Raw genomic sequence first — 55,959 nt, forward strand, 5'->3', positions numbered from 1 at the left:
TCAATTACTGACTTAAATTTCGCTCAAATAAACTTCGAGTAATTTAAACCAATCAATCAATGAAAATTATTTCGATTAATCAACCAGTAAAAATCCACACAAGTTGTTCTTCAATTCTCTTAATGATCTTCTTCCTGGTTCGTCACCAGCAAGCTAGGTCGGCTATATTACTCTTAATCTCTTAAAAGTCAACAGGTAATTTCGATATTTTTTAAAACTTATTTTCTAAACCACCTTATCATCAAATTCATCACTTAAAGCAACCAACTTAATCACAAGTAACTGTTTTTCAACAAGTTTCTATCTGCATCACCGCCGATGGATGTGCATTATAGAGGATTATTAACCCTTTGCAATACCTTTTTAAACATTAGCGCAACAACAGTTCGCTTTTTGATCAAAAATGGTAAAAATATTCATTTTTTATATAAACATGGTTGTAAAAGCAACAATTTATCGAGATTTTTTTCATTCTGGTTCTTCTCTTGCCATCTTAAAGGCCGGCAATCGATATATTCACAATATCCACCCTCTCCCTGAAGACACTGGTCATTCCAGCTTAACTGGTAGCTGAAACTTCCTATATATCCAGCTGCCAATCCAAATTTATAATCACCACGACTTTCAACATAGAGCTCAAAAATAACTTTGCCATCTTTTTTACATTGCCAAGAGAACTCTCGAGGTAAGTACATTTCTCTTCCAAAAGGTGTTTGAACTTTTGGATAAACACGATAAATATGAAAATTAACATCTTCAGTAAAAGTTAATGGTTCTTTGCCTATTTCTTGAACATCTAAGCGTGAACACAAAACGATATTCCATTGGTTTCTTATTTGGGTCAGAGTGACTTGAGTTGTTTCATTGAGATTAATCACTTGATATGTGTAAAAACATAAAGATAGAAAGGGTAAATGTAATGCTCGAGCATGTTTAAATCGCCCTAATCCACTCACTTCATATTTTTGCCCTTTATATAAGATTTCACCTTCACAATGACAAAGAACTGTCCAATAGTCTGATATTCCCCACTGCAATGCAGATGAGTTCAAAATATTGGAAGGAGTTTGAATAACTAAATCACAGCTCATCTCAGAATCCACTCGTTTAAGATGAATTTGAGGAATTTGCCATTCAATAAGATCAGTTTTATCAAATTGGTAGTAATTAGGATTAAGCTGACATTGTCTTCGAATTGAATAAATTTTTAAGTGATCTACACTGTGTAAACTACTACTGACCAATACTGTTGCTGTATCAATCGCAGAAGTCACAATACTGTTTGCGTTATAACAAAGAGGAATTCTAGGCTGTCCAATCAGGCTAATATAATTAAAATAACGAAGTGGCGCAGGTAAGTTAGGAAGGATTAAACCTTGATAAACAACTTTGAAAAAGCCTCTAGAAGGCTGATATACAACGCCCCCATTTGAGTTGAGGCCCAGCTGCTGCAATTGATTTATCTGATTCATCAACTTCGGCATACTGAACCTCATATAATTTATGTTCCGATAGTCTCGTTATTTTTTTTAGCTAATAGTGTGGTAACAAAGCCCGATAGAGCATAGATAATTGAAACAATCAAAATACCCATTGGGATATTATAAGTGATTGCTGCAAAAATCAGTACTACTGGCAACATAACTACAAAAGGAACACGCTTACGGTCCATTTGCTTAAATGAATAGTATTTAATGTTTGAAATCATAAGTAGTCCAACCACCACCATGATCACCGAATTAATCACTTGAATCGCAATATCACGCAAATCGAAAATGAATGGATAATCTCGCGCAACCCATACAAGTGAAATAATAATAATTGCAGCGAGTGGACTTGCGATACCAATAAAGTAACGTTTATCAACTACTCCAATTTGAACATTAAAACGCGCTAAACGGAAAGCCGCACAAGCAGTATAAACAAAACAGCAAGCTAAACCTATACGGCCTAAGTCATGCAGACTCCAGCTATACATTAGCATTGCTGGCGCCACACCAAAGGCTAACAAATCTGACAATGAGTCATATTGTTCGCCAAAAGCACTTTGCGCACCAATTGCTCTGGCAACTCGACCATCTAATCCATCTAACAATGCTGCTATAAAAATGGCATAAATTGCTTGAGTAAATTCGCCATTCATACTCGCAATGATGGAATAGAAACCAGACAATAAAGCAGCTGTAGTAATTAAGTTAGGCCAAAGATAAATACCTCGACGCTTTACTTTTTGTCCTTCCGGATTATCTTCCTCTTCAACCACTTCGAACGTAATCCCATCAAAAGAATGTTCATTATGAGTTAAATCTTGCTCTGGTTTAGGCGCATTTGTCATTATTTTCTATTCCAAACATGTGCATTGATTTAGATTAATTATCACTCACCCACTAACCAGCGTACAGCGGCGTGACCACCTGTTTCTTGCATACGTAAGTGAGGGAATAACCATTGTAGGGCTTGATCGGCTTGTTCAGAGAACTGCCAAGGCGGGTTAATTACCAATAAACCACAACCATTTAGACCTACAGGAGTGTCATCTGGCCATACACAAATTTCACAAACTAACTGACGGCGAATTCCTGTTTTGAACATTTTCTTTTCAAAACGCTCAATCATCGCTCGGTCTTTAATTGGATACCAAACTGCAAAAACGCCTGTTGGCCATTTCTTATGAGCTTGTTGTAACAATTCAACTAATTGCGGAAAATCTTTACGTTCTAACTCGTATGGCGGGTCAATCATGACTAGACCGCGCTTTTCCTTTGGTGGAATTACACCAAGTAAGCCTTCATATGCATCGCGCTCGTGCAAACCTGCACGTTTGTCATGAATGTTATGACGTAATTGCTGAAAAACATCACGTTGCATTTCAAATATAGTCGCTTTATCAATTTCGCGCATACCTTGTAATGCAAACCAAGGAGAACCAGGATAACTCCCCTTACCTTCTTGAGAGCGTAGTTCTTCAACAAGTTTTAAGTATTGTTGAATTGCTTCAGGAGCTTGGCGCTTTTCCATTTCTGAAAGCTGAACAAGACGATGAATACCTGTTAGGAATTCTCCTGACTTTTGCGCAGGTGCTTGAGATAAATCATATTTTCCTGCACCTCCATGCGTATCGATATAACGATAAGGTTTATCTTTGGCATTTAAACGATTAAGAAGCTGTAGCAAAAGCACATGCTTCATAACATCTGCAAAGTTGCCCGCATGGAAATGGTGACGGTAATTCATGTTGACTTTAATTCCTCAATTCAACAAATAGTTTAACATGAAAAAAATATTCTTTCGTAAGGTTGTGATCATCTAAAATAGAGCTGCTTGATATTTTTACGATCTATTCGAGGTTATATGCACTCTCACTCGCTTCCTGATTCATGGAATCTGGATCAAATTTTAGATGATTTAAATGCACATGGTTTTGCAATTATAGATCACGCTTATTCAGATCAATATCGCGTTCAGGTTGCCAATGAGTGTAGCCACCATATGGATGAATTTAGAGAAGCTTGTATTCAAAACGGCGTGGTAAGCAATATTCGGAGTGACCATATTCTATGGATTAATGATCAGCTTCCGATTGCCCAACAACATATTGAAACCCTAAGTTTATTATCGCAGAGTCTAAATCAAGCATTTTATTTAGGAATTAAAGAGGTAGAAGCTCATTTCGCCTGTTACCATGCAGGTGAATTTTATGCATTACACCGCGATAATCCTCAGCAAAAAAATGATCGTATTATCTCTAGCGTTTATTATTTACACCCTGAATGGCAAGAAGACTGGGGTGGACAATTAAGATTACAAGATAAAAATGAAAATTGGCATATTGTTAAACCTGAACCTAATCGGTTAGTGATATTTCAAAGTAACTTATTGCACGAAGTTTTAGTTTCCAAACAGCAGCGCCTATCAATTACAGCATGGCTTCGTAGTGGAAACTCAATTTGGGGTTAGATGAGTGCTCTTTAAATTTCTCAAATGACCCCGATATAAGAGCTATTGATTAAAAAGGGCGAAGGCGTATGTCTATTGAAACAAAAGCAATTGTGACCAGAATTGGTGAAACAGACCAACTCTATTTAACGGAAAATACGCCTGAGCTTGCTTTGGAACGTGCAGATTTACGTATGCAACTCGCGATGTTAAGCCGCGTTCGCCAAGAGCAAATTCATTTTTTGCAAGAGGCGATTGTTTTGCTCGAACAAGCTCGCATTGAATATGACGAGATGCCAATGAATTTATATTTAAATTTATCATTGCATTTAGCTAAAGCGTATATGATTTATTTCGAATTAAATAAAGAAAAGCGCTTTGCACTCATTACTCAGCAAATTTTGAAACCACTATCGCATCATGAGCATGCAGATATCTATTTCTTCTTGGCTTATGCTTCGGCAGCACAAGAAAAACCTGCCCTCACTCGGCATTGGCTTACTAAATATGTATCTACAACTCAATGTGATCTTGAGCTGGTTCATGAACATCCGGTATTTCATCCAGTACGCCATGAGTCATGGTACAAAGATTTATTAAAACGAAAAACGCATTAAAGTATGAATTTTAAAAGGCCTGTTGCTAATAAACAGGCCTTTTTATTTTGCTATTTTTTGAGGCTATCTTCATGTAACTGTTCATTGAGCTCATCAATGACGACAATCCACTCATCATCTTTTTCCCAATGACTTTTTAAAAAATCACTTTGTCCTTTTGACCAAAAGGGTGCTTCATGTAATTTCTGTTCAGCAGGCAATTGATGCGTTTTGATGAAGTTTTCAATACTTGCCTCGTCAGCATCTAATCCCAATTGTTCAAATAAAAGTTCTAATGTCGGTTGCTGTTCAAACACTGTTATTCTCCTATAACTTCTTTTCCATAATCTAACAACTATAGGGTTTAGTTGCATATCTATGTCTATATTTTCTTGTTGTTTTTTGTGTGTAGTTATAAATTTTCAAACATAAAAAAGCACCCTACAAGAGAGTGCTTTTTAATTCATTAAAGTAATGAATTATTTTACCATGTCAGCAATTGCTGCACGTTCTTCTTCAAGCTCGTTTAGAGTGAAGTTGATACGCTCACGGCTAAATTCGTCAATTTCTAAACCTTGAACGATTTTATATTCACCGTTTTCAGTTGTTACAGGGAAACCGAACATAACGCCTTCAGGAATACCATAAGAACCATCAGATGGAATACCCATAGTTACCCACTTGCCGTTTGTACCAAGCGCCCAATCACGCATATGGTCAATTGCAGCGTTAGCAGCAGAAGCAGCAGAAGACAAACCACGCGCTTCGATAATCGCAGCACCACGTTTACCAACAGTTGGAAGGAATACATCTTTGTTCCAAGCTGGATCGTTGATCTTGTCTTTTAAGCTTTCGCCGTTTGCAGTTGCAAAACGGTAGTCAGCATACATTGTTGGAGAGTGGTTGCCCCAAACTGTTAAGTTTTCGATGTCAGCAACAGCAACACCAGCTTTTTGAGCAACTTGAGTCAACGCACGGTTGTGGTCAAGACGCAACATAGCTGTGAAGTTTTTCGCTGGAAGGTCTGGAGCAGATTTCATTGCGATATAAGCGTTAGTGTTTGCAGGGTTACCTACAACTAATACTTTAACGTTACGGCTAGCAACTTCGTTTAAAGCTTGACCTTGGCCGATGAAGATTTCACCGTTAACTTTTAACAAGTCAGCACGTTCCATACCAGGACCACGTGGACGAGAACCAACTAGTAATGCATAGTCAGCATCTTTAAATGCAACTTTAGGATCATCAGTCCCGATCATGCCAGCCAATAAAGGGAAAGCACAGTCATCAAGTTCCATCATTACGCCTTTAAGCGCTTGTTGTGCTTTTTCAACTGGAACTTCAAGCAATTGTAAAATAACTGGTTGATCTTTACCTAGCATTTCACCGCTTGCGATACGGAATAATAAGCTGTAACCAATTTGACCTGCAGCGCCAGTCACGGCAACACGAACGGGTTGCTTCATGTAATTGTCTCCAATGAGTGTCCTTAATCGGGCTAAATAGCGATTCTATCTAACCAAATCATCATAAACGGCAAAGATTGTACTCTAAAGAAGTTGCAGATGCATGTAAAAGCGACTCATTTTCACCAAAAGTCTGATAGAAAATACAAATTAATCTTTACAAATAGATTCAATGTATGGTCAGCATTTTTTTATGAAATGGTAGCTCGCTTAGTAACTACCTTTAATTGTAATTTCACTTGGACAATTCGAGACAACATGATTTGAACACTGTTTATATTGGCCATTTACGGTGTAACAGACTTTAACTTCTGTGAGCACAACATCAGAACGAGATAACTGGCAATTAAAACGAATACCATTTTGAGGCATGCTTGGATTAAGCTTCGTAAACTGCTGACGTAGTGTAGATTGCTGCATTTCTACATTGCTAGAACTTGTTAAATTAGCAGGTATTTTTAACCGCTCGGCAAAGTTAATAATCGTACGGAAATATTGACTCGCATTCATAGGAACACAGCCACCGACACTTTTCCAAAGTTGCACGCGAGCATTATTGTCTGGCATAACACGAGCAACAACTTTAGCTTGTAATGGTGATAGTGCAGCAGAACTTTCTGTTGAACAGTCAGTTCGGGTAGTTTCTGGCATTAAGCCAGTAATTGTAAGTGAATATCCTTCCAGACATTTACGCTGCTTCTGTTTAGAAGGATCCAACGAACAGACAGCAGGCGTCATCTGTACATGCATGACATAACCTTGCACGTTAACAGGTTCCGCATGTAAAACAGAACTCATCAATCCAATGCTTGCACAGATCAACCACCATGCAAGTTGTGATATTGATTGAGGTCCTAAATATCTATATTTCATTTAATTAAAACTTGGTTATGCCAATTAAAAGAATGTTCCATCATTCATCATCTAAAATTAAGGTGATGACCGCATTGGAATGACTTTCATACGCTGTATTAATGACTGAGCGCCTTGACCCAATACCACTCCATAGTGTGTCGCATTCGTCATGACATGCTTAACGTAATCTCTTGTTTCAAGCAATGGAATGGTTTCCGTATATTGATCAGCCTCAATAGGTTGGTAATCTGGTTGCCAACGTCTTGCACGATTCGGACCAGCATTATAACCCGCTGTCGCTAAAACCGGATTATTGCTTAACTGACCTTGAATCATTGATAAATAAAATGTTCCATAACGAATATTGGTATTCATTTCACTCAACGCCGCCGGATTATATGTCTCCCCCATCTGACGAGCAATCAACTTTGCTGTATCAGGCATAATTTGCATCAGGCCACCTGCCCCCACATGGGAACGTGCCGAGGTAACAAACCGACTTTCTTGACGCATTAAACCATAAGCCCAAGCTGGATCAATTCCAGCATTGTAACTATGACTTACGACATTAGTCTTATGTGGAGTGACATAACGATAGGTATCATTATGTTTATTAGTTGTACGATCCGCTGCATAAATTGCACGGTCATACCAACCCATATCATGAGCACGCTTTGCAGCAGCTAATAATAAACCATCATCATGTTGGAGATAGGCCTGACGGACTGCCCAGTTCCATTCGCGATTTGTATAAGTCGGATTGGCGTTAATGCGTCTCAGAGTAAATGCACGGTTAAAGTGAATATTTTGATCTAAACGGCGCAAATCACTTGCAGTTGGCTCATCACTATAAGGTTGATGATTATAGCGTACACCTAAACGGTCTTTTGCAAGTAAATTGTGATAATCATCACCACTTTCAGCGAGTTTCTTATAAATACGTTGTGCCGTATTTTTAGAATTGCTATCACCACGCTGTTCTGTCGCACGAGCTAACCAATATTGCCAGCGATCTTCTTGCTTCTGTGAAACCGACATACTATCAATCGCACGAATCAAGCTTTCCCATGCGCTAAAGCGAATTGCTTGTCGTGCATAAATTTCAGCTTCTTCAGGGCTTAAAGGGTAGCCATAACTCGCATCAAAGTATTGAAGAACTTCTCGGTTAAAATTATTTTTCATGACCGTAGTTCCGCCAATATAAGCTACGATTCGATATAGATATTTTTGTACATTCTCGGGAGTGCCTTGTGCTACTCGCTGCACATTTGCAAAAGCATTTCCCAAGTCATTATTTGCTAGACGTCCCAATGCAAAAATCAGATAAGCATAATCAGCATCATTAGTTTTTGGGGCAGTCCACAAATAGTTAAGCGGATTTGCCTGAATCTGGTTAAGCTGAGCCAAAGAAAGATTTATTCCTAAACTTTGAGCAGTAGCAAGTGCCTGTCCAGATAAACCAGATCGTAGCTGTACCCAAAGACGTTGTTGCTTATCTTGAGTACTCATTAATGGACTAGAAATCATCATACGACCTAGCCCAACACATGATTCTGGTTGAGATTCTGTTGCCAACCAAACATCTTTATATTCAGCAAATACTAATGCATCACCACTTTTAGCTCTCACCTGCGCTAAAGCACAATTTTCGGCTGGATCAGGGTTAGAAACATAAGATAAAAGTGGTTGAGCAGATACAAAGTCAGCTTGTTTTACTTTTTCTTCTACATAGTCTGCTGCAAGCTTCTCTGCCATAGCAGATTGAGGATAGCGCTGGGCAAAACTTACAATTGATGTTGGAGATTGAAAGCCTAGATTGCTGTTTAATTTCCAGTATTCAGGATAATAACCCAATACATCATTTTGCATTGCAGCCTGATATTGATCTAACAAGGCTGTATTACCACTATTTGCGGCATTTAATGCATCATTAAATTGTTCTTCTGCTGCATAAGACAATGAACAACCAAGTAAACACACAGCCCCTAACCAGCCACGATGTGCATATTTATTTTTCATCACACGACTCTTGTTTGATGAGCTCTTTTTACTTGGTCTCATAAATGTGTTAAACCCTGACTATCCACCTTTAGGCATAGTTTAATTATTCTTCGTGCTTTCTTTTGTTGTGTTATGTAACTCTCTGATTCAACATCATTAAAATTTATGTCATTTATCTCCATAAATCATAGGTAGCTAATGGCAGTTTAATTTTATCTGTTCAGCTCAAATACTGTTATAATGTTGGGTTTGACCCGTTTTGGGTTGTTTTATTATTTAACTAGATCTATCTGTTAGGAGCCTGCATGACGGTTCAAACCTTCATTCCCAATGGTGCCAAAGCTGCCTCAGAAAACACTGTTACCCAGCCAACGCACACCACTGATGTTTCAATAAAAAAACTTTATATTGAAACTCAAGGGTGTCAGATGAATGAGTATGACAGTCACCGTATGGCAGACCTTTTAGGGGATTCTCACGGCTACGTTTTAACGTCAAATCCCAATGAAGCAGACATTCTGCTCATGAATACTTGTTCTATCCGTGAAAAAGCGCAAGAAAAAGTATTCAGTGAATTAGGCCGCTGGCGCAAATTAAAAGATAAAAATCCTGATCTTGTGATTGGTGTGGGTGGTTGTGTCGCATCTCAAGAAGGTGACAATATTCAAAAACGTGCGCCTTACGTGGACATGATTTTCGGCCCTCAAACCCTCCACCGCTTACCGCAAATGCTTGATCAGCATAATGCTCAAGTAGAAAAGCCAAAAAAAGATAAAATCAAACTGGTTGATATTTCTTTTCCAGATATTGAAAAATTCGACTTTTTACCTGAACCACGCGTAGAAGGCTTTAAAGCATTCGTTTCTATTATGGAAGGTTGTTCTAAATATTGTTCCTTCTGTGTAGTGCCATATACTCGTGGTGAGGAAGTTTCTCGTCCACTAGATGATGTACTCGCAGAAATTGCTGGTCTTGCTGAAAAAGGTGTCCGTGAAATTTCATTGCTGGGTCAAAATGTAAATGGTTACCGTGGTGAAACATTCGAAGGTGGCATTTGTACCTTCCCTGAATTGTTACGACTCGTTGCAGAAATTCCGGGTATTGGACGGCTACGTTATACAACTTCACACCCACTTGAGTTCTCTGATGAGCTTATTCAGTGTTATGAAGATTTACCTCAAATGGTTTCACATTTACATTTGCCTGTACAAAGCGGATCTAACGATGTTTTACAGGCAATGAAGCGAAATCACACCATTGATGTGTATATCGATAAGATTGCCAAGTTACGTAAAATACGCCCTGACATGCATTTATCGAGCGACTTTATTATTGGATTCCCTGGTGAAACTGATGAAAATTTCGCAGAAACACTTCAGTTTATCAAAGACTTGGATTTCGATCACTCATACAGCTTCGTTTACTCAAAACGTCCTGGTACACCAGCATCAGACTTACCAGATACAACACCTGAACACGTTAAAAAAGAGCGTTTAGCTCAAGTTCAGAAAGTGATTAAACAGTCTAGTATTGAAAAAACTGATGCAATGCTTGGCAAAATTGAACGTGTTCTCGTTGAAAAAGTATCTGATCAAGACCCTAATATTTTATTAGGTACCGCAGACAATACTCGTCTAGTCACTTTTGTAGGTGATGCTTCATGGGTGGGTCGCTTTGCAGAGATCGAGATTACTGAAATTAAAACTTTAAATTTAGTTTACGGCGAGCTCTTGAATCTTGAGCCTGACGTGGCGTAATGTAGAGGTATTCTAAAGTCTACTGAAAGGTTTTCTCTTGACTGCAGCGATTCGACGTACCGTAACATTTCCTGAAGTTTCAATGGAACGTTTAAAGAGCATCTTGGGTGCCTATAATGGGCACCTTAAGCAAATTGAACAGCGTTTAGATGTCAAAATTACTCATCGTGGAGATGTTTTTCACATAGATGGTGAGATAGATGCTGTTGGGAGAGCCGAAGCACTATTGCAGCGACTCTATGAAGAGTCTGAGGTATCCCAGCAAATCAGTGCTGACTTGTTGCATCTACTCATTCAGTCTTCTCAAACCGAGCGTAATTTCGAGCTGGTTGGTGAAGAGATGGATGAGCATGATGCACCAATGGATGTCTATTTCCAGACTCGAAAAGGCCGTATTAATCCGCGTGGTGCCAACCAAAAGCGTTATGTACAACGTATTTTACAAAGCGATATTTCTTTTGGTGTCGGCCCTGCTGGTACAGGTAAAACTTATTTAGCAGTTGCCGCAGCCGTAGATATGCTCGAACGCAACGAAATCCAGCGGATTTTACTTGTACGTCCTGCGGTAGAAGCAGGAGAAAAGCTCGGTTTCTTACCTGGTGATCTTACTCAGAAAATTGACCCATACCTACGCCCTCTTTACGACGCTCTTTACGAAATGCTCGGCTTTGAAAAAGTTGCCAAACTAATCGAGCGTCAAGTGATTGAGGTTGCTCCTCTTGCTTATATGCGTGGTCGCACTCTTAATCATTCATTTGTAATTTTGGATGAAGCCCAAAACACAACACCTGAACAAATGAAAATGTTCTTGACCCGTTTAGGTTTTGGCTCTCGTGCAGTGATTACAGGTGATATTACCCAAGTAGATTTACCTCGAGGCCAACAATCTGGTTTGGCACACGCTCTTCGTGTACTTGAGAATATTAAAGAAATTCATATTACCCGTTTCCATTCTCGTGACGTTGTACGTCATCAACTTGTTCAAAAAATTGTTGAAGCGTATGAAGGTTGGGATGGTGAACAACAGCGTCTTAATGCTGAAGCACGTGCTGAACGTAAAGCACGCCAAGAAGCATTAGTCGCCGAAAACGATACAGCAGCAGACTTGCAACATCAGGATGCTTAAGGATTCACTTTGAAAATCAGTTTAAGTTTACAACAAGACTTTCAATCACCTGAGTTAGAGCTCAAACGAGCTCAACTCAAAAAAATTATTGAAACCACTTTACGTCACGTTGGCTACAAAGAAGATTGTGAAATTGGTATTGCCTGTGTTGATCTGGAAGAAAGCCATCAACTTAACTTGCAATATCGAGAAAAAGACAAACCTACCAATGTTTTATCCTTCCCAAGTGATATTCCAGAAGAAGTTTTACCAATGCTTGATGCACTTCCATTAGGTGATTTGGTGATCTGTATTCCAGTGGTATTACAAGAAGCTTTGGAACAGAAGAAAACTGCTCAAAATCATTTTGCACATCTATTGGTTCATGGTGTTTTACATTTACTTGGTTATGACCATGAAACGAGCAATGAAGATGCCGAAGAGATGGAAGGCTTAGAAATTGAAATTTTAGCTAAACTCAATATTGCTAATCCTTATCAGGAATCAGAAATTTCACCTTGAAACGATTCATAACAGAATCAGCTTTCTAATTTATTTTTGAAATGTGGATATCCTACAAGTTATCCACATTTTTCATTAATGTACCTCGAATTCAGCTTCAGCTGGATCAAAACGCCAAGTACGAATAATACGTAGCTCAGAAATATCTTTCATATTGCTATCAAAACGACCAAATGGCGCACCACGGCGTACAGAAGCTTTTGCAGCTTCATCTAAAACTGAATGTCCTGAACTTTCAAGTAAACGAATTGCACGAATGCCCCCTTGAGCATTCAAAATCACCATAAGGCGAACTTCACCTTTTAATTGTTGTTGTTTTGCTTCTTCTGGATAATAACGGTTACCGTAAAGCTCCACCTTTTCACGGAACTTATCTAAATAAGCTGCTGAAGCATCTTTCTTGGCTTGAATACCATCGACTGTTTTTATTTTTTGTTGACGACTGAAATCTTGCTGACGTTGTAAATATTGAGCTTCTAGGCTCGCGACCATTGCAGCTTTAGCTTGAAACTGGCTTTCTAATTGCTCAAGTGCTTTCTTTCTTTGACTCTCCTCAGCTTGTTTCTGCCAACTCAACACAGTCATGAGTACTTTTTCTTCAAACTTAAGTTCTCTTTGTTGCTGTACTTTTTCTAAAGTTTCTAACTGGGCTTCTCCCGTCGAAGCATCAGTTGTCATAGGCGTCGGAGAATTACTAGACATCCGATGAGCCTCTCTAAAAGTTCCTGAACCTTGTTGGTCTGCTTGCGCTAAAAAATCTGCATGCTTAACAGCATCCTCAGCAGGACGAATAGATATAGCGATTTCCTTCGTGGATTGCTCTGACGGCGCAGGCATAGCAAAATGAATAAGCAGCACAAGAGTATGCAACAAGATTGCGAGTATTATTGCAACAATAAAGACTCGGTCTTGCCACCAATAAAGAAAAGGCTCTATAGGAAGACTTCTTTTTTTCAACATAATCTTAAAAGCATATAAATGCCTTTTCCCCACGGTACTGATACCGAACAAAATACAAACTGATATTCAAATATGGATAAAAGTGTGATTCACTTCAAATATGAGTTTTTATCCATTTTCATTTTGTGAAAATGTATCAATTAAATTTGTTACACTGCAATATCAAAACGTGTTTTTAACATAATAAAGAGTGTGTTGTTTCTTTAATAATTCATCTTCTGGAAGTTCTTTTATGCAAACGCTATTTTCCTCACTAGTCAAACGTCTTCATAAAGTCTACCGCAAAGCTGAAGCCTTCATTGAGGAAGAAAGAGATTTTACATTGTCGCAAACTTTTCTAAACGCGACATTAGAACGCTATGTTACCAATAATGTCGAATTTCTAGATGATTTGCATACAGACCTTTATCATGATTGGTTAAGACTTTATGCCACAATGCATGTCAAAGGTTTAGAGACGACTTTATCTGTCGACTTAAAACTGATTCAGATGGAATTTAATAAAGAACAGCAACTTATCGTTTTTGAACAAATTAGTAATACACAAATTGTAGAAGCTAAATATAAAAATTTCTGGCAAAAAATTGCTGTGAAAGCTGCTATTTTTTACTATCACAAAATTCTAAAAAAAGACCCTTTGGGTATGATTTTGGAGCGTTTTAACGTAGCCAAAGAAAAAGATGATCTTATCTTCCTAGACCTGAACCGTTGGTTCGGTAAAAAAGCCAGCATTATTGAAACATTGGGCAAAATTCATATTAACTATGCGCGGGTTCGTGAAGCAGAATTGGTCGTCTTTGGTAATGTTAATCTCGCTGCCTTACTTTTCCGAGATCAAGATGATGACTTTGAGGATGAACTAGAAGACTCTGAGATTACGCCAATACAGCAAAAAGATGCATAACAACTGTATGAGCTAAAGAAATTTATTGTTAAAAAACACAAAGAGATTACATATTTAGCATAAATCCTGATTTTTTCTTCATGATCAGCAGGCATAATATGCAAAAGTCATAGATGCATCAGCACTGACCTTTCAGTCTGTACAAGGATATTTACTTATGGCAACAAAATTTCTGAAATCATTCAGCATCGCAACTGGTATTTCGACAACTTTGCTTATTGCAAGTTTCTCTAGCCATGCACTTGCCATGAGCCCATTTCAGGCAAATTATCAGTTTACCTATAATAATAAAGGCATGGGTTCAGCAACACGCGCACTTAGTCAACAAGGAAATAACTGGACTTATCTATTCACTGCAAAAGCTGGTGGAATCGCTTCTGCAAGTGAAACAAGTAAATTTAGTTTTGCTAATGGCAAAATTGGTTCACAAAGCTTTAGTCGTACAAGTAAAATTTTAATTCATAACAACACTATGAATATTAATTTTAACCCTGGTAATAAGACAATTAGCACAAAGAAAGATGATAAAGCACGCTCATTTGCTTGGCAGCCTGGCGTACTTGACGAGCTAAATGCTGAATTACAAGTTCGTGAAGATTTAAAAAATGGTTCACTCAAATCTTCTTACCCTCTTGCAGATGCAAAAGAAGTTGAAAACCGCCGTTTTGTAAAACAAGGCAACGAAAAAGTTAAAACTTCTTATGGCACCTTTGACACTGTAAAAGTGGTCTTAGAGCACGGCAGACCAGATCGTAGTACTATTTTCTGGTTAGCACCTAAATTAGACTACTTACCAGTTAAAGTAAGTCATATTGATGGCAAAACATCTTATGGTTTGTTATTAACAAGTTATAGCGGTAAAACGAATTAAAGCTTGCATTTTTTCGGATGCTTTTTAAAATACGCATTTGCTTTAAAAGCATCCGTCTAGAGGATTCTCCCGTGCACGCACTAGAACAGAAAATCTTAACAGAAGGTATCGTTCTATCTGATCAAGTGTTGAAAGTCGACGCTTTCTTAAATCACCAAATTGACCCTGTCCTCATGCAGCAGATTGGTAAAGAATTTGCCGCTCGCTTCAAAGATGCAGGGATTACCAAGATTATTACCATTGAAGCTTCAGGTATTGCGCCAGCAATCATGGCAGGTTTAGAACTTGGTGTACCTGTGATTTTTGCTCGTAAATATCAATCGCTGACTTTAAAAGACGATTTGTATCGCGCTAAAGTATTTAGTTTTACTAAACAAACAGAAAGTACCATTGCTATTTCAAACAAGCACATCAACTCAAGCGACAAAGCTTTAGTAATTGATGACTTTTTGGCAAATGGTCAAGCTGCACTTGGTTTGATTGACTTAATTCATCAAGCAAATGCAGAAGTAGTAGGTGTTGGTATCGTGATTGAAAAATCATTCCAACCAGGCCGCGATTTATTGCTTGAAAAAGGTTACCGTGTTGAATCTTTAGCACGAGTTAAATCACTTACTGATGGCACAGTAACTTTTATTAAAGAATAAAATTGTTTTAATAAAAAAGAGCGGAGTTCCGCTCTTTTTTATTTTTATAAGATTATGAGTGAAGTTTTTTTACGATTTCACCTAAGCGTTTACCTTGTGCTTCACATAAAAGCTTTTCATCTTGGCTTAAGCCTTGATCATGTCTAGGGCCACTCACATGGCTAGCACCATAAGGCGTTCCGCCTGTTTTCGTATTTGATAAGGCGGGAATAGAATTTGGTAAACCTAAAATCATCATGCCATGATGAAATAACGGCGGTAACATTGTTAATAAAGTACTTTCTTGCCCACCATGCATTGAACCAGAAGAAGTAAAAACGCAAGCAGGTTTATTATGTAATGCGCCATTGAGCCATAGACTTGTCGTTTGGTCCCAGAAATATTTCATTTCACTCGCCATATTACCAAAGCGAGTTGGAGACCCTAGTGCCAAGCCAGCACAATTAGCTAAATCCTCTAAAGTACAATAAATATCGCCTTCTTCAGGAATGCTCGGTTCAGTCTCTGTTACAACTGTTGCAATATTAGGTACTGTTCTTATTTTTACAGCAACCCCAGCAGACTCAACACCATTTGCAATAAGATGCGCCATTTCTTTAGTAGAACCATATTTACTGTAATAAAGCACAAGAATGTAAGGTTGCATCGCTTTCATGAATTTTGTTAAAAAGAACACTATACGGTATTTTTTATTTTTTTGGCGAAGCCAATTCTATGAAATTTTAGAGGTGATTGATTTTTAAGGGCAACAGTAACAAATATCGGTAAAAGCTTTTTACGATGTTTTGTTACGATGATACATACGGAACTTTCAGAATACTTTTTATTCTTTAAGTTAAAGTTTACCCATATCAACGATAGTGTTCTCAACCGAAGACACTGGTGAATATCAATCACCCACATCATGATTAAAAAAATCGGGATAGATGACGCATGTTAGAACGTTTTTTGAAGAGACTTCCTTTTTATAACAAGACCTGGTTTCAATTTATTTTATTCGTGATTAAGCGTTTTGAAGCTGATCGCTGCCGGGAACAAGCTGGCGCTCTCACTTATACAACTCTTTTTGCTGTTGTGCCGATGCTAACAGTATTTTTAGTTATTATTTCTTCAATTAAAGCGTTAGAACCTGCTAGACAACAGTTACAACACTTAATCTATAGTAACTTTTTACCTAAAAGTACCATTGCATTTGATAAGGCACTCAATGCATTTACCGAAAAATCCAGTAATTTAACTGTAATTGGTGTGCTGTTCCTATTTGTCACGACAGTTTTAATGCTGACAACAATTGAAACTGCCTTCAATCGGATATGGAGAGTGAAAGAAACTCGTAGTGGCATTGTAGGTTTTATGCGCTACTGGACCATTATTTCGCTTGGCCCTATTATCTTAGGTAGTGCTTTCGTTATTTCATCAACCGTTGCATCAATGAACTTATTAAGTAATAACTTTACAGGTTATCAACTTGATGGCGCCTTTCTACTTTGGCTCATTTCTTTTGTTCTTACTGTTTTGGGATTCTTTATTTTATATTGGACCATTCCCAACCGCACGGTCCCGTTATTTTCAGCAGCAATTGCAGCATGTTTAAGTGCTGTATTATTTGAAATACTCAAAAACTTATTTGGCTTTTTAATGTCCAACTTCACCAGTTATGAAATCATATATGGTGCATTTGCGGCAGTACCTATTTTCCTACTATGGGTTTTCTTATCTTGGAATATTGTTTTGCTTGGGGTCGAGGTGAGTTTTGCCCTTACCGCTTTCCACTCAGGTAAAGAGCAAAAAAGACATCCAGTACTCATGCTACTCGATATTTTAGAACTCTTTTATAAAAAGCAGAAACTTGGTGAAAGTGTAAGCGATAAAGAAGCATTAGGTATTTTAGGCCGCGGTGAGGTTGGTCGTTGGCCCGCTTATGTCGTCTTACTTGAAGAGCAAAATTTAGTTAAACGCACAGATAAAGATGAATATGTTTTAGTTCGCAATTTATCTCAAGTTGACTTCTGGAGCTTCTTCACTGCATTGCCTTATCCACTTCCCCTACGTCTAGATGTATTAAATGTGCATGACGACGACGAATGGATGGAAAGAATTGGCCCTGCACTAGTTGAATCAAACGACTATTTAGCTGCAAAACTTTCTATTCCACTTTCAACGATTTTTGAAGAGAAATAATATACATGAACAACAGGGTTTAGCCTTTGTTTGGTTGGCCCTGTTTTAAGCTCATAATAATGATTCCTGATAAAACCAAAATACTTCCAGCAACAAATTTGATTTCTAATTTTTCATCTAAGAACAACACACTAAAAAGCACACCAAATAATGGCGTCAGAAAGGAAAATACGCCTAAACGTGAGGCTAAATAATTTCTTAATAGCCAAAACCATAGTAGTAAACTTGCAAAAGATACAATCAATGTTTGAAAGCTCAGACTTAAAAATGTCAATTTCGTAAGATGAATTGTGGTTTGATCTGTCGCAAAAGCGATTAAGATTAATAAAATAAAACAACCCGTTAGTTGATAAAACAAGGTTTGCGTTGCTGGGGCTTGAGCCAAAGAAGATAAGCGAACAATAATAGTGCTTAATGCCCAAGCCATTCCCGCCATAAGTGCATATAAATCACCCAATAAAACTTGCACTAATGCTGCGCCATTTAGAGTTGTAGCTGTCGGATAAAATGTAATAATAATTCCCATAAAAGCCAAAGTAATGCCTCCCCACAGCGCTCGGTTCAAGCGTTCAGTAGGAAATTTCCAATGAAGTCCCAATGCGACAAAAATTGGAGCGGTATAGAGTAAAACTACAGTATGGGAAGTCGAAGTGAGTTTTAAGGCTTGAGTTACGAAATAGAACTCTAATGAAAAAAATAAAGCAACAAGCGCACCGGCTTTACATTGTTGATAAGAAAACAGATGAATAGAACTATCACGCCACAATAAAGGCAATACTAAAAGTGCAGATAATCCAGAACGTAAAGCAATTTGCATAATCGGCGTAATATCTGTAGCCGCTATTTTTAGAACCACTTGTTGAAGTCCTAAAACCATACATAAAAGTACCATTAAAGCCGAAGCTCTGGTATCCAGATTTATGCGCTCGTCCATTTGTTACCTTTATTTATAGCGAAAAATCAGACTATAGAACTGTCGTATTTGCATGATATAGTGAAAAACAGACAAGCTATTTGCATTTTCAGGCAATTTTCATAGATGAAAAAATCAGCTCAACGTGTGCAAGATTTTCTAGAAATTCCCGCTCACAACTCAATTCCTGATTTACTCTGGTTTCGTGTGCGAAATGCGCCAGCAGAAACGGTTTATCCTCAACATGCACATGCATGGGGTGAATTTATTTATGCTTTTAGTGGTGTACTTGAAGTTAATATTGATCAAATCAACTATTTAACGCCGCCACCTTACGGGATTTGGCTACCACCTTATACCAAACATAGCGGAATTAATCGCAATGAAGTAACCCATGCAACCTTATATATTCATGAAAGTCTGTGCCAAAAGTTACCGCAGAAAGCAGGAATATTATTAACTTCACCGCTTGTACCTGCGTTGTTAGACCACTTAAGGCAATATCATCAGGATGAAACTCAAGTTGAATATTTACGTCTACTTCAGGTTCTATTAGATCAACTCATAGAAGCTGAATTGGTCGGTAGTTATTTACCAACAACACATCATCCAGCCTTAGCAAAAGTTTTAAATTATTTACACCATAACCCTGCCGATAACAGTACTTTGCAAGAACTCGCTGAACGTATAAATATGACTGAAAGGACTTTGGCTCGTTACAGTCAAAAAGAGTTAGGCATGTCTTTACATGAATGGAGACAAAGATTAAAAGTTATGAAAGCGATGACTATGCTCAATCAAGGGAAAACAATTGAAAGCATCGCTTTTGATTTAGGTTATGCCAGTGCATCAGCATTTATTTATATGTTTAAACGCTGGATGGGATTTACCCCAGACCAGTTCCGAAAGCTCTACCAATAACTTAATGTCGAGTGCAATAAAAAACCCTATTATCAGTTCAATAATAGGGTTCAAAACTTAATGTCCTAAATCAAATTATGCTTTAACAAAAGTTTCCCAAACAAAATCTTGAGTAGCACCTTTCAAAGTCATTTTTAACTGATCGCCAGCATTCAATGGCCCTACACCTGCTGGCGTACCTGTCATAATGACATCGCCCGGTTCAAGTGAAAACACCTGATTTATATCAACCAATAAGTAAGCAATGTTAAACATAAGCAAGGCTGTATTACCATCTTGACGTAATTCATCATTTATATGGAAAGTAAATTTAGTCTCTTCCCAATTGGTAATTTCACTCACATCGACCCAGTCCGCAAGTACACATGAACCATCAAATGCTTTTGCTCTTTCCCAAGGCTGGCCTTTATCCTTCAATTCATTTTGCATATCACGCAAAGTTAAATCTAACCCTAAAGTTACCGCACCAATAGCTTGCAATACTTTTTGCGGATCAGTTTCGCCTTTTAGTGGCTTATCAATACGTAAAACAAATTCGCATTCGAAATGGCAACTACCCCAAGATGGATTCCACGAAATACCTTCATCTAAACCAATCAAACTACTTGGCGGTTTGATAAACAATACTGGTCGTCCCGGCATTGCATTGTTCAGCTCTTTTACATGATCGGCATAACTTCTGCCTACGCAAACGATTTTTGAAGGACGTGTATTCATGGGGCTTCCTTTATATTGTTGCGACTAATAATTCCAATAACTTATTTCTTAAATGTATTTTCAAATACGGTTTGATCTGAAGCTTGAGCAAAAGCACGTTTAGGTACAATAATGACCGTCTTATTTTTTAGCTCAAGCATATAAGTCAATTTACCTATGGCAAAAGTTTGTACGTCACCATACTGTACAACTTGTTTACGGCCCGCAGCATAAAGTTCAAAATAATCCTGATATAAATCGATTCCCTGCTCACTCTTACCAAATTGATAACGTACAAATTGGCGTTTAAACATCATTGGTAAAAGCCAATAGCGCATTAAACCTTGCATAATTAGGAAAAAAACACCTAAGGCAACATAGTAACGACCAACACCTGAGAAACCTAAATAAAGCCCCCAAATAATGATTGCAACACTAATAACAGGGGTTAAAAAACGGCTGAATTGCTTCTTTCCGAACGTCACCAAGCCAAACCCGTCTTGAGACTCTTCTAAATTTAAATAATAACGTAAAGATAAAGCGCTTTTTTGCTCGGTCATCACAATGTGTCAATATTGAATAAATCGAAACTATTAGAGCATATTCATCTACGCTTTAAAATGAATCAAAAGTGATTTTTTATTTTTGCTCAACTTATAAGACTTTCAGTTGTGCAAGCGGCTTACTCGTTTCATATATAGAACATAGATTCATATTTATAAGGCTTATTTCATATTCTTAAATTTATAGAATGCTTCTATTGTCTCTTTTAGTGGAATTCGTCATGTCTTTCTTTGCAAAACTATTTGGCTTAAATCAAAAATCGGCAACTCAAGAAGATGTGGCTGTTAAAGCCACTCAAGAACTAGAGCCATCAAATGCAGTTTCTTTCTTAGAACTCATTAGGAACCGCCGCTCTATTTATGCTATTGGAAATAACTTAAGCCAAACCAACGACGAAATTGAAAAATTAATTCAAGAAGCAATCAGACATAGTCCTTCTGCATTTAACTCTCAATCATCTCGCGCTGTTATTTTATTTGGACAATCACATCAAAAATTCTGGGATACTGTTCTAGAAGTTTTAAAAAGTATTATCCCAGCTGAAGCTGTATCTGGAACAGAACAAAAAATTCAAAGTTTTGCCGCTGGTGCAGGCACAGTTTTGTTTTATGAAGATCAGAACGTGGTTAAAGGCTTACAAGAACAGTTTGAAGCTTATGCTGATAATTTTCCAATCTGGTCTGAGCACTCAACAGCAATTGCTCAATTTGCAGTTTGGAATGTATTAGCTGAAAAAAGTATTGGCGCTTCATTGCAACACTACAACCCAATTATTGATGAGAAAATTAATACTGCTTTCAATATCCCAGCTGAATGGAAGCTAAGAGCTCAGTTAGTTTTTGGTTCTATTGAAGGAAATGCTGGAGAAAAAGCCTTTATTGATGATTCAAGCCGCTTTAAAACATTTGGCTAATCAATATTTTGTACTATCGTTTAGAGCTGGTTGCCATGAGCACCAGCTTTTTTAATAAAACTATAAAAAATAGGCACAAAAAAACCGCTATAAATAGCGGTTAATTCTTCAAGTGGTGCGCTCAGAGAGATTCGAACTCCCGACCCCTTAGTTCGTAGCCAAGTGCTCTATCCAGCTGAGCTATGAGCGCGTACTTGATGGAGGGCATTATACGCAGTTTTTCTATTTTAGAAAGACATTTTTCATCTTTTTGTCATCGAACGTCTAGTTCTTAGCCATTAGAAAATACAAAGGTATGATCTCGCTCAGGAATGTAGTCTGCTTAGCTATGAAATCGGTTTGAAATATTTTTTTTCAATTAAAGTTCTTTACGGCTACACCCCAATTTGGGCATTTTGGCCAAATGAGTAAAAATAAAAGTATAGTTTTTTAGTCAGGATTATATAAATAAAATATTTCTATCTGTCCATAAATATTTTTATTAGCTAATTTATTTAGCTTTAATATTTATAAAAAATAATCAAAAAAAGAGGAAAAAATACATTGATCTTCAAACCATATATTATAAAAAAAATTATTATTTTTATGTCTAAATCAAAGTGAATATCTAATTGTCAAAACATTATAAGTATCAAATTATTTGAGTAGAAATATGCATTGACACTTTTTGAGATGTACCCAATACTAATTTTTAATTATTGAGAAGCATATCTCAATAATTGCCTAACGTAATAAATAAATACTTACTTAAAAATACATAAATACACAGGAAATAGACCATCATGTTCTTATTAAAAAATCTAGTAACTTCGATATCAAAAGTTACCCAAGACTTGGGTAATATTATATCGGTAACCCCAATTGTAAATACAGGTTCCTCTGTTAACGTAAACGTTTCTGATATAAATATTGCTACTGGAAATGTTTCAACATCAGGCTTACTTTCTAATGTTGTTTCAACTGTAACCAATACCGTTTCTCACACAACAGGCTTAGTTTCTGGTGTAGTCGGTACCGTAACAGGTGCTGTTGGTGGTGTAACTGGTGGCGCTACTAGCGGCAATCCAGTTGGTACAGTAACTGACATCCTTGGCGGTGTGACTGGCACTATCGGCGGCCTGACTGGTGGTGTCACTGGCGGCAATCCAGTCGGTGCAGTAACTGATATCCTTGGCGGTGTGACTGGCACTATCGGCGGCCTGACTGGTGGTTTAACTGGCGGTGTCACTGGCGGCAATCCAGTCGGTGCAGTAACTGACATCCTTGGCGGTGTGACTGGCACTATCGGTGGCTTGACTGGCGGTGTCACTGGCGGTAATCCAGTCGGTACAGTAACTGATATCCTTGGCGGTGTGACTGGCACTATCGGTGGCTTGACTGGCGGCGTGACTGGTGGCAATCCAGTCGGTGCAGTAACTGACATCCTTGGCGGTGTAACTGGCACTATCGGCGGTCTGACTGGTGGTTTAAATGGCGGCGTGACTGGTGGCAATCCAGTCGGTGCAGTAACTGACATCCTTGGCGGTGTAACTGGCACTATCGGCGGTCTGACTGGTGGTTTAACTGGCGGTGTCACTGGTGGTAATCCAGTCGGTGCAGTAACTGACATCCTTGGCGGTGTGACTGGCACTATCGGTGGTTTAACTGGCGGTGTCACTGGCGGCAATCCAGTCGGTGCAGTAACTGATATCCTTGGCAGTGTGACTGGCACTATCGGTGGTTTAACTGGTGGTTTAACTGGCGGCGTGACTGGTGGCAATCCAGTCGGTGCAGTAACTGACATCCTTGGCGGTGTGACTGGCACTATCGGTGGCTTGACTGGTGGTTTAACTGGCGGCGTGACTGGTGGCAATCCAGTCGGTGCAGTAACTGACATCCTTGACGGTGTAACTGGCACTATCGGCGGCCTGATTGGTGGTTTAACTGGCGGCGTGACTGGTGGCAATCCAGTCGGTGCAGTAACTGACATCCTTGGCGGTGTAACTGGCACTATCGGCGGCCTGACTGGTGGTTTAACTGGCGGTGTCACTGGCGGCAATCCAGTCGGTGCAGTAACTGATATCCTTGGCGGTGTAACTGGCACTATCGGCGGCCTGATTGGTGGTGGCACATCTCCTATTTCTCCAGTAGTTGATGTGGTTCAAGGCGGCATTGATATTCTTCAAGGCGTTGAAAGCTTAAAAACTGGTATTATTAATACAGCAATTAATACTGTTGCTGGCACTGTAGTTGGCGTACTCCCTCAAACGGAACATCCTGTTACCGATATTGCTCATCTTGGCACTCTAACTTTCGAAACCTCTCGCGATACAGTCAATGGCGCATTAGAAACAGTATCTAATTTAGTAGGTGGCGACATTCAAGGAGCTACTCAATCTGCAACAGGTATTCTTGGGACACTTGTTAATAACGGTTCAACTGCAACAGGCATTTTAACTGACATTCTTGGTGGTGTGACTGGCACTATCGGCGGCTTGACTGGTGGTGTTACTGGCGGCAACCCGCTTGGTACTGTTACCGACATCCTTGGCGGTGTGACTGGCACTATCGGCGGCTTGACTGGTGGTGTTACTGGCGGCAATCCACTTGGTACTGTTACTGACATCCTTGGCGGTGTGACTGGCACTATCGGCGGCTTGACTGGTGGTGTTACTGGCGGCAATCCACTTGGTACTATTACTGACATCCTTGGTGGTGTGACTGGCACTATCGGCGGCTTGACTGGTGGTGTAACTGGCGGCAACCCGCTTGGTACTGTTACTGACATCCTTGGCGGTGTGACTGGCACTATCGGCGGCTTGACTGGTGGTGTTACTGGCGGCAATCCACTTGGTACTGTTACTGACATTCTTGGCGGTGTTATTGGTGGCGGCACATCTCCTATATCTCCAGTAGTTGATGTGGTCCAAAGTGGTATCGATGTTCTTCAGGGCGTGGAAACTTTAAAAACTGGTATTATTAATACAGCAATTAATACTGTTGCAGACACTGTAGTTGGTGTGCTTCCTCAAACGGAACACCCTGTTACCGATGTTGCTCATCTTGGCACTTTAACTTTTGAAACGTCTCACGATACAGTGAATGGTGCGCTTGAGGTTGTATCTGATTTAGTGGGCGGTAATATCCAAGGTGCAACTGATCATGCAACTGGTATTGTCAACACACTCATTACAAATGGTACAACTGCGACTGGTATTTTAACTGACATTCTTGGTGGTGCGACTGGCGCTATTGGTGGCGTAACTGGTGGTGTTGGTGGCGATAATCCACTCGGTGTAGTTACTGATCTTCTTGGTGGTTTAACTGGTGGCAATGCACTTGGTACAGTTACCGATATCATTGGTGGCGTAACTGGTGGTACAGCTGGCAGCAATCCTATTGGCATCGTAACAGATATCGTGGGTAGCTTAACTGGTGGTGTAACTGGCACAGGTAGCTCAGATGTTATTTCTGGGCTATTAGGTGGATTAACAGGTAACTTAGGAGGAGTAACTTCTACAGTATCAAGCGTAACAAATACGGTTCATACTTTAGTTCCTCAATCATTACTTACTGATAATTTCTTAGATAGCTCTTCACACACTCTTTAATAAAATTAAATAAAGCCACTATTTATAGTGGCTTTATTTTTGTATATATTTTTAAATATTAATTAATATTAATTCATTTCCTGCCATTTATAATATTTCTTATGCGCTAACCCTAACATCGGATAATCATTAGGAGTATCACCATAAGCATAAATAGTAGAATATTTGGTTAAATCATATTTATTTTTTATTCTATTTACTTTTTCTAAATAACCACAATCACCATTAATAAAATGACCAGTCAAGACACCATTATGTATCTCAAGTTGATTACAAATAACATCTAAGTTTAATGACTGACACCAACTTTCTAAATAAACCCCTAACGAAGCAGATACAACAACAACCTGATCCCCTTGCTGTTTATGCCAGAGAATACGTTCTAGTGCATTTTCACGAATACAGGTAGGAATTACTTTGTTAGCAAACTCTTGTCCTATATGTTTCAGAGAATCGGCATTATAGCCAACATATCCTACCTGACAGAGCTTGGTCCGTATAGTTCTATCCGTTACCCAGCCAAACTTATAGCCCGCAATATAAGGTGCAAGTCGAATACCACCAAGTATTTGAGTTTTCCTGCTCAAAGAAAATTTAAGGAACAAACTAAAAGTATCGTTATGGGTTATCGTGCCGTCAAAATCAAATAAAGCCAGATTCATTTATGATTATCTCTAATATAATTAAAAAGTTATAAATTTAAATTTTTAAAAATTACTAAATAGCAGACACAAAAAAACCGCTATAAAAGCGGTTAATTCTTCAAGTTGGTGCGCTCAGAGAGATTCGAACTCCCGACCCCTTAGTTCGTAGCCAAGTGCTCTATCCAGCTGAGCTATGAGCGCGTAACTTGTGTGCCTTTCAGCGATTCGTTCTATTTTACTTGGTGCGCTCAGAGAGATTCGAACTCCCGACCCCTTAGTTCGTAGCCAAGTGCTCTATCCAGCTGAGCTATGAGCGCATTAAGTAAATGGCGGTGAGAGAGGGATTCGAACCCTCGATACCAGTAATAGGTATGCTTCCTTAGCAGGGAAGTGATTTCAGCCACTCATCCACCTCACCGGAACGAGCCGCCATAATACAAACTAAAACCCTATTGTTCAAGTCATCATAGTGAAATTTTCTTGTTTTTTAGTTCAATGAATTATTTTTTAAGCAATTTCCTTATTATTTTCATCTTTTTCGATCAAACGCTTGTTAAGATAGATATTATTTCTTCATTAAAATACAGTAGTGCATACACATTATTGCAAACCTAAACGTGCAGTTCGGGTCTGCATGACTTATGCTAAACTTATCTGCCAAGCGTGAAACCAAAAGACATGACAAAAAACTGGGCTGACCCCGAAGCGAAAGCTGAAGCTGAACGTTATGACAATCCGATTCCAAGCCGTACTCTTATTTTAGATACATTGGAGCAATTGCAGACACCACAATCCCATGCAGAACTTGTTGACCATTTTCATATTCAAGACCAGAAAAGTATCGAAGCTCTTAGTCATCGCTTAAGTGCAATGGTTCGTGATGGTCAAATCATGAAAGACGGGTTTAAGTTTCAGTTGGTGGCAGACCAACCCACTTATGAAGCGACTGTCTATATTAATAGTAAAGGTTTAGGTACCGCTCATATTGACGGCCAAAATGACCTTTTACTTCCTGAACGTGAATTACGCTTAGTCTTTAACGGTGATCGGGTTCGAGTTCGACAGACATCAGTAGACCGTAAAGGTAAACCGTGGGGTTTCATTACCGAGGTTCTACAGCACCGTGTAAAACAGTTAATTGGTAAATTGTCTATACACGACGGTGAATACTTTATTCAACCTAATAATCCAAATCAGCACCAACCGATTCCATTAGAAAAAGAATTAGTTGCACATGCCAACGCAAATGTTGGCGACATGCTTCGTATTGCTATAGATACCTACCCAACCCGTGAAGAGTTTGCAACAGCGCATATTATTCAATCTATGGCAGATAAAGCGGATACCGAAATTATTATCCCGCAGACCATTCTTGAGTTTGGCTTACCTTACGAATTTCCAGATGAAGTTATAAAAGAAGCTGAAAGTTTTAAAGAACCTTCTGCACAAGACCGTGAAGGTCGAGTTGATTTAAGAGATTTAGCGCTTGTCACAATCGATGGTGAAGACGCACGAGATTTCGATGATGCCGTGTATGCAGAAAAACGTCCAGGTGGGGGTTATCGCGTTGTAGTTGCAATTGCCGATGTGAGCCATTATGTGCGCTTAGATTCAGCTCTTAATGAGGAAGCGGAAGAACGTGGTACTTCGGTTTACTTCCCTCATTTTGTATTACCAATGCTACCAGAAGCATTATCAAACGGATTATGTTCACTTAACCCGCATGTAGATCGCTTATGTATGGTTTGTGACCTGAAACTCTCCCGTACTGGTCGTGTAACGGGTTATGAGTTTTATCCATCGGTAATGCATTCAAAAGCGCGTTTGACCTATACACAGGTAGCGCAATACTTTGACGGTGCAACTGACGCAATTCCAAAAGATCGTGATATTCACAAATCGCTAAATACGCTTTTCCAGCTTTATCAGATTTTGAAAAATTTACGTGCTGATCGTCATGCAATGGAGTTTGAAACCATTGAAACGTACATGACTTTTGATGAGCTGGGCGGAATTAAAGAAATTTTGCCACGTACACGTAATGAAGCACACAAACTGATTGAAGAATGTATGTTGCTTGCTAACGTGGCTGCGGCTGAATATGCATTAGAACATGATATTCCAATGTTATATCGCGTACACGAAGCGCCTGAGTTCTCACGTATTCAGAAAGTAAAAGACTTTGTAAAACTTCTTGGCTTACCGTTCCCCGACCAACCAACTCAAGCAGATTATCAAAAAGTTATTGAGGCAACTAAAGACCGCATTGATGCGCCAAGCATTCATGCAGTGTTATTACGCTCAATGATGCAAGCTTACTATGGTGCAAAAAATGCCGGTCACTATGGTTTAGCTTATGAAGCTTATACACACTTCACTTCACCAATTCGCCGCTACCCAGATTTATTGTTACATCGTGCCATTAAAGCGCATCTTAAACAAAAGCCTTATCCGCTCTCTGGTGCGGCTTTAGATGATGCTGGTGAACATTTCTCTCAAACCGAGCGTCGTGCTGATGAAGCATCTCGTAGTGTGACGACTTGGTTAAAGTGCCACTATATGCAACAGCACTTAGGTGATGAGTTTATTGGTATTGTAAGTGCTGTCACTGAATTTGGACTATTTGTTACTCTTAAAGATCTCTATGTTGATGGCATGATTCATATTAGCCAACTCGGCGATGATTTCTTTATTTATGATCAAGCGAGTCAAAACCTTATTGGACAAAATCGTGGTCAGGTTTTCGGTTTAGGCGATGAAGTTAAAATTCAGGTTGCTGGTGTAAATCTAGAAGAACGTAAGATCGATTTCCAACTTATTCAGCAAGTGACACATGCTGGACGAGTAGTTCGCAGTCGTGCCCCACGCACAACCAGAACAGCGGCACAAGCAACTGAAGAAGTTTTTGGCAAACCATCTACTCCTTCGAATGATGGTGAAAAACCTGTCCGTAAAAAGAAGGAAAAAGGTAAACCTAGTTCATATAGTAAAAAGTCTGGCAAAAAAACCTCTACAAAAACAGAAGCCAAGCCAGAAAAAGTAAAGAAAAAAGCGAAACCCAAAAAGAAAAAGTCGAATGCCAAGTCTAAGGCTGACTAATTCATAGGTGTTTCTAATCCCTTTTATTAAGCTCCCAAGCATGGGGGCTTAATACTTTTAAAACGTTTATTTTCAAATTAAGCTTGATTTCCTGCCTAACAATACCTACATCTAATACTATGTTTAAAAAATAATGTGGCTATTAGCAATGACTTTACAGCAAGCGACTCTACCTACTCCCCACTTTGACCAAATTAGATTAGATAATTTAAAACAAGATATTCAACAAGCGATTCAAGCAGGACAAGAGTTCTTAAATACCCTTACGGCTGCACCTTCTGAAACAGGCCAGCAACTTGCCGTGCTTGAACAAATTGATGCACTTGAAAATAACCTCAGTGAATCATGGGGAGTGTTGTCACATTTAAATGCTGTGATGAGTAATGCTGAAACTAGAGAGGTCTACCAGTCGCTCTTACCTGCTTTAAGTGAATATTACACTCAGCTTGGCCAACATACGGCGCTGTACCAGACTTATCAACACATTCATGATGGTCAGAGCTATACAACACTTAGCGCTGCGCAACAAAGTGCGATCCGCCTTGCATTACGTGACTTTAAACTTTCTGGCGTTGCTTTAGAAGGTGAAGAGAAAAAACGCTACGCAGAAATTTCTGCACGTCTTTCACAGCTTTCTTCGGACTTCTCAAACCATGTACTTGATGCGACACAGGCTTATTTTAAACCACTGACAGAAGATCAATTAAAAGGTCTTCCAGAAAGTAATGTTGAGTTATTAAAACAGTACGGCAAACAGCGTGAGCTTGATCAAGCAGTAGCAACTTTAGATTTCCCAGCTTATTTTGCCATTATGACCTACGCAGATGATCGTGCTTTGCGAGAAGAGCTTTATAAAGCTTATGTCACTCGTGCATCAGATCAATCTGAACAAACAGAATTTGATAACAGCAAGATTATGGAAGAAATCTTGAGCCTTCGCCAAGAGATGGCAAAACTACTTGGTTTCAATAACTACGCTGAATATTCTCTTGCTAGTAAAATGGCTCCAGATGTTAAAACTGTTCATGACTTTTTAGCCGACTTAGCTGAGCATGCACGTACCCCTGCTCTCCAAGAAGTTGCTGAGCTACAAGCCATTGCCAAACAAGATGGGATTGATGAACTCAAACCTTGGGATACCACTTACTATTCTGAAAAGCTTAAACAACAACAGTTCAATTTGTCACAAGAAGCATTAAAGCCTTATTTCCCTGCTCCGAAAGTCATTCAGGGTTTATTCCAGATTGTTCAGCGCCTATACGGCATTAATATCGTTGAACGTGAAGCTCCTGTTTGGCATCCAGATGCTCGTTATTTTGAGTTAGAAGACCAAGGTCAAGTGGTTGGCGGGTTCTTCTTTGATTTATATGCACGTACAGGTAAACGCGGCGGCGCATGGATGAGTGGCTTCCGCTCACGTATGCAAACTGTTCATGGTTTACAAAAACCAATTTGCTATATGGTGTGTAACTTCACTCCACCTGTGGGTAATCAGCCAGCCTTACTGACTCATGATGAAGTCATTACCTTGTTCCACGAGTTTGGACATGGCTTACACCATATGTTAACTGAAGTAGATAATATCTCGGTTGCAGGTACTCACGGCGTCGCTTGGGATGCAGTCGAGTTACCAAGTCAGTTTATGGAATTCTGGTCATGGGATAAAGAAAGTCTTGATGTTTTAAGTGAGCACATTGAGAGCAAACAGACCTTACCTCAAGAATTACTTGATGCTTTATTAAATGCGCGTTTCTTCCAATCTGGTATGCAAACTTTACGTCAACTTGAATTTGCAGTGTTTGATTTAACTATTCACACCAAGACTCCTGCGTTGAATAGCGAGCAAATTCAGCAGACTTTAAATGATATTCGCAAACAGTACGCAGTAGTTCCAACTGTCGACTACAACCGTTTCCAACATAGCTTTAGCCATATTTTTGCAGGCGGGTATGCGGCGGGTTACTACTCTTACAAGTGGGCAGAAGTTTTAGCAAGTGATGCATTTGACCGCTTTGAACATGAAGGTATTTTCAACACCCAAACAGGTAAAGAATTCCGCCAAGCAATTTTAGCTGTAGGTGGGAAAGATACTGCTCTTGAAGCATTTGTCAATTTCCGTGGTCGTGAACCAAAAATTGATGCATTGTTACGTCATCAAGGTTGGACGAACGACAACAAAACCGCTTAAACTATGGGCCTAAATTGATCGTGTGGTTAGGGTGATAAAGATGAAAAAACGTTTCATTGCTGGGGCTAAATGTCCAAAATGTGAAGCCATAGATCGGATTGTCATGCTAACCACCGCTGAAGACGAATGGATTGAATGTATCGAATGCGGTTATAGCGAAAATCGTCCGACTCATGTTGATGAACCGGAAACACCTGCTATACCTGATGAAGTTGGAGTAATACAGTTCAAGCCTCGTCGTTCTGACTAAAGGTCTTAGAGATGCCACTACAAAGAAAACAAAACTCAAAACTCTTGTGGATTTTAATTGGGGGCTTAAGCATTCTGGCAGTGCTTTTTTTCGCAGCACAATGGTTTTTTAAAAAAACTGAATCGCCAGCACCGATAGTCGATCCTCATCCTGTATCGACACCTGCTCCTGAAAAACCTACAGCACCCTCAGCAAGTTCCGTACCTGTAGCTCAACCGCAAACTGCTAGTTCTCAGCAGCTTGTGAATGAAGATGTGCTCAAACAGCCTGTTCCAGCTCAAGAATCTTTAGCAAAAGAAGAAGTTTCTAAGCTCAATGATATCAACCATCAACTACAAGATCAGGAAGCGACTTTAAAAGCTCAACATGCTGATGCAGATCAACTTATTAAGCTAAAAGAAGAGCAAGTAAAGCTGCTCGAAGCTCAGGTTAAACAACAATAGCTTTTGCCTAAATCTAAAGATAACGTAAAAAAGCTAGTTCACCTTGAACTAGCTTTTTTTATTATTTAGAAACTGGCTTATTTAAAAACTCACCATAAAAAAACACCCCCTTAGAGAGTGTTTTTAGTAGGTTTATACATTTAAAACTATTTGTACCAACCAAAAAGTTTCAGTACTAATGGAGCATAAGTTACCAATACCAACGATGAGAACAAGACAATAATTGGTAATAACCAGCGCTCATATCGATAATAGAAACTTGTGTATTTCTCTTTCGCTTCCACATCCGCAGCATTGACCTCATCATCCCCAACGGATAACCGTGTTAATAGATGGTTTAAGGCAACTGGTGGTGTTACATAACCAAATTCGAATGCAACCAATACAATCATCCAGAAATGAATTGGATGAATACCATTTTCGTAAGCTACAGGAGCAATCGTTGCTGCTACTAAAATTACAGCACCAAATGGATCTGTACACATACCGATAATAGCAAGTAACAATGCAATACATGCCAGTGATATATAGATACTGCCTAAATGAGTTGGTAATAACTCAACCACTTCAGAGCGCTCAATTAAACCACCTACACTTGCAGATAATGCCATCAAAATAATTAAGGCACCGATATGCCCAACGGTTTCTGATGTCGCAAAACGCAATGCACCACCAAAACCAAGACGGAACTGCGAACTATGCGGATCGTGTGATTGTAAGAACGGAGATTTTTTTTCATGTTCACGAACAATTGCTTCATGAATATTTAACGCTGGTGTCTCTTTAGGCATCACCAATTTATCGTACAAGATCATCGCAATCAGTACGAGTGGCAGAATTACTGGTGCAGTAAATTCGTTCATTCCGGTATCTAATGCATATTTATAAAATGCAAGAACAACTACTGTAATTAAGATGTATGGAATAACGGGTACGAAAGCTCGTGCCATGCCTGGAAGTGCTACTTTCGGTGAGTTCACACGGAACTTTTCTTCTGCCAAGAAAAGAGATACACCTAAGAAAATAAATGCAGTTAACCAGAATACGTAAATACCATGTCCAAATAACTCATCAGATGTAACATGGCGACTGTCTAGCATGGCAATTAAAACGACCAATAGACAAGGACGTACCACAACACCTAATGAACCTGACATTGCAGATACAGCAAGTGCATATTGACGGCGAGCACCTGCATTCCAAACTTCCTTATAAATAATCGCACCGGCCGCAATAACGAAAATCCCTGATGCACCTGTATAAGCTGTTGGTACAGCAGCAGCAATCAGAATTAACCAAGTTAAGGTTTCTGGCGCTAAGTTCCATGGACGAAGTACATTTAAGAACAAGTCCATAACACGTGTTTGTGTAAGCAACATACCTGCCCAAATAAATAAGGCAAGATTTAAGAAGATACCTGAGAACTCAACCAACAAACCAAGGTAAATCCCTTGCCCCATTGGATAGTCCATAAAGAATGTGAAGACAATACCTGTGATTAGTGCCATATAAGCATATAAAGGCACAGAGAGTAAGGCTAAGCCTATGTTACCGCCTTCACGTTTTGGCGGAGGTGAAACAAATAATTGATACAGACTAATTAAGCTCAGAACAACAAAAAGAATCATCCATATCCAGTAAATCGTTACTGTTTCATAAGTAGGTGTTACCCCAGAATTAATGACAGAACGATACTGACTAATCACAGAAAAACTTAGTAGTGCATTACCAAGCAACATAAAGAGAGAATACACTTTGTAATCAATTTTTGTTGCTGGATTACGCAAGCCAATATGGTGATATTTCAATGATGCAGTAATTGCAGAAATTAAAACCATAAAGACCAGTAAAATGGCACGGTTCTCTGTACCAAATTTAAATATACCGAAGAAACCCGTTTCAATCGTACGGTATGTACGTACTCCCGGATTTGCCTCAATATATTTAATAGTTTTATCGTAGGCCTTATATTTATCTTCACATTGCTGCTGTGCGGCTTGTAAGGATGCACGGACATCACTTTCTGAGGCAGCACCAAAGAAGCTTGCGAAATCATCAGATGCATTCGCTTTCATTTGCTCTTTTACTTGAGCATCAATATTTGGATTTCGATCACAAGATGGCTTTTCAGGCTCAGCACGCAAAAATGAATATTGCATGCCTATCGCAGGGTCACCATAAAGGCGCTCCCCGATACGTAATAATTGCCCGTGGATCATTTCCCCGGTACCAATTATCAGCGTCATTAATAGCAAAATGAGGATGACGAATGTTGAGATCCATTCGTTCCATATATAACCCAGCAGACCTAATCCAGATCTTTTTTCTTGATATTCTTGCATAAATATTCCAATTTTGTTCTCTCAAATCCCTCATAACAAAGGCTCTGAGTCATGCAATTTCCTTGGTCAGGGGTATCCGTCCATCCCCTTTCTACCAATCCCTTTATTCAACGATCAAATTTGCATCAAACTTTATGAATAAAGAATGACTAAAATCTCTTTTTTAACAGTTTGTATTGTCAATCTTCCTACTTGAATCTCTGTATAAGCCAATAGCATCCACCAAAGATTGCACCGCCTATCGCACCATACAAATGAGCTTCGGTTAAAACAGGACTACCAATTAGTTGTGCAGTGCCCGTTTGTCCAAAGGTGTTTTCCCAAACCAGTTTGGCAATAATTAGCCCTAAAACTAACAATGCAAAATTCCGTTCTTTGCGATATTGCAAATAAACTAGAGCAACGGCTGTATATAGCCCGTGAAGTACACCAGATAGGCCGGCATATGCATCGATATAAGGCAAATAAAAATAGAACACCAAGCTAATAAATGGTGGTAGAAGAAAAAGAAGAATTAAGATGTGCCACACTTTGGTATGTGGAAATATGAAGGGCAAACATGCAAATGCCATCATATTTAAAAGGAAGTGAATCCACCCCACATGTACCCAATGCGCTGTCCACAAACGCCAAAACTCACCAAGTAAGCTTTCACGCCAATAAATAAAATAATCTGGAAATACTTGTAGACATGCAGAAACAGAAATGCACCCTGCGACCAAAAGCACTTTTTTATTGAGTACATGATCCTTCATAGCACACTCCTTTTAAAACTAGACTCCTTACGATTAATACGAAAAATAAGTAGCAACGCAAGGAGTTAGTTTCTTCAGATCTTTTTACTGTGCAGGTGCAGTTGCTGAGTCTGCTGGAACTTCTGATGCAGCCCCACCGTCAAATAACTCATCCAGTTCTGCTGAACCCTCGTTTTTCTCATCCCAGAAATGAGACATACCGCCGTCACCTGTACGAACGCCCGTATGCTCAGTCCAATAGCGGTCAGAAATACCACGAACAATTAAACCAGCCATGCTATCGATTAACTTAAAGTTCGGATTAACTGGTTTATCATCTGCTTGAGATGCTGCATAAGTTTTTAATGCATCACGGATTTTGGCATCGTCACCACTTGCTTGTGCAGCTACAGCATAGAGTGCGTGAGACAAACGAACACCTTTTTGTTCACCAATTTGCACTGACTGTTTTAAAGTCTCATACGGGTCTGGCTTACCTTCATTAGCTCCTGGTAATAAAGTCCAGATCACCGCACGTGTTGCATTTGGTGCTCCCCAGAACTTTTGGTTATCAAGACAAACCATGCCACGCTCTACGATAGCAGCAATATCTTTCGGAACATTGACAGAACCACCTGAGTTAATGTCATTTGTTACTGCTTGAAGGCCACTGATCATTCCAAGTAGATATACAGTCTGATCGGTATCACTACGCATAGTTGGACAAGAGTCACCTAAATGGTACTTATATTTAGATTCCCAACGATCAGCGAATAATTTATAGCCCGTATATTGCCGCTCTGCAGCAATTGCAGCCCAACGCTTCTGCGCAATACGTGCATCTTGAGCTTCTGTTACTTGTCCTGCTTTTGAAGCGCGCAAATAACGTAACTCCTGCTCTAATGCTTGGTTTTCCGCACATACACCTGAAGCAGCATACATTAAGACAGCAACACGAGTAGGATCTGCACCCATCCCTTTAGTCGACATGATTGCAGGAGTTAAGGCACTACCAGTATTACAAACCATTTCAGCATCTTGCATTGCCAAAATAGGTGGAACAACGTGCTTTTCCGTAAAACCTAAAGCAACATTTGCTCCGCTTTTCACGACGTATGAACAACCTGATAAAACTGAAGCTGCAAGAAAACTCATCGCCAAACCTTGGCTTATTTTTTGGACTTTAGACATCTTCCTGTCCTCGATGTAATTTGTTTTTTCCTTTTCAGATGTACATTAGCAGATGCATATCTTGAATAAAAGAGTAATTACTCTAATTGTAGCGCTTATACTTTGACACACTTCACAGCAGATAAAATTGACAGTTTTTGAGGGAAACAAAAATTTTAGGCAAAAAAAAGTAGCATTGCGACGGTTCAGCACATGCTACTTATTAACTGAGATAAGCTTTTAACGGCTTATATTATTGTTGTTCTATATAATCCTTGAGTAAAGTTCCTGCTCTTCCTACTACTACAGCCATAACAACTGCAATTAACAGAAACATCCACATTGAAATCTCCATGAGAGACCTCCTTACTACATTCGCACCCAGTAAAAACCGGACACTTGATGAAATGAATCGATTAATCAATTAAACTATTGACTGACCGATGACCTTTGCATCCTCTGTCTCTTAACTTTGCTAAGATTAGCTTTATTAAGATGTTCCCTGAGTAAAGTTCCTGCTCTTCCTATCACCACTGCCAGAATGATGGCAATGACCAAGAACGACCATGTTGGCATCTCCATTTGAGACCTCCGACACACTTTACGTTGGTGTTTGTACTTTAACCGATAGAATAATAACCATATTGAGAAATTGTCGGACAATTAGCTTTCTTGCTATTTTTTCTGTATTTTAACTAGACAATTTAAATTTCCCGAAAAGAAATAAATCTTAATTATTTGATTTTTAATATTTTTAAATAAATATACAAATGTAGAATTGTCTAACAATTAATAGAATTTTTCTAAAGTCTTAAGCTGTTTCCATTGAGATAAGGACATTTGATCAAACCAAATAATAGAAGTTAATGTTTTATCACCCTTAAAATAGACCACTATGAAAATCTGATAATCAATTATTTTTAAAATTTCTACACGAGAAATGGTTTGTTCTGAATGAAAGCTAAGAGACCATAATTTCTGATCTAAATAGGCAATTTGAACGAGCTGTGGTCGCTTTAAAAAGAAAATAAAACTTATAAATAATAAACAGACCGTAACCAACCACCAGAGTATTGGTATCAGCTGATAAAACAGAGCTGCTAAACATAGGCCAATAAAAAACTGAAATATAATCGAGAAACGGCTATATTTCAGTTTAAAATTCAATTGGTTGATCAAAACTAATCAGCCATGAACATAATGCTTTAATTTATGAATAAAATCACGTAATTCTGTACGCGGCGGTTCAGATACTTCCATAAACCAGTCAAGTAAATCAGGATCTTCCTGCTCTACTAATTCAGCAAACAATGCTTTTTCTGCTGGATCTGCCTTTAAATAATAATTTTTCACATACGGGTCAAAATAGACATCAATTTCCTTTAAACCGCGGCGTGCGCGATAAACTACTTTACGTTCTTCCAAGGTCATTTCTTCAGACATTTATTTCCCCATCTGCGTTGATAGTGCGCCTAGTTTACCTGATCACATAAGAAAGTTCGCTAAAAATCTCAAATTGACCAAACTTATCACTTCATAGCTATAAATGAGCATTCATCACATTGTTAGACCTAATGAGCTTGCCTTATGTTTAGACTCATAACATCAAGCCCAAACCAAGGAAGAAATACAATGCAATCTGGTGCTATTCGTCCCATTCCAAATATGTTACCTCGCCATCTATTTAACGAAGAACATGAAGCTTTTCGTGAAACGGTACGTAAATTCTATGAGAAGGAAGTTGTACCAAATACTGAAAAATATGAAAAACAACAACATGTGGACCGAGATCTTTGGAATAAAGCTGGTGCATTAGGTTTACTGTGCACCACCATGCCAGAACAATACGGTGGTTCAGGTGTGGACCGTCTATACAGTATGATTCTTATCGAAGAACAAGCATATGCAATGGACTCAAGTACAGGTTTCTCACTACATTCCGATATTGTCGCCAACTATATCAATAACTTTGGAAACGAAGAACAAAAGCAAAAATGGCTTCCGAAAATGGCAACTGGTGAAACAGTGACCGCAATTGCCATGACAGAACCAGGCACAGGTTCAGATTTACAAGCTGTAAGAACTACAGCCGTTCTTGATGGTGATGAATATGTGATTAATGGTTCAAAAATATTTATTACCAATGGCTATTTGTGCGACATGGCAATTGTCGTCTGTAAAACAGGCAACAGTGATAAAGGCTCTGCCAATTTATCACTTATTATTGTTGAAGCTGACCGTGCTGGTTTTACTAAGGGTAAACCACTCAACAAAATTGGCATGAAAGGCCAAGATACATGTGAACTCTTCTTTGATAATGTTCGTGTTCCTAAAGAAAATCTTTTAGGCATGGAAGGCATGGGCTTTATTATGCTCATGAAAGAATTAGCCTGGGAGCGTATGTTGGTTGCAATTATCTGCCAAGCTGGTGCAGAAGCAGCGTTTGCACATACTGTTCAATATACAAAAGATCGTAAAGCATTTGGCAAGCCAATTAGTGCTTTCCAAAATACACGTTTCAAACTCGCAGAACTACGTACTGAAATTGATTTCTGCCGTACCTATTTAGATCGTTGTATGGAATTACAACTTGAAGAAAAGTTGAGTGTTGAAGCTGCCGCAGCTGCTAAATATAAAATTTCGGATATGTTCTCGAAAATAGTCGATGAATGTCTTCAATTACATGGCGGCTATGGTTACATGCTGGAATACCCAATTGCTCGTGCTTATATTGACCACCGAGCAAACCGCATTTATGCAGGTACAAACGAAATTATGAAAGAATTAATCTCTAGAACACTTTAATACCATGCATAAAAAAGGAGGCTATTTGCCTCCTTTTGATTTCAAATCTTAAGACACTAGCTTTGGCTTACGTGTATTTACATCTGAATGTTTGTGAAAATGAAGAATACCATCATCGAACTTAGCATTTTGTAATGACTTTCTATCTTCAAGATAATTATTGGTTACTTGCCATGGAGCATGCTTACCTTGTTTTGGAAGCTCATGAGCTGCACGACTAATATAACCAGAAGACAATTTACCCATTACTGTATCTTCTTCCATTTCATTTTTATTACCCGCTGGAATAACTTCGTCATAGTTATTCTTGTCCATATAGTTTAATAGACGGGAAATATAATCAGCTGCAATATCAACTTTTAATGTCCAAGATGCATTCACATAGCCAATAATCATGGCCATATTTGGAATATCACTTAGCATAATGCCATTGTAAAGCATATGTTCTGAGGAGTTGATTGGCTTACCATCAACTTTAGCTTGAACACCACCCATAATTTGAACTTGTAAACCAGTTGCAGATACTATGATATCGGCATCAAGGTGTTTACCAGACTTTAATTGAATACCAGTTTCTGTAAATTTCTCAATCTGATCAGTTTCAACACTCGCCTTACCTTCACGAAGAATCTTAAATAGATCACCATCAGGTACTACACATAAACGCTGATCCCAAGGATTATAAGAAGGCGTAAAGTGTTTCATATCTACTTTACCCTTAAGCTGCATTTCAATTGCTTTTAAGAGTAAACGACGAACTGTTTTAGGATGCTTTTGTGACAATGCATAAATTGCGCGTTGCATACCAATATTACGTGCACGCGTAAATTTGTAAGCTGTTTCTTCAGACATAAATCTACGAGTTTTTTCATAAATGAAGTCAATAGAAGGAACTGTTGCAATATAAGTTGGCGAACGCTGTAACATCGTCACGTGACCTGCCCCACCTTTCGACATTGCAGGAACTAGAGTAATTGCTGTAGCACCACTACCAATAATTACTACTTTTTTACCTGTATAGTCTAAGTTTTCAGGCCAATGCTGCGGATGAATAAGTTGACCTTTGAAAGCTTCTTGATTTGGGAAAGTCGGCGCATAGCCTTGGTCATAATTATAATAACCAGTACAGCCTACAACAAAATTAGCTACCCAAGTCTGCTGCTTTTTATTGTTATCCTCGACAACAACATGCCATTTCTTTGAAGTAGAATCATAATTTGCAGAAAGCACACGATGACCAAAGTGAATCTTTTCTTTTAATTTAAACTCATCAATTACTTCACCTAAATAACCTTTAATTGAAGCACCATCAGCCAGTACATTTGCTTTACACCATGGTTTAAAGTTAAAACCAAATGTAGACATATCTGAATCTGAACGAATACCAGGATAACGGAAAAGATCCCAAGTCCCCCCAAAAGATTCACGACGCTCTAAAATTTCAAATTGGCGTTGTGGAGAGTTTTTAGATAGATGGGCAGCAACTCCGATTCCTGAAATGCCGGCACCAATGATTAGAATATCAACTTGCTTTTCCATTTTATTTTTATACCCATTGTTGAGAATATGACTTTATTAAAGCACAATTTTGACAATACACAATGTCAAGTTTGACCGTTTATCCGTTTTTTTATGTCACTTGGGGACAATTTTTTATTTTTATAGCTTTTAGAAAATAAAAAAGACCGGCAAAAAGCCGGCCTTTTTCGAATAATATCAATTATTCAGCTGAAGTATTCACTTCACGATCTACTAGCTCAACGTAAGCCATCGGTGCTGCATCACCAGCACGGAAGCCCGCTTTAAGAACACGTAGATAACCGCCGTTACGTTCTTTGTAACGAGGGCCGAGTACGGTAAATAATTTACCTACAGTTGCAGCATTACGAGTACGAGCAAATGCTAAACGACGATTTGCTACAGTATCGTTTTTTGCTAGAGTGATTAAAGGCTCAGCAACACGACGTAATTCTTTAGCTTTAGGAACAGTTGTTTTGATCAACTCGTGTTCAAATAAAGAATTAGCCAAGTTTTGGAACATCGCTTTACGATGGCTGCTTGTACGGCCTAATTTCACACCACTATTACGATGACGCATGGTGATAGTCCTACTTAATTAACGGCTACGATAGGCAAAACGGTCGTCCATACGAAGACTAGCTGGTGGCCAGTTTTCAAGACGCATACCGAGTTGTAAGCCTTTCGATGCCAAAACATCTTTGATCTCTGTTAACGATTTTTTACCAAGGTTAGGAGTTTTTAATAACTCAACTTCAGTACGTTGAACGAGATCACCAATGTAGTAAATATTTTCTGCTTTCAAACAGTTAGCAGAACGAACAGTAAGCTCTAGATCATCTACTGGGCGAAGCAAGATTGGGTCAACTTCTTCACGAGGTTCTTGAGCAACTGGAGTTTGATCTTTCTGAAGATCAACAAAAATTGCAATTTGTTGTTGCAAGATTGTTGCCGCTTTGCGGATTGCTTCTTCCGGATCAACCGTTCCATTTGTTTCAAGGTCGATTACCAGTTTATCTAAATCGGTACGTTGTTCAACACGCGCATTTTCAACGGTGTAAGAAACACGTTTAATCGGACTATAAGAAGCATCTAATTGCAAACGACCTACTGGACGTGTTTCACCTTCAGGGAAACGAGAATCAGATGTTTCATAACCACGACCTTGAGAAACTTTCAAGCGCATTTTTAATGAACCTGAAGCACTCAAAGTACCAATTAAATGATCTGGGTTAACCACTTCAACATTATGAGGTAAACGAAGGTCAGCAGCAGTAATATCGCCAGGACCTTGTTTCTCTAATGTTAAATAAGCTTCATTTTGATCGAACAGCTTAATAGACAATCCTTTTAGGTTCAGCAAGAGCTCGACGATGTCCTGCTGCAAGCCTTCTAAAGTACTGTACTCGTGCTCGACACCTTCTATCTCTACTTCAACCACAGCAGCGCCAGGTAAAGAAGACAATAGAATGCGACGTAAAGCATTACCTAGAGTGTGGCCAAAACCACGCTCTAAAGGTTCTAGAATCACTTTTGCCGAGGTCCCGCTTACCGCTTCGACCTTGATCGCTTGCGGAGTGAGAAACTCGTTTGCAGTACGCGTCATTATTGCTACCTCAAGGATTATTTAGAATACAATTCTACAATCAAGCTTTCGTTGATTTCAGCAGGTAAATCAGAACGATCTGGTGCAGCTTTAAACGTACCTTCAAGTTTAGAATGATCAACATCAATCCAAGCTGGAATACCACGTTGAGCAGCTAATTCAATCGCGTTTTTAATACGCAATTGTTGTTTAGCACCTTCGTGAACCGCAATTACATCACCCGCTTTAACTTGAATAGACGCGATGTTTACACGACGACCATTCAAAGTAATGCTACGGTGACTTACTAACTGACGAGCTTCTGCACGTGTAGAACCAAAACCCATGCGATAAACAACGTTATCAAGACGGCTTTCAAGCAATTTCAACAAGTTCTCACCAGTTGCGCCTTTAACACGAGCTGCTTCTTTATAGTAGTTACTAAATTGACGCTCTAACACACCGTAAATACGACGGACTTTTTGTTTTTCACGTAATTGTAGTGAATACTCAGATTGCTTACCACCGCGAGCCTGACCATGTTGACCAGGTGCTTTGTTAGCTTTTTTAGTTTTGACGTCAAATGGTTTAACGCCAGATTTAAGTTGCAGGTCTGTCCCTTCGCGGCGAGAGAGTTTGCATTTTGGACCAATATAACGAGCCATGAATGTTTCTCCTTACACGCGACGTTTTTTAGGTGGACGGCAACCGTTGTGAGGAATTGGAGTCACATCGGTAATGCTGTTAATCTTATAACCCACTGCGCCTAATGCACGAACCGCAGACTCACGACCTGGACCAGGACCTTTTACAAGGACGTCTAGGTTTTTCAAACCGTAATCTAAAGCTGCTTTACCAGCAACTTCAGCAGCTACCTGAGCAGCAAACGGAGTTGATTTACGTGAACCACGGAAGCCTTGTCCACCTGAGGTAGCCCAAGCCAATGCATTACCTTGACGATCGGTAATCGTAACAATGGTGTTATTAAAAGACGCGTGAATGTGTGCAACACCTTCAGAGACGGTACGAGTGACCTTCTTGCGTGTGCGAGTATCTTTAGCCATCTTTTAGCTTCCAGAAATCTTACTTTTTAATCGGTTTGCGCGGACCTTTACGGGTACGTGCGTTAGTTTTGGTGCGTTGACCACGGACAGGCAAGCTGCGACGATGACGAAGGCCACGATAGCAACCTAAATCCATTAAACGTTTAATGTTCATGGAAATTTCGCGACGTAAGTCACCTTCGGTAGGAACCTTAGCAACTTCTGCACGAATCGCATCAAGCTGTGCATCGTCCAACTCACGAATCTTAGTAGTTTCAGTGATGCCAACTGTAGCTAAGATATTCTTAGCAGTATGGCGACCGATACCAAAGATATAAGTGAGGGAGATAACAGCATGCTTGTTATCCGGAATGTTTACACCGGCAATACGAGCCATTCACTTTTCTCCAAAAAGGCAGTAGAGATAATCAACCGCCCCACAAAAATCTTGAGGGGCGGATATTAACCCAATTCGCCTACTGAAATCAACAGGTCTTGATTAGATTAACCTTGACGCTGCTTATGACGAGGTTCTGCGCTACAAATCACGCGAATAACCCCATTACGACGGATAACTTTACAGCTACCACAAATTTTCTTTACAGAAGCTTGTACTTTCATGATGAAACCTCTAAGTGCGCTTATCCCTTAGGATGAGCAGTCGTTTTTCTCATTAATGTTTGATTGTCATATTGATGAGAAGTTAAATGCGCTTGTAGCTGAGCCATAAAGTCCATAACAACAACGACTACGATAAGTAATGAGGTACCACCTAAATAGAATGGAATACCAAAAGAACTCTGTAAAATCATTGGCATTAAACAAATGACTGTAATATAAATCGCACCAATAAACGTCAAACGATTAAGAATATGATCTAAGTAACGAGCAGTTTGCTCACCTGGGCGAATACCAGGCACATAAGCTCCGCTGCGTTTTAGATTTTCTGATACTTCCTTAGGGCTAAATACTAAAGCCGTATAAAAGTAACAGAAAAAGATAATTAACGCACCAAAGAGCACCAAATACAAAGGCTGTCCAGGCGACAATACCAGAGCTAAATCTTGTAAGCTACGCTTAATTAAACCAGCATTCGGATCTGCACTACCTACCCATTGACCCAAACTAGCTGGGAACAACAATAAAGAGCTTGCAAAAATCGCAGGAATCACACCAGCCATATTAATTTTTAATGGTAGATGTGTTTGCTGAGCTGTAAATATACGACGACCTTGTTGCTTTTGCGCATAGTTTACTGGAATACGACGCTGTGCTTTTTCAATAAACACAATCGCAGCCAATACGCCAAGAGACAAAAGACCAAAGATGACAAGACCAATCAAACTTGTTTGACCATTATCTACAGATGACACTGATTGCATAATTAATTTAGGCAAACCAGCAACAATACCTGCAAAAATAATCATTGAGATACCATTACCGATACCTCTTTCAGTGATTTGTTCACCTAACCACATTAAGAACATAGTTCCAGCGATAAGTGACGTAACAGCAGGAATATAAAATGCAAGACCCGTAGACAGAGTAATACCCTGACCAATTAAGCCTGCACACATACCTACTGCCTGAACCACTGCAAGTAATAATGTACCCTGACGCGTATATTGGTTAATTTTACGCTTACCTTGCTCCCCTTCCTTTTTCAAGGCTTCAAGAGAAGGGATCACTGTTGACATCAACTGCACAATAATTGATGCAGAAATATAAGGCATGATCCCTAAAGCAAGAATAGACATTCGCTCTAAAGCACCGCCAGAAAACATATTGAATAGCCCAAGAATAGTTCCTTGGTTTGCATGAAATAAATTTTCTAACGCAGCATTATTAATGCCTGGTACTGGAATATGCGCTCCTAGTCGAAAGACCAGCAATGCACCGATTAGAAAACTCATCCGGCGAATAATTTCACGGTATTTCACATGAAATGGCTGACCTTTCATCATGTTGACATGACCTGAAGAACTAGGAGACATAGACACTCGAGATTACTCCTCGACTTTACCGCCAGCTGCTTCAATTGCAGCTTTAGCGCCTTTAGTCAATGCAACACCTTGAATAGTGAATGCACGAGTGATTTCACCAGAAAGCACGATACGAGCACGAATTTGATCGCGACGAACAACATTCGCAGCTTTTAAAGTTTCAAGGCTAACAATGTCACCTTCCACTTTAGTTAACTCAGACAAACGTACTTCAGCAGTTTTTAAAGCGATTTGGCTAGTGAAACCGAATTTAGGTAAACGACGATAAATCGCTGTTTGACCGCCTTCGAAACCTGGACGAACGCCACCACTTTTACGTGATTTTTGACCTTTGACACCACGGCCACCAGTCTTACCAACGCCAGAACCGATACCACGGCCTAAACGACGGTGTTCACGTTTTGCACCTTCTGCAGGTGCAAGCTCATTTAAACGCAGAGTCATGGCTTATTCCTCTACACTAACCATATAGTAGACTTTGTTGATCATACCACGGTTAGAAGGCGTATCTTGCACTTCTACAGTATGACCAATACGACGCAGACCTAAACCTTGTAAGCAAAGCTTGTGATTTTTCAAGCGATGTGAAGAAGATTTAGTCTGGGTAACTTTAATCGTTTTCATGATTGATTACCCTTGAATTTCTTCTACTGATTTACCACGTTTCGCAGCGACTTTCTCAGGAGAAGTCATATCACGCAAACCTTTAAAAGTTGCGTTTACTACGTTAGCAGCATTAGTAGAACCATAACATTTAGCAAGTACGTTATGTACACCTGCAGCTTCAAGAACGGCACGCATTGCGCCACCAGCGATTACGCCAGTACCTTCTGAAGCAGGTTGCATGTATACACGGCTTGCACCATGACGAGCATTCACAGGGTGTTGTAAAGTAGTACCAGCAAGGTCTACAGTGATCATGTTGCGACGAGCAGCTTCAAGTGCCTTAGAAATAGCAGCTGGAACTTCACGTGCTTTACCACGACCAAAACCAACACGACCATTACCATCACCCACAACTGTTAATGCTGTGAAAGAGAAGATACGACCGCCCTTAACAACTTTGGCTACACGATCAACGGCAACCAGCTTTTCAACAAGACCTTCGTTTTGTTCAACTTTAGCCATGATTAGAACTCCAAGCCGTTTTCACGAGCAGCATCAGCCAAGGCTTTGATACGACCATGATATTTAAAACCAGAACGGTCAAATGCAACTTTAGTTACACCAGCTGCTTTCGCACGTTCTGCGATTAAAGCACCTACTTTAGTAGCTGCATCTACATTACCTGTAGTACCGCTACGTAAAGATGCATCCAAAGTTGAAGCTTGCGCTAAAACTTTGCCACCATCTGCTGAAATAACTTGAGCATAGATGTGACGCGGAGTGCGGTTTACACACAAACGAGTCGCACCCAATGCACGAATGTGCAAGCGTGTGCTTTTCGCACGACGCAAACGGGATTGTTTCTTTTCGTTCATAAGAACCTCGCGCCTTATTTCTTCTTAGCTTCTTTACGAAGAATGACTTCATCCGAATAACGAACACCTTTACCTTTATATGGTTCAGGAGCACGGTATGCACGGATTTCTGCCGCTACTTGACCTAACAACTGCTTGTTTGCTGATTTCAAAATGATTTCAGTAGCAGTTGGAGTTTCCGCTGTTACACCTTCTGGTAAAGCGTAGTCAATTGGGTGTGAGTAACCAAGGTTAAGGTTTACAACAGTACCTTTAACCGCAGCTTTATAACCAACACCAACTAGCTGCAACTTACGTTCGAAGCCTTCGCTAACACCTTTTACAAGGTTGTTCAATACAGCGCGAGCAGTACCAGCTTGCATCCAAGCATCTTTCGATTCTTTAACTGGAGCAAGTTGAAGTTTACCTTCTTCCTGTTTTAGCTCGACCAGCGCATGCAGGTTGAAAGACAATGTACCTTTAGTGCCTTTCACTTCGACCTGCCGGCCGTTCTGAGTAACTGCTACACCATTAGGTACAGTTACTGGGGCTTTAGCCACACGAGACATGAGGAATCACCTATTAAGAAACAAAAGCAATAACTTCACCACCAACGCCCGCAGCACGTGCAGCGCGATCAGTCATGATGCCTTTGCTTGTAGAAACAATTGCAATACCTAAACCTTGCTTAACGCTTGGAAGTTTATCTTTACCACGGTATTGGCGAAGACCTGGACGGCTTACGCGCTTAACCATTTCGATAACTGGTTTGCCTTCGAAATATTTTAAAGTAATAGTCAAAGTAGATTTTGTCTCTTCTTGAGCAACTTCTACATTTGAAATATAACCTTCTTGTTGAAGTACGTTTGCAATAGCAACTTTCAACTTAGAAGAAGGCATAGAAACAGTTTGTTTCTTAGCCATTTGTGCGTTACGAACACGTGTTAGCATGTCGGCAACGGTATCTTGCATACTCATTTAGTCGCTCCTTACCAGCTTGCCTTAACAACGCCTGGTACATCACCTTGCATTACTGTGTCACGTAGTTTGTTACGGCTTAAACCGAACTTACGGAAGTAACCATGAGGACGACCAGTTAAACCACAACGGTTACGAAGACGTACCGGAGATGCATTACGCGGCAATGCTTGTAACTTTAACATCGCTTCGAAACGCTCTTCGTCGCTAGCATTTACGTTTGCAATCGTAGCTTTTAATTCAGCACGTTTTGCAGCGTATTTAGCAACAGTTTTTTCGCGTTTCAATTCGCGATTAATCATACCTTTCTTAGCCATATCGACCTCTTATTTGAACGGGAAGCCGAATGCACGCATAAGCGCACGGCCTTCGTCATCGGTGCGAGCAGTCGTAGTAATGGTAATATCCATACCACGAATACGATCAATCTTATCGAAATCGATTTCAGGGAAAACGATTTGCTCTTTCAAACCCATTGAGTAGTTACCACGACCATCAAATGATTTCGCAGAGAAACCACGGAAGTCACGGATACGAGGGATTGCGATAGAGATCAAACGGTCCAAGAATTCGTACATTTGGTCGCCACGTAAAGTAACTTTACAACCAATCGGCCAACCATCACGGATTTTGAAACCTGCGATAGATTTACGAGCAAGTGTAATTACTGGTTTTTGACCAGCAATTAATTGCATGTCGACTACAGCGCCATCTAATAATTTCTTATCAGTTGCAGCTGCGCCTACACCCATGTTTAGGGTAATTTTTGTGATGCGCGGAATTTCCATCACGTTCTTAATGCTAAGTTCTTCTTTTAACTTTGCTTTAAGTTCATCATTGTAACGTGCTTTAAGTCTGGCCATTGCCTTTTCAACCTATTACTTCGCTACCGCCACTGATTCACCATTTGATTTATAAACGCGAGTTTTCACGCCATCAATCACTTGGTAACCAACACGGTCAGCCTTCTGGGTTGTAGCATTTAAAATTGCCACGTTTGAAATATGAAGCGAAGCTTCTTGAGTAACTACACCACCTTCAGCGCCAGTTACACGATTCGGCTTTTGATGCTTCTTCACTAAGTTAAGGCCTTCAACCTTAACGCGGTCTTCAGAAACAGACAATACAGTACCCTGTTTGCCTTTTTCTTTACCTGCGATCACGATAACTTGATCGCCTTTTTTAATCTTAGCCATGATTGCCTCTTATAGAACTTCAGGAGCCAATGAAATGATTTTCATGAACTGTTCAGTACGAAGTTCACGAGTCACTGGTCCGAAGATACGAGTAGCAATCGGAGCTTTGTTGTTGTTCAAGATAACTGCAGCATTATCATCAAAACGGATCACAGAACCATCTGGACGACGAATGCCGAATTTAGTACGAACTACAACCGCATTCATCACGTCACCTTTTTTAACACGTGCGCGTGGGATTGCTTCTTTTACAGTAACTTTAATAATGTCGCCAACAGAAGCATAACGACGATGTGAACCACCAAGTACTTTAATACATTGTACGCGGCGAGCACCACTGTTGTCTGCTACGTCGAGCATAGTTTCGGTTTGAATCATTGCCCTACTCCAAAACCGAGCATCACCGGTCACAATTTCGAAAGGCTCAAAGAGTACTCGAAATTGACCGATGATGCAACAAGAACGTCGAATTACTCAGCAGCTGCTTCAACTACTTCCACTAAAGTCCAAGCTTTAGTTTTAGAAATTGGGCGGCTTTCTTTAATGGTTACAACATCGCCAATTTTAGCAACGTTGTTCTCATCATGAGCGTGTAACTTAGTTGAACGGCGAATTGACTTGCCATACAACGGGTGTTGAACGCGGCGTTCAATAAGAACAACAATAGATTTATCCATTTTGTCACTTACGACTTTGCCGGTTAACGTGCGGACTGTTTTTTCACTCATTGTCCGTTCCCCTGTTTTTCGGTAAGGAGTGTCTTAATACGAGCAATTGTCTTACGAGCAATTTGCACTTCGTGCGATTTACCCAACTGACCAGTTGCTTTCGCCATACGAAGACGGAATTGGTTAAGCTGTTGCTCATCAAGCAAAGCTTTCAACTCTTCTACCGATTTTTCACGTAGATCTTTAGTTTTCATTACATTACCGTCCGAGTCACGATAGTGGTTTTAAACGGAAGCTTAGCAGCAGCTAAAGCAAATGCTTCACGCGCTAATTCTTCGTTCACACCTTCAATTTCGTACAGGATCTTACCTGGTTGGATCTGGCAAACCCAGTATTCCACGCTACCCTTACCTTTACCCATACGCACTTCAAGAGGCTTTTGAGTAATTGGTTTATCCGGGAATACGCGAATAAAGATTTTACCACCACGCTTAATACGGCGGCTAATAGTACGACGTGCAGCTTCAATCTGACGCGCAGTCATACGACCACGTTCAGTTGCTTTAATTGCAATCGAACCAAATGATACTGTACTACCACGATGCGCTAGACCAGTGTTACGGCCTTTATGCACTTTACGGAATTTGGTACGTTTAGGTTGCAACATGGATTATTCTCCCTTGTCAGCAGCACGGTCACCGCGACGACCACGACGCTCTTGACCTTCACCACGACCACGACCACGTTTAGCTGGACGATCTTCAGCAGGAGCAGGGTTCATGACTTGTTTCATGCCACCTAAGATCTCGCCACGGAAAATCCAAACTTTAACACCAATCGTACCGTAAGTTGTTTCTGCACGCATAGTTGCATAGTCAATGTCTGCACGTAACGTATGCAAAGGTACACGACCTTCACGATACCATTCTGTACGAGCAATCTCTGCACCACCTAAACGGCCAGACACTTCAACTTTGATACCTTTAGCACCAGCACGCATAGTGTTTTGAACCGCACGCTTCATAGCACGACGGAACATAACACGCTTTTCTAATTGAGAAGCAATTGCTTCAGCAACTAAACGCGCATCTAAGTCTGGGCGATCAATTTCGTTGATACTTACTTGCGCTGGAACACCCATAATGCTGGTAAGTTCGCGCTGTAATTTCTCAATATCTTCGCCTTTTTTACCGATTACGATACCAGGACGAGCTGTGCTAATAGTTACTTTAGCAGCGCCTGATGGACGTTCGATAAGAATATTGCTTACCATCGCATTCTTAAGTTTTTTAGTTAAAAACTCACGAACTTGAAGATCTTTAAGCAAGTATTCAGCGTATTGTTTCGGATTCGCATACCAGTTAGCGTTATGACGTTTCACAACACCTAGGCGGATACCGATTGGATGAACCTTCTGACCCATATCAAACCCCTACCTTAACGGTGATGTGACAAGTACGCTTAGTAATACGATCTGCACGGCCTTTAGCACGTGGCATAATACGTTTAAGGCTCATGCCTTCATCAACGTAAATCGTAGAAACTTTAAGATCGTCAACATCTAAACTGTTATTGTGTTCAGCGTTTGCAATCGCAGATTCCAATGCTTTTTTTACTAAAACAGCAGCTTTTTTATTGCTGAAGTTTAAGATGTTTAAAGCATGCGCAACAGATTTGCCGCGAATAAGATCTGCAACCAAACGTGCTTTTTGTGCCGAGATAGCGGCACCGCGTAATTTAGCAGTTACTTCCATCATGACACCTATTAACGTTTAGATTTCTTGTCAACACCGTGACCACGATAGGTACGAGTTGGCGCGAATTCACCGAGTTTATGACCAACCATATGCTCAGTAACAATTACTGGAACGTGATTACGACCATTATGAACAGAGATTGTTAAACCAACAAAATCTGGAAGGATCATCGAACGACGAGACCAAGTTTTGATCGGCTTGCGAGAGTTACTAGCAACAGCCGCTTCAACCTTAGCGAACAAGTGCGCATCGACGAATGGGCCTTTTTTCAGAGAACGAGGCATTAGTCAGATTCCTTTACTTGACGCGACGGTCGCGAATAATCATCTTAGTCGTACGCTTATTGGTACGTGTCTTGTACCCTTTAGCTTTTTGACCCCATGGGCTTACAGGTTGAATACCTTTGTTACGCCCTTCACCACCACCGTGTGGGTGGTCAATCGGGTTCATCGCCATACCACGTACGGTAGGACGAACACCACGCCAGCGTGAAGCACCAGCTTTACCCAATGAACGAAGGTTGTTTTCTTGGTTAGAAACTTCACCAATTACAGCGCGGCATTCAACGTGTACTTTACGCATTTCGCCTGAACGAAGACGAATAATCGCGTAAGAACCATCACGACCCAACAACTGAACAGAAGCACCAGCAGAACGCGCTAATTGCGCACCCTTACCAATTTTAAGTTCAACGTTATGAAGTGTAGAACCGATCGGCATGTTACGAAGTGGCAAGCAGTTACCTGGACGAATTGGAGCATCGTTACCAGATTGTACTTTATCGCCAGCACGTAAACCTTTAGGTGCAATGATATAACGACGCTCACCGTCAGCATATTTCAATAAAGCAATATGTGCTGTACGGTTTGGATCGTATTCAATACGCTCTACAACAGCTGGGATGCTGTCTTTGTTACGTTTGAAGTCAACGATACGGTAGTGTTGCTTATGACCACCACCAACGTGACGAGTAGTAATGTGACCGTTGTTATTACGACCACCAGTACGTTTTTTAGCTTCAACCAACGGTGCGTAAGGAGCGCCTTTGTGAAGATGGTCATGAACCACTTTCTCTACAAAGCGACGTCCTGGAGACGTTGGCTTACATTTTTGAATCGGCATAATTTTCGTCCTTATTCCGCTGCGCTTTCAGCGGTATCGCCCAAGTCAGCCATTTCAACATCTTGGCCGGCTTTCAGGGTGACGTATGCTTTTTTAACATCAGAACGACGTCCTAATGTACGACCAAAGCGCTTAGTCTTACCTTTAGTAATAGTTGTGTTAACTTTAACAACTTCTACACCAAAAAGTTTTTCAACTGCTTTTTTGATTTCAAGTTTAGTAGCATTGATGTCTACTTTAAATACTTGAACACCAACAGTATCACCTAAAACTTGTGCCTTTTCTGAGAAGACTGGTCCTTTAAGGACTTGATAGATACGTTCGTTGTTCATCCGAGTTCTACCTCAATTTTCTTAGCAGCAGCTACAGACATCACAACTTTATCAAACGCGATCAAGCTTACAGGATCGATTGCAGTTGCATCCACCACATCTACATGTGGAAGGTTACGTGCTGCAAGATATAAGTTCTCATCTACAGCGTCAGTAACGATTAATGCACGAGCAGCATTTAAGTCGTTAAGTTTTGCAAGCAATTCTTTAGTTTTTGGAGCTGCAACAGCAAACTCTTCAACTAATACAAGGCGATCTTGGCGAACAAGTTCAGCTAAGATACATTGCATTGCACCGCGGTACATCTTACGGTTTACTTTTTGAGACCAATCTTGTGGACGAGCAGCAAAAGTTTTACCGCCACCAACCCAGATAGGGCTACGAATAGAACCCGCACGAGCACGACCAGTACCTTTTTGACGGAATGGTTTTTTACCACCGCCAGAAACGTCTGCACGCGATTTTTGAGCACGAGTACCTTGACGACCACCTGCTAAATAAGCAGTAACAACTTGGTGTACAAGAGCCTCGTTAAATTCACGTCCGAAAGCAACTTCAGACAATTCAACAGCAGAGCCGGAAACAGTTTTCAAATTCACGGTATTTCCCCTCAGGCCTTGATGGTAGGACGTACAATTACGTCACCGCCAGTTGCACCAGGAATTGCACCTTTAACAACTAAAACAGAACGTTCAGCGTCAATAGATACGATTTCAAGACCTTGTACTGTTACGCGTTCATCACCTAAGTGACCAGCCATTTTTTTGCCTTTGAACACGCGTCCAGGAGTTTGGTTTTGACCTGTAGAACCTAATACACGGTGAGAAACTGAGTTACCGTGAGTAGCGTCTTGGGTACGGAAGTTCCAACGTTTAACACCACCTTGGAAACCTTTACCTTTTGATTGACCAGTTACGTCAACAATTTGACCAACTGTGAACAAATCAACGCCAATAGTACCGCCAACTTCACGACCTTCAAGCTCAGCTTCAGTAACACGGAATTCTTTAACCAAGCGACCAGCAGCAACACCAGCTTTCGCGAAGTGACCTTTCTGAGCGTTAGTTACGCGAGATTCGCGACGTTCACCAGTAGTTACTTGAACAGCTTGATAACCATCAGTTTCAAGTGTTTTGATTTGCGTAATGCGGTTTGGATCGACTTCGATGACTGTAACAGGTACAGAAACACCAGCATCTGTAAAGATGCGAGTCATACCACATTTGCGACCGACTAAACCAATAGCCATGTGCATAAACCTCTAAAAAAGCGGCCTAATTAACTAATCGTTAATTAACCGAAAGCCTTAACCCAAAGCGATCTGAACATCAACACCAGCTGCAAGATCTAACTTCATCAATGCATCAACAGTTTTATCTGTAGGTTGAACGATGTCGATCAAACGTTTGTAGGTGCGGATTTCGTACTGGTCACGCGCATCTTTGTTAACGTGCGGTGAAGTAAGAACGTTGAAGCGTTCGATGCGAGTAGGCATCGGAATTGGACCACAAACTTGTGCGCCGGTACGCTTAGCGGTTTCTACGATCTCTTGAGCAGATTGATCAATCAGACGATGATCAAAAGACTTAAGACGGATACGAATTCTCTGGTTAGACATACCAGTAAACTCCAAGCCAAATATATAAAGAATCACCTTTGACGCATCTCACCTATTGGTAAGTGTCAAAGGCAGTGATAATCACCAAGGTCGTGATCGATGCCACGACTGTAATGCACATTTACTACTTTCTTCGCAGTAAATGCCCTCTTCTTGAGGGTCGCTCATTATAACGATTGTTTAAGTCTTATGCAATTCTCTTTTTCTATTTTTTGCTCAAATTCCACTTTAGCTACGTATTAATAATTCATTCTATGCATTTATTACAAACTCAATTGCTTTATTTAAGAGTTGATTACCTTGTTCAAATTTCTGTGCTTCTGAAGATTGCAGTTCATGTGCAGATTGAACATATTCTCCGTCAAAAATAGATAGCTCTTCTTCATTTTCCAGTAAAAGCTGTAAAGCTGCTGGTGTCATTTCCGGATGAAATTGAAAACCTAATACATTTTTCCCAATCTGATACATTTGATTACGGCAAGCAATGCTCTCAGCCAAACGTATAGCTCCTTTAGGTATTTCAAATGTTTCACTATGCCACTGCATCACATTGATTTCTTCAGGCAAAGGAAAGCTTTCCTGAGGTAAGTTTGCAACTCTTTGCACTGTCGACCACCCAAGTTCTTGATAACGGTTACGGCTAACCGCTGCACCCAATGCATTTGCGATCAGTTGGCCTCCCAAGCAAAGACCTATAGCTGGCTTACCTGCCGCTAAATATCGACGTAGCCATCTTTTCTCTATTTTCAGCCATGGGTAATTTGCTTCGTCATTAACACTCATGGTTCCACCCATAACCAATAATAAATCAACTTCTTCAATTCGTGGTAAAGCTTCTATTTCAAGAGAACGATCAACTGGAAGTGCAAAAAACTCAGTAGAGCTAATAGTTGCATGATGAGCTTTTAAAAATGAGTAGCAACTTCCAAAACCTTCACCAGCAATATGTTGGAAATAGTGAACACGTAAATGCGACTTCATGCGCTTAAACCTATTGTTGTTAGAATGTTGATTAGATCTTTGCAAAAATAAAGCCAAGTTTTTAGTGAATGTTACAGCAGTAACGAAACATCTTAGAAATAATCAAAAATCTAGCGAATAAGTAAGTTTTCTCTTAATCTAATCTTATTATTTAAAGTACAGCGCCCTATGAAAAAGCATAACAATTTTCAAACCCAACTCATTCATGCACCACGAAAAGCACCTCAGTTTATCGAGACCGTGCAACCTCCCTTATTTCGTGCATCAACTATTATTTTTAAATCAACTGCGCACCTTTTTGATCGCCATTGGACTGACCCTTATGATTATAGCTATGGGACACATGGCACACCTACCACATTCACTTTAGCCGACAATATTGCGCAAATAGAGGGTGGTTTGTACGGCTTACTTGCACCAAGTGGTTTATCTGCAATAAATATAGTTAACTCTGCTTTCTTAGGAACAGGTGATGAAGTTTGGGTACCAGACAATATATATGGTCCAAACCTAGAGCATTTAAACTATTTAAAAGCACAATATGGCATCAGGGTTAAAGTTTATAATTCAATTGATGTTTCAACTTTTCAACCTACTGAACAAACCAAGCTTTTATGGCTAGAGG

Annotated in this window: 64 protein-coding genes, 4 tRNA genes and 2 pseudogenes (1 of these 70 only partly in view); 18 read left to right on the forward strand and 52 right to left on the reverse strand. The window is 39.8% G+C overall.

From position 1 onward, the window contains the following. Nucleotides 1-397: 397 nt before the first annotated feature. From ACLCEG_RS09460 to ACLCEG_RS09470, 3 genes and pseudogenes are all read right to left on the reverse strand, one after another. Nucleotides 398-1,484 (reverse strand): annotated as a pseudogene (locus ACLCEG_RS09460) (DUF6670 family protein). Between the two features lie 17 nt (nucleotides 1,485-1,501). Then, nucleotides 1,502-2,335 (reverse strand): CDP-diacylglycerol--serine O-phosphatidyltransferase, encoded by an 834-nt coding sequence (gene pssA / locus ACLCEG_RS09465; RefSeq protein ID WP_410567305.1) that lies wholly within the window; start codon nucleotides 2,333-2,335, stop codon nucleotides 1,502-1,504. A gap of 41 nt (nucleotides 2,336-2,376) precedes the next feature. Further along, nucleotides 2,377-3,234 (reverse strand): 23S rRNA (adenine(2030)-N(6))-methyltransferase RlmJ, encoded by an 858-nt coding sequence (locus ACLCEG_RS09470; protein WP_004705444.1) that lies wholly within the window; start codon nucleotides 3,232-3,234, stop codon nucleotides 2,377-2,379. A 117-nt stretch (nucleotides 3,235-3,351) separates the two neighbouring features. Between ACLCEG_RS09470 and ACLCEG_RS09475 the strand changes: the two genes are divergently transcribed. Further along, nucleotides 3,352-3,957 carry a 2OG-Fe(II) oxygenase gene (locus ACLCEG_RS09475; protein WP_410567307.1) on the forward strand — a complete coding sequence of 202 codons (606 nt, stop codon included), beginning with the start codon at nucleotides 3,352-3,354 and terminating at the stop codon, nucleotides 3,955-3,957. A 68-nt stretch (nucleotides 3,958-4,025) separates the two neighbouring features. Further along, nucleotides 4,026-4,553, forward strand: a complete 528-nt coding sequence (locus tag ACLCEG_RS09480) for a hypothetical protein (protein ID WP_004705440.1) — start codon at nucleotides 4,026-4,028, stop codon at nucleotides 4,551-4,553. 50 nt (nucleotides 4,554-4,603) lie between these two features. Here the strand turns inward: ACLCEG_RS09480 and ACLCEG_RS09485 are convergent, their stop codons facing one another. From ACLCEG_RS09485 to ACLCEG_RS09500, 4 genes are all read right to left on the reverse strand, one after another. Then, nucleotides 4,604-4,849 carry a DUF2789 family protein gene (locus ACLCEG_RS09485; RefSeq protein ID WP_068935656.1) on the reverse strand — a complete coding sequence of 82 codons (246 nt, stop codon included), beginning with the start codon at nucleotides 4,847-4,849 and terminating at the stop codon, nucleotides 4,604-4,606. A gap of 162 nt (nucleotides 4,850-5,011) precedes the next feature. Continuing rightward, nucleotides 5,012-5,998, reverse strand: a complete 987-nt coding sequence (locus tag ACLCEG_RS09490) for a malate dehydrogenase (protein WP_002119517.1) — start codon at nucleotides 5,996-5,998, stop codon at nucleotides 5,012-5,014. Between the two features lie 210 nt (nucleotides 5,999-6,208). Further along, complete coding sequence (locus ACLCEG_RS09495) at nucleotides 6,209-6,871, reverse strand: ribonuclease T2 family protein (RefSeq protein WP_004705438.1); 663 nt, start codon at nucleotides 6,869-6,871, stop codon at nucleotides 6,209-6,211. A gap of 57 nt (nucleotides 6,872-6,928) precedes the next feature. Next, entirely contained in the window at nucleotides 6,929-8,872 is a 1,944-nt protein-coding gene (locus ACLCEG_RS09500; protein ID WP_410567309.1) for a transglycosylase SLT domain-containing protein, read from the reverse strand. Between the two features lie 287 nt (nucleotides 8,873-9,159). Here ACLCEG_RS09500 and miaB point away from each other — a divergent pair, with 287 nt between their 5' ends. From miaB to ybeY, 3 genes are read left to right on the forward strand one after another with little or no spacing between them, the layout of a single operon-like run. Continuing rightward, nucleotides 9,160-10,611 carry a tRNA (N6-isopentenyl adenosine(37)-C2)-methylthiotransferase MiaB gene (gene miaB, locus ACLCEG_RS09505; protein WP_068935662.1) on the forward strand — a complete coding sequence of 484 codons (1,452 nt, stop codon included), beginning with the start codon at nucleotides 9,160-9,162 and terminating at the stop codon, nucleotides 10,609-10,611. A 37-nt stretch (nucleotides 10,612-10,648) separates the two neighbouring features. Then, nucleotides 10,649-11,737 (forward strand): PhoH family protein, encoded by a 1,089-nt coding sequence (locus ACLCEG_RS09510; RefSeq protein ID WP_004705435.1) that lies wholly within the window; start codon nucleotides 10,649-10,651, stop codon nucleotides 11,735-11,737. A gap of 9 nt (nucleotides 11,738-11,746) precedes the next feature. Then, on the forward strand, nucleotides 11,747-12,238 hold the full coding sequence (gene ybeY / locus ACLCEG_RS09515) for an rRNA maturation RNase YbeY (RefSeq protein WP_191010498.1): 492 nt from the start codon (nucleotides 11,747-11,749) through the stop codon (nucleotides 12,236-12,238). A gap of 75 nt (nucleotides 12,239-12,313) precedes the next feature. Here ybeY and ACLCEG_RS09520 read toward each other — a convergent pair whose 3' ends face one another. After that, a complete protein-coding gene (locus ACLCEG_RS09520; RefSeq protein WP_004705430.1) occupies nucleotides 12,314-13,198 on the reverse strand; it encodes an energy transducer TonB in 885 nt (294 codons plus the stop codon). Between the two features lie 232 nt (nucleotides 13,199-13,430). On the opposite strand from ACLCEG_RS09520, the gene ACLCEG_RS09525 reads away from it, so the two are divergent. The 3 genes from ACLCEG_RS09525 (at nucleotide 13,431) to ACLCEG_RS09535 (ending at nucleotide 15,620) form a co-directional block, all read left to right on the forward strand. After that, a complete protein-coding gene (locus tag ACLCEG_RS09525; protein WP_410567311.1) occupies nucleotides 13,431-14,102 on the forward strand; it encodes a hypothetical protein in 672 nt (223 codons plus the stop codon). 157 nt (nucleotides 14,103-14,259) lie between these two features. Then, entirely contained in the window at nucleotides 14,260-14,973 is a 714-nt protein-coding gene (locus ACLCEG_RS09530; RefSeq protein WP_077163571.1) for a DUF3108 domain-containing protein, read from the forward strand. 71 nt (nucleotides 14,974-15,044) lie between these two features. Next, nucleotides 15,045-15,620 carry a xanthine phosphoribosyltransferase gene (locus ACLCEG_RS09535; protein ID WP_107972704.1) on the forward strand — a complete coding sequence of 192 codons (576 nt, stop codon included), beginning with the start codon at nucleotides 15,045-15,047 and terminating at the stop codon, nucleotides 15,618-15,620. A 52-nt stretch (nucleotides 15,621-15,672) separates the two neighbouring features. On the opposite strand, the gene wrbA is transcribed toward ACLCEG_RS09535, so the two are convergent. Next, complete coding sequence (gene wrbA / locus ACLCEG_RS09540; RefSeq protein WP_410567650.1) at nucleotides 15,673-16,266, reverse strand: NAD(P)H:quinone oxidoreductase; 594 nt, start codon at nucleotides 16,264-16,266, stop codon at nucleotides 15,673-15,675. A gap of 287 nt (nucleotides 16,267-16,553) precedes the next feature. Here wrbA and ACLCEG_RS09545 point away from each other — a divergent pair, with 287 nt between their 5' ends. After that, nucleotides 16,554-17,801 carry a YihY family inner membrane protein gene (locus ACLCEG_RS09545; protein ID WP_004705421.1) on the forward strand — a complete coding sequence of 416 codons (1,248 nt, stop codon included), beginning with the start codon at nucleotides 16,554-16,556 and terminating at the stop codon, nucleotides 17,799-17,801. A gap of 19 nt (nucleotides 17,802-17,820) precedes the next feature. Here ACLCEG_RS09545 and ACLCEG_RS09550 read toward each other — a convergent pair whose 3' ends face one another. Beyond that, complete coding sequence (locus tag ACLCEG_RS09550; RefSeq protein ID WP_410567314.1) at nucleotides 17,821-18,735, reverse strand: DMT family transporter; 915 nt, start codon at nucleotides 18,733-18,735, stop codon at nucleotides 17,821-17,823. A gap of 105 nt (nucleotides 18,736-18,840) precedes the next feature. Here ACLCEG_RS09550 and ACLCEG_RS09555 point away from each other — a divergent pair, with 105 nt between their 5' ends. After that, entirely contained in the window at nucleotides 18,841-19,635 is a 795-nt protein-coding gene (locus ACLCEG_RS09555) for an AraC family transcriptional regulator (RefSeq protein WP_039251743.1), read from the forward strand. 75 nt (nucleotides 19,636-19,710) lie between these two features. Here the strand turns inward: ACLCEG_RS09555 and ACLCEG_RS09560 are convergent, their stop codons facing one another. Next, nucleotides 19,711-20,352: a fumarylacetoacetate hydrolase family protein gene (locus ACLCEG_RS09560; RefSeq protein WP_019456549.1), complete on the reverse strand. Its 642-nt coding sequence runs from the start codon at nucleotides 20,350-20,352 to the stop codon at nucleotides 19,711-19,713. 41 nt (nucleotides 20,353-20,393) lie between these two features. Beyond that, complete coding sequence (locus tag ACLCEG_RS09565) at nucleotides 20,394-20,891, reverse strand: YcxB family protein (protein WP_004705413.1); 498 nt, start codon at nucleotides 20,889-20,891, stop codon at nucleotides 20,394-20,396. Between the two features lie 224 nt (nucleotides 20,892-21,115). On the opposite strand from ACLCEG_RS09565, the gene ACLCEG_RS09570 reads away from it, so the two are divergent. Further along, nucleotides 21,116-21,808: a nitroreductase family protein gene (locus ACLCEG_RS09570; RefSeq protein ID WP_410567316.1), complete on the forward strand. Its 693-nt coding sequence runs from the start codon at nucleotides 21,116-21,118 to the stop codon at nucleotides 21,806-21,808. A 113-nt stretch (nucleotides 21,809-21,921) separates the two neighbouring features. Here ACLCEG_RS09570 and ACLCEG_RS09575 read toward each other — a convergent pair. Beyond that, nucleotides 21,922-21,998: transfer RNA gene (locus ACLCEG_RS09575), tRNA-Arg, on the reverse strand. Between the two features lie 592 nt (nucleotides 21,999-22,590). Between ACLCEG_RS09575 and ACLCEG_RS09580 the strand changes: the two genes are divergently transcribed. Beyond that, nucleotides 22,591-25,398, forward strand: coding sequence for a beta strand repeat-containing protein (locus ACLCEG_RS09580; RefSeq protein WP_410567318.1), 2,808 nt, complete (start codon nucleotides 22,591-22,593; stop codon nucleotides 25,396-25,398). A 68-nt stretch (nucleotides 25,399-25,466) separates the two neighbouring features. Here ACLCEG_RS09580 and ACLCEG_RS09585 read toward each other — a convergent pair whose 3' ends face one another. From ACLCEG_RS09585 to ACLCEG_RS09600, 4 genes are all read right to left on the reverse strand, one after another. Then, nucleotides 25,467-26,060 carry an HAD-IB family hydrolase gene (locus ACLCEG_RS09585; protein WP_100193374.1) on the reverse strand — a complete coding sequence of 198 codons (594 nt, stop codon included), beginning with the start codon at nucleotides 26,058-26,060 and terminating at the stop codon, nucleotides 25,467-25,469. A gap of 106 nt (nucleotides 26,061-26,166) precedes the next feature. Next, nucleotides 26,167-26,243 (reverse strand) — tRNA-Arg (locus ACLCEG_RS09590). Nucleotides 26,244-26,282: 39 nt separating this feature from the next. Continuing rightward, nucleotides 26,283-26,359 (reverse strand) — tRNA-Arg (locus tag ACLCEG_RS09595). 10 nt (nucleotides 26,360-26,369) lie between these two features. Then, nucleotides 26,370-26,460 (reverse strand) — tRNA-Ser (locus ACLCEG_RS09600). A 260-nt stretch (nucleotides 26,461-26,720) separates the two neighbouring features. Here ACLCEG_RS09600 and rnr point away from each other — a divergent pair. From rnr to ACLCEG_RS09620, 4 genes are all read left to right on the forward strand, one after another. Next, nucleotides 26,721-29,141 carry a ribonuclease R gene (gene rnr, locus ACLCEG_RS09605; RefSeq protein WP_410567320.1) on the forward strand — a complete coding sequence of 807 codons (2,421 nt, stop codon included), beginning with the start codon at nucleotides 26,721-26,723 and terminating at the stop codon, nucleotides 29,139-29,141. A 133-nt stretch (nucleotides 29,142-29,274) separates the two neighbouring features. Then, the gene (locus ACLCEG_RS09610) at nucleotides 29,275-31,329 is read left to right on the forward strand and encodes a M3 family metallopeptidase (protein ID WP_410567322.1); all 2,055 of its coding nucleotides are present in this window, start codon (nucleotides 29,275-29,277) and stop codon (nucleotides 31,327-31,329) included. 40 nt (nucleotides 31,330-31,369) lie between these two features. Then, entirely contained in the window at nucleotides 31,370-31,579 is a 210-nt protein-coding gene (locus ACLCEG_RS09615) for a YheV family putative zinc ribbon protein (protein ID WP_002049754.1), read from the forward strand. Nucleotides 31,580-31,590: 11 nt separating this feature from the next. Beyond that, entirely contained in the window at nucleotides 31,591-32,022 is a 432-nt protein-coding gene (locus ACLCEG_RS09620; RefSeq protein WP_174736009.1) for a hypothetical protein, read from the forward strand. Nucleotides 32,023-32,168: 146 nt separating this feature from the next. Here the strand turns inward: ACLCEG_RS09620 and ACLCEG_RS09625 are convergent, their stop codons facing one another. The 5 genes from ACLCEG_RS09625 to ACLCEG_RS09645 all read right to left on the reverse strand — a co-directional run bounded on the left by ACLCEG_RS09625 (nucleotide 32,169) and on the right by ACLCEG_RS09645 (nucleotide 37,711). After that, the gene (locus ACLCEG_RS09625; protein ID WP_019457776.1) at nucleotides 32,169-34,364 is read right to left on the reverse strand and encodes a TRAP transporter large permease subunit; all 2,196 of its coding nucleotides are present in this window, start codon (nucleotides 34,362-34,364) and stop codon (nucleotides 32,169-32,171) included. 188 nt (nucleotides 34,365-34,552) lie between these two features. Next, on the reverse strand, nucleotides 34,553-35,119 hold the full coding sequence (rrtA, locus tag ACLCEG_RS09630; protein ID WP_004705397.1) for a rhombosortase: 567 nt from the start codon (nucleotides 35,117-35,119) through the stop codon (nucleotides 34,553-34,555). A gap of 84 nt (nucleotides 35,120-35,203) precedes the next feature. Next, on the reverse strand, nucleotides 35,204-36,289 hold the full coding sequence (locus ACLCEG_RS09635; protein ID WP_019457778.1) for a hypothetical protein: 1,086 nt from the start codon (nucleotides 36,287-36,289) through the stop codon (nucleotides 35,204-35,206). 768 nt (nucleotides 36,290-37,057) lie between these two features. After that, nucleotides 37,058-37,447 (reverse strand): hypothetical protein, encoded by a 390-nt coding sequence (locus ACLCEG_RS09640; RefSeq protein WP_216134588.1) that lies wholly within the window; start codon nucleotides 37,445-37,447, stop codon nucleotides 37,058-37,060. Between the two features lie 6 nt (nucleotides 37,448-37,453). Further along, nucleotides 37,454-37,711: a succinate dehydrogenase assembly factor 2 gene (locus ACLCEG_RS09645; protein WP_002049719.1), complete on the reverse strand. Its 258-nt coding sequence runs from the start codon at nucleotides 37,709-37,711 to the stop codon at nucleotides 37,454-37,456. A gap of 189 nt (nucleotides 37,712-37,900) precedes the next feature. Between ACLCEG_RS09645 and ACLCEG_RS09650 the strand changes: the two genes are divergently transcribed. Then, a complete protein-coding gene (locus ACLCEG_RS09650; protein ID WP_019457781.1) occupies nucleotides 37,901-39,073 on the forward strand; it encodes an acyl-CoA dehydrogenase family protein in 1,173 nt (390 codons plus the stop codon). A 48-nt stretch (nucleotides 39,074-39,121) separates the two neighbouring features. Here ACLCEG_RS09650 and ACLCEG_RS09655 read toward each other — a convergent pair whose 3' ends face one another. The 30 genes and pseudogenes from ACLCEG_RS09655 to ACLCEG_RS09800 form a co-directional block, all read right to left on the reverse strand. After that, entirely contained in the window at nucleotides 39,122-40,612 is a 1,491-nt protein-coding gene (locus tag ACLCEG_RS09655; protein WP_134262382.1) for a flavin-containing monooxygenase, read from the reverse strand. A gap of 181 nt (nucleotides 40,613-40,793) precedes the next feature. Further along, entirely contained in the window at nucleotides 40,794-41,171 is a 378-nt protein-coding gene (gene rplQ / locus ACLCEG_RS09660) for a 50S ribosomal protein L17 (RefSeq protein WP_002049717.1), read from the reverse strand. Between the two features lie 18 nt (nucleotides 41,172-41,189). After that, nucleotides 41,190-42,197 (reverse strand): DNA-directed RNA polymerase subunit alpha, encoded by a 1,008-nt coding sequence (locus ACLCEG_RS09665; protein ID WP_004705386.1) that lies wholly within the window; start codon nucleotides 42,195-42,197, stop codon nucleotides 41,190-41,192. 17 nt (nucleotides 42,198-42,214) lie between these two features. Next, a complete protein-coding gene (rpsD, locus tag ACLCEG_RS09670; protein WP_002049716.1) occupies nucleotides 42,215-42,841 on the reverse strand; it encodes a 30S ribosomal protein S4 in 627 nt (208 codons plus the stop codon). Nucleotides 42,842-42,853: 12 nt separating this feature from the next. Beyond that, the gene (rpsK, locus tag ACLCEG_RS09675) at nucleotides 42,854-43,240 is read right to left on the reverse strand and encodes a 30S ribosomal protein S11 (RefSeq protein WP_001040166.1); all 387 of its coding nucleotides are present in this window, start codon (nucleotides 43,238-43,240) and stop codon (nucleotides 42,854-42,856) included. Between the two features lie 19 nt (nucleotides 43,241-43,259). After that, nucleotides 43,260-43,616 (reverse strand): 30S ribosomal protein S13, encoded by a 357-nt coding sequence (gene rpsM / locus ACLCEG_RS09680; RefSeq protein WP_000090816.1) that lies wholly within the window; start codon nucleotides 43,614-43,616, stop codon nucleotides 43,260-43,262. A gap of 107 nt (nucleotides 43,617-43,723) precedes the next feature. Continuing rightward, nucleotides 43,724-43,840, reverse strand: a complete 117-nt coding sequence (gene rpmJ / locus ACLCEG_RS09685) for a 50S ribosomal protein L36 (RefSeq protein WP_000867907.1) — start codon at nucleotides 43,838-43,840, stop codon at nucleotides 43,724-43,726. 20 nt (nucleotides 43,841-43,860) lie between these two features. Continuing rightward, nucleotides 43,861-45,180 (reverse strand): preprotein translocase subunit SecY, encoded by a 1,320-nt coding sequence (secY, locus tag ACLCEG_RS09690; protein WP_170318186.1) that lies wholly within the window; start codon nucleotides 45,178-45,180, stop codon nucleotides 43,861-43,863. Between the two features lie 45 nt (nucleotides 45,181-45,225). Further along, on the reverse strand, nucleotides 45,226-45,666 hold the full coding sequence (rplO, locus tag ACLCEG_RS09695; protein WP_410567325.1) for a 50S ribosomal protein L15: 441 nt from the start codon (nucleotides 45,664-45,666) through the stop codon (nucleotides 45,226-45,228). A 3-nt stretch (nucleotides 45,667-45,669) separates the two neighbouring features. Next, complete coding sequence (rpmD, locus tag ACLCEG_RS09700) at nucleotides 45,670-45,846, reverse strand: 50S ribosomal protein L30 (RefSeq protein WP_000849088.1); 177 nt, start codon at nucleotides 45,844-45,846, stop codon at nucleotides 45,670-45,672. A 6-nt stretch (nucleotides 45,847-45,852) separates the two neighbouring features. Beyond that, nucleotides 45,853-46,350, reverse strand: coding sequence for a 30S ribosomal protein S5 (gene rpsE / locus ACLCEG_RS09705; RefSeq protein WP_001141025.1), 498 nt, complete (start codon nucleotides 46,348-46,350; stop codon nucleotides 45,853-45,855). 2 nt (nucleotides 46,351-46,352) lie between these two features. Further along, a complete protein-coding gene (rplR, locus tag ACLCEG_RS09710) occupies nucleotides 46,353-46,703 on the reverse strand; it encodes a 50S ribosomal protein L18 (RefSeq protein ID WP_002049741.1) in 351 nt (116 codons plus the stop codon). Nucleotides 46,704-46,717: 14 nt separating this feature from the next. Then, complete coding sequence (gene rplF / locus ACLCEG_RS09715; protein WP_004705382.1) at nucleotides 46,718-47,251, reverse strand: 50S ribosomal protein L6; 534 nt, start codon at nucleotides 47,249-47,251, stop codon at nucleotides 46,718-46,720. A gap of 13 nt (nucleotides 47,252-47,264) precedes the next feature. After that, nucleotides 47,265-47,660 carry a 30S ribosomal protein S8 gene (gene rpsH, locus ACLCEG_RS09720; protein WP_002049732.1) on the reverse strand — a complete coding sequence of 132 codons (396 nt, stop codon included), beginning with the start codon at nucleotides 47,658-47,660 and terminating at the stop codon, nucleotides 47,265-47,267. Nucleotides 47,661-47,671: 11 nt separating this feature from the next. Beyond that, nucleotides 47,672-47,977, reverse strand: coding sequence for a 30S ribosomal protein S14 (gene rpsN / locus ACLCEG_RS09725; protein ID WP_001074624.1), 306 nt, complete (start codon nucleotides 47,975-47,977; stop codon nucleotides 47,672-47,674). A gap of 9 nt (nucleotides 47,978-47,986) precedes the next feature. Then, nucleotides 47,987-48,523, reverse strand: coding sequence for a 50S ribosomal protein L5 (gene rplE, locus ACLCEG_RS09730; RefSeq protein WP_004705381.1), 537 nt, complete (start codon nucleotides 48,521-48,523; stop codon nucleotides 47,987-47,989). 15 nt (nucleotides 48,524-48,538) lie between these two features. Continuing rightward, nucleotides 48,539-48,856, reverse strand: coding sequence for a 50S ribosomal protein L24 (gene rplX, locus ACLCEG_RS09735; RefSeq protein WP_002049703.1), 318 nt, complete (start codon nucleotides 48,854-48,856; stop codon nucleotides 48,539-48,541). 9 nt (nucleotides 48,857-48,865) lie between these two features. After that, entirely contained in the window at nucleotides 48,866-49,234 is a 369-nt protein-coding gene (rplN, locus tag ACLCEG_RS09740; RefSeq protein WP_001982634.1) for a 50S ribosomal protein L14, read from the reverse strand. Nucleotides 49,235-49,326: 92 nt separating this feature from the next. After that, entirely contained in the window at nucleotides 49,327-49,584 is a 258-nt protein-coding gene (gene rpsQ / locus ACLCEG_RS09745; RefSeq protein WP_001291845.1) for a 30S ribosomal protein S17, read from the reverse strand. Further along, nucleotides 49,581-49,778, reverse strand: coding sequence for a 50S ribosomal protein L29 (rpmC, locus tag ACLCEG_RS09750; RefSeq protein ID WP_000849927.1), 198 nt, complete (start codon nucleotides 49,776-49,778; stop codon nucleotides 49,581-49,583). The genes rpsQ and rpmC overlap by 4 nt, the downstream gene beginning before the upstream one ends. Continuing rightward, complete coding sequence (gene rplP, locus ACLCEG_RS09755; RefSeq protein ID WP_002049688.1) at nucleotides 49,778-50,191, reverse strand: 50S ribosomal protein L16; 414 nt, start codon at nucleotides 50,189-50,191, stop codon at nucleotides 49,778-49,780. The genes rpmC and rplP overlap by 1 nt, the downstream gene beginning before the upstream one ends. Further along, nucleotides 50,131-50,947 (reverse strand): annotated as a pseudogene (gene rpsC, locus ACLCEG_RS09760) (30S ribosomal protein S3). The gene rplP and the pseudogene rpsC overlap by 61 nt, the downstream one beginning before the upstream one ends. Before the next feature lies 1 nt (nucleotide 50,948). Beyond that, entirely contained in the window at nucleotides 50,949-51,278 is a 330-nt protein-coding gene (gene rplV / locus ACLCEG_RS09765; RefSeq protein WP_001982638.1) for a 50S ribosomal protein L22, read from the reverse strand. 11 nt (nucleotides 51,279-51,289) lie between these two features. Continuing rightward, nucleotides 51,290-51,565, reverse strand: coding sequence for a 30S ribosomal protein S19 (gene rpsS / locus ACLCEG_RS09770; protein WP_001138119.1), 276 nt, complete (start codon nucleotides 51,563-51,565; stop codon nucleotides 51,290-51,292). Between the two features lie 13 nt (nucleotides 51,566-51,578). Continuing rightward, the gene (gene rplB / locus ACLCEG_RS09775; protein WP_002049686.1) at nucleotides 51,579-52,403 is read right to left on the reverse strand and encodes a 50S ribosomal protein L2; all 825 of its coding nucleotides are present in this window, start codon (nucleotides 52,401-52,403) and stop codon (nucleotides 51,579-51,581) included. Between the two features lie 11 nt (nucleotides 52,404-52,414). Further along, nucleotides 52,415-52,735 carry a 50S ribosomal protein L23 gene (gene rplW, locus ACLCEG_RS09780; protein WP_002049693.1) on the reverse strand — a complete coding sequence of 107 codons (321 nt, stop codon included), beginning with the start codon at nucleotides 52,733-52,735 and terminating at the stop codon, nucleotides 52,415-52,417. After that, entirely contained in the window at nucleotides 52,732-53,334 is a 603-nt protein-coding gene (gene rplD / locus ACLCEG_RS09785) for a 50S ribosomal protein L4 (protein ID WP_002049755.1), read from the reverse strand. The genes rplW and rplD overlap by 4 nt, the downstream gene beginning before the upstream one ends. An 11-nt stretch (nucleotides 53,335-53,345) precedes the next feature. After that, on the reverse strand, nucleotides 53,346-53,984 hold the full coding sequence (gene rplC / locus ACLCEG_RS09790) for a 50S ribosomal protein L3 (protein WP_002049740.1): 639 nt from the start codon (nucleotides 53,982-53,984) through the stop codon (nucleotides 53,346-53,348). 57 nt (nucleotides 53,985-54,041) lie between these two features. Further along, nucleotides 54,042-54,353: a 30S ribosomal protein S10 gene (gene rpsJ / locus ACLCEG_RS09795; protein ID WP_000070912.1), complete on the reverse strand. Its 312-nt coding sequence runs from the start codon at nucleotides 54,351-54,353 to the stop codon at nucleotides 54,042-54,044. A gap of 252 nt (nucleotides 54,354-54,605) precedes the next feature. After that, nucleotides 54,606-55,334: a type 1 glutamine amidotransferase gene (locus ACLCEG_RS09800; protein ID WP_410567327.1), complete on the reverse strand. Its 729-nt coding sequence runs from the start codon at nucleotides 55,332-55,334 to the stop codon at nucleotides 54,606-54,608. 168 nt (nucleotides 55,335-55,502) lie between these two features. Between ACLCEG_RS09800 and ACLCEG_RS09805 the strand changes: the two genes are divergently transcribed. Further along, a protein-coding gene (locus ACLCEG_RS09805; protein WP_410567329.1) for a PLP-dependent transferase crosses the window boundary here: on the forward strand, nucleotides 55,503-55,959 show its start. 734 nt of this gene lie beyond the right edge of the window; 457 of the gene's 1,191 nt are visible here — the first part of the coding sequence; its start codon is at nucleotides 55,503-55,505; its stop codon lies off the right edge, out of view.

It is taken from the genome of Acinetobacter sp. H1(2024) (assembly GCF_046557555.1).
Classification (GTDB): Bacteria; Pseudomonadota; Gammaproteobacteria; order Pseudomonadales; family Moraxellaceae; genus Acinetobacter; species Acinetobacter seifertii.

Excerpts from the sequence above, each read along its gene's own strand:
- ACLCEG_RS09635 (WP_019457778.1), bottom strand. The coding sequence starts at position 36,289 with ATGTCTAAAGTCCAAAAAATAAGCCAAGGTTTGGCGATGAGTTTTCTT.
- rplO (WP_410567325.1), bottom strand. The coding sequence starts at position 45,666 with ATGACTCTGCGTTTAAATGAGCTTGCACCTGCAGAAGGTGCAAAACGT.
- wrbA (WP_410567650.1), bottom strand. The coding sequence starts at position 16,266 with ATGCAACCTTACATTCTTGTGCTTTATTACAGTAAATATGGTTCTACT.
- ACLCEG_RS09610 (WP_410567322.1), top strand. The coding sequence starts at position 29,275 with ATGTGGCTATTAGCAATGACTTTACAGCAAGCGACTCTACCTACTCCC.
- rplV (WP_001982638.1), bottom strand. The coding sequence starts at position 51,278 with ATGGAAGTAACTGCTAAATTACGCGGTGCCGCTATCTCGGCACAAAAA.
- ACLCEG_RS09495 (WP_004705438.1), bottom strand. The coding sequence starts at position 6,871 with ATGAAATATAGATATTTAGGACCTCAATCAATATCACAACTTGCATGG.
- rplB (WP_002049686.1), bottom strand. The coding sequence starts at position 52,403 with ATGCCGATTCAAAAATGTAAGCCAACGTCTCCAGGACGTCGCTTTGTA.
- ACLCEG_RS09800 (WP_410567327.1), bottom strand. The coding sequence starts at position 55,334 with ATGAAGTCGCATTTACGTGTTCACTATTTCCAACATATTGCTGGTGAA.
- ACLCEG_RS09530 (WP_077163571.1), top strand. The coding sequence starts at position 14,260 with ATGGCAACAAAATTTCTGAAATCATTCAGCATCGCAACTGGTATTTCG.
- rpsQ (WP_001291845.1), bottom strand. The coding sequence starts at position 49,584 with ATGAGTGAAAAAACAGTCCGCACGTTAACCGGCAAAGTCGTAAGTGAC.
- rplF (WP_004705382.1), bottom strand. The coding sequence starts at position 47,251 with ATGTCTCGTGTGGCTAAAGCCCCAGTAACTGTACCTAATGGTGTAGCA.
- ACLCEG_RS09620 (WP_174736009.1), top strand. The coding sequence starts at position 31,591 with ATGCCACTACAAAGAAAACAAAACTCAAAACTCTTGTGGATTTTAATT.
- ACLCEG_RS09525 (WP_410567311.1), top strand. The coding sequence starts at position 13,431 with ATGCAAACGCTATTTTCCTCACTAGTCAAACGTCTTCATAAAGTCTAC.
- ACLCEG_RS09500 (WP_410567309.1), bottom strand. The coding sequence starts at position 8,872 with ATGAAAAATAAATATGCACATCGTGGCTGGTTAGGGGCTGTGTGTTTA.
- rpsM (WP_000090816.1), bottom strand. The coding sequence starts at position 43,616 with ATGGCTCGTATTGCCGGTGTAAACATTCCGGATAACAAGCATGCTGTT.
- rpmJ (WP_000867907.1), bottom strand. The coding sequence starts at position 43,840 with ATGAAAGTACAAGCTTCTGTAAAGAAAATTTGTGGTAGCTGTAAAGTT.
- ACLCEG_RS09550 (WP_410567314.1), bottom strand. The coding sequence starts at position 18,735 with ATGGACGAGCGCATAAATCTGGATACCAGAGCTTCGGCTTTAATGGTA.
- ACLCEG_RS09655 (WP_134262382.1), bottom strand. The coding sequence starts at position 40,612 with ATGGAAAAGCAAGTTGATATTCTAATCATTGGTGCCGGCATTTCAGGA.
- rpsD (WP_002049716.1), bottom strand. The coding sequence starts at position 42,841 with ATGGCTCGTTATATTGGTCCAAAATGCAAACTCTCTCGCCGCGAAGGG.
- ACLCEG_RS09665 (WP_004705386.1), bottom strand. The coding sequence starts at position 42,197 with ATGACGCGTACTGCAAACGAGTTTCTCACTCCGCAAGCGATCAAGGTC.
- rpsE (WP_001141025.1), bottom strand. The coding sequence starts at position 46,350 with ATGGCTAAAGTTGAACAAAACGAAGGTCTTGTTGAAAAGCTGGTTGCC.
- ACLCEG_RS09650 (WP_019457781.1), top strand. The coding sequence starts at position 37,901 with ATGCAATCTGGTGCTATTCGTCCCATTCCAAATATGTTACCTCGCCAT.
- ACLCEG_RS09555 (WP_039251743.1), top strand. The coding sequence starts at position 18,841 with ATGAAAAAATCAGCTCAACGTGTGCAAGATTTTCTAGAAATTCCCGCT.
- ACLCEG_RS09580 (WP_410567318.1), top strand. The coding sequence starts at position 22,591 with ATGTTCTTATTAAAAAATCTAGTAACTTCGATATCAAAAGTTACCCAA.
- secY (WP_170318186.1), bottom strand. The coding sequence starts at position 45,180 with ATGAAAGGTCAGCCATTTCATGTGAAATACCGTGAAATTATTCGCCGG.
- rplR (WP_002049741.1), bottom strand. The coding sequence starts at position 46,703 with ATGAACGAAAAGAAACAATCCCGTTTGCGTCGTGCGAAAAGCACACGC.
- ACLCEG_RS09570 (WP_410567316.1), top strand. The coding sequence starts at position 21,116 with ATGTCTTTCTTTGCAAAACTATTTGGCTTAAATCAAAAATCGGCAACT.
- rnr (WP_410567320.1), top strand. The coding sequence starts at position 26,721 with ATGACAAAAAACTGGGCTGACCCCGAAGCGAAAGCTGAAGCTGAACGT.
- rplN (WP_001982634.1), bottom strand. The coding sequence starts at position 49,234 with ATGATTCAAACCGAAACTATGCTCGACGTAGCAGACAACAGTGGTGCT.
- ACLCEG_RS09615 (WP_002049754.1), top strand. The coding sequence starts at position 31,370 with ATGAAAAAACGTTTCATTGCTGGGGCTAAATGTCCAAAATGTGAAGCC.
- rpsS (WP_001138119.1), bottom strand. The coding sequence starts at position 51,565 with ATGCCTCGTTCTCTGAAAAAAGGCCCATTCGTCGATGCGCACTTGTTC.
- rplE (WP_004705381.1), bottom strand. The coding sequence starts at position 48,523 with ATGGCCAGACTTAAAGCACGTTACAATGATGAACTTAAAGCAAAGTTA.
- pssA (WP_410567305.1), bottom strand. The coding sequence starts at position 2,335 with ATGACAAATGCGCCTAAACCAGAGCAAGATTTAACTCATAATGAACAT.
- ACLCEG_RS09470 (WP_004705444.1), bottom strand. The coding sequence starts at position 3,234 with ATGAATTACCGTCACCATTTCCATGCGGGCAACTTTGCAGATGTTATG.
- rplX (WP_002049703.1), bottom strand. The coding sequence starts at position 48,856 with ATGGCTAAGATTAAAAAAGGCGATCAAGTTATCGTGATCGCAGGTAAA.
- rpsK (WP_001040166.1), bottom strand. The coding sequence starts at position 43,240 with ATGGCTAAAGATACTCGCACACGCAAGAAGGTCACTCGTACCGTCTCT.
- rpsJ (WP_000070912.1), bottom strand. The coding sequence starts at position 54,353 with ATGTCTAACCAGAGAATTCGTATCCGTCTTAAGTCTTTTGATCATCGT.
- rplQ (WP_002049717.1), bottom strand. The coding sequence starts at position 41,171 with ATGCGTCATCGTAATAGTGGTGTGAAATTAGGCCGTACAAGCAGCCAT.
- ACLCEG_RS09645 (WP_002049719.1), bottom strand. The coding sequence starts at position 37,711 with ATGTCTGAAGAAATGACCTTGGAAGAACGTAAAGTAGTTTATCGCGCA.
- rplP (WP_002049688.1), bottom strand. The coding sequence starts at position 50,191 with ATGTTGCAACCTAAACGTACCAAATTCCGTAAAGTGCATAAAGGCCGT.
- rpsH (WP_002049732.1), bottom strand. The coding sequence starts at position 47,660 with ATGAGTATGCAAGATACCGTTGCCGACATGCTAACACGTGTTCGTAAC.
- ACLCEG_RS09490 (WP_002119517.1), bottom strand. The coding sequence starts at position 5,998 with ATGAAGCAACCCGTTCGTGTTGCCGTGACTGGCGCTGCAGGTCAAATT.
- ACLCEG_RS09545 (WP_004705421.1), top strand. The coding sequence starts at position 16,554 with ATGTTAGAACGTTTTTTGAAGAGACTTCCTTTTTATAACAAGACCTGG.
- ACLCEG_RS09560 (WP_019456549.1), bottom strand. The coding sequence starts at position 20,352 with ATGAATACACGTCCTTCAAAAATCGTTTGCGTAGGCAGAAGTTATGCC.
- ACLCEG_RS09585 (WP_100193374.1), bottom strand. The coding sequence starts at position 26,060 with ATGAATCTGGCTTTATTTGATTTTGACGGCACGATAACCCATAACGAT.
- rplC (WP_002049740.1), bottom strand. The coding sequence starts at position 53,984 with ATGGCTATTGGTTTAGTCGGTCGCAAATGTGGTATGACTCGCATCTTT.
- ACLCEG_RS09480 (WP_004705440.1), top strand. The coding sequence starts at position 4,026 with ATGTCTATTGAAACAAAAGCAATTGTGACCAGAATTGGTGAAACAGAC.
- ACLCEG_RS09520 (WP_004705430.1), bottom strand. The coding sequence starts at position 13,198 with ATGTTGAAAAAAAGAAGTCTTCCTATAGAGCCTTTTCTTTATTGGTGG.
- ACLCEG_RS09475 (WP_410567307.1), top strand. The coding sequence starts at position 3,352 with ATGCACTCTCACTCGCTTCCTGATTCATGGAATCTGGATCAAATTTTA.
- rrtA (WP_004705397.1), bottom strand. The coding sequence starts at position 35,119 with ATGAAGGATCATGTACTCAATAAAAAAGTGCTTTTGGTCGCAGGGTGC.
- rpsN (WP_001074624.1), bottom strand. The coding sequence starts at position 47,977 with ATGGCTAAGAAAGGTATGATTAATCGCGAATTGAAACGCGAAAAAACT.
- rpmD (WP_000849088.1), bottom strand. The coding sequence starts at position 45,846 with ATGAAAACGATTAAAGTTACCCAGACTAAATCTTCTTCACATCGCTTG.
- rpmC (WP_000849927.1), bottom strand. The coding sequence starts at position 49,778 with ATGAAAACTAAAGATCTACGTGAAAAATCGGTAGAAGAGTTGAAAGCT.
- rplW (WP_002049693.1), bottom strand. The coding sequence starts at position 52,735 with ATGAACAACGAACGTATCTATCAAGTCCTTAAAGGACCAGTCTTCTCA.
- miaB (WP_068935662.1), top strand. The coding sequence starts at position 9,160 with ATGACGGTTCAAACCTTCATTCCCAATGGTGCCAAAGCTGCCTCAGAA.
- ACLCEG_RS09565 (WP_004705413.1), bottom strand. The coding sequence starts at position 20,891 with ATGACCGAGCAAAAAAGCGCTTTATCTTTACGTTATTATTTAAATTTA.
- ACLCEG_RS09625 (WP_019457776.1), bottom strand. The coding sequence starts at position 34,364 with ATGCAAGAATATCAAGAAAAAAGATCTGGATTAGGTCTGCTGGGTTAT.